This is a genomic window from Collinsella aerofaciens, from assembly GCF_027679495.1.
Classification (GTDB): Bacteria; Actinomycetota; Coriobacteriia; order Coriobacteriales; family Coriobacteriaceae; genus Collinsella; species Collinsella aerofaciens_AK.
This window is the reverse complement of the sequence record NZ_JAQEKC010000012.1, coordinates 1-57,671: the sequence shown is the minus strand read 5'-3', so window position 1 is coordinate 57,671 and position 57,671 is coordinate 1. Positions and strand designations below refer to the sequence as shown.

49 protein-coding genes and 1 pseudogene (1 of these 50 running past the window's edge) are annotated in these 57,671 nt (G+C 59.1%); 20 read left to right on the top strand and 30 right to left on the bottom strand.

Translation table 11 applies throughout. From position 1 onward, the window contains the following. The 7 genes from PGW49_RS06125 to PGW49_RS06095 all read right to left on the bottom strand — a co-directional run. A protein-coding gene (locus tag PGW49_RS06125) for a TetR/AcrR family transcriptional regulator (protein ID WP_195362251.1) crosses the window boundary here: on the bottom strand, positions 1 to 112 show its start. Its footprint begins 599 nt before the window's first position; only the first 112 of its 711 coding nucleotides appear in the window; its start codon is at positions 110 to 112; its stop codon lies beyond the left edge, outside the window. A 274-nt stretch (positions 113 to 386) separates the two neighbouring features. After that, positions 387 to 512 (bottom strand): hypothetical protein, encoded by a 126-nt coding sequence (locus PGW49_RS06120; RefSeq protein WP_022094649.1) that lies wholly within the window; start codon positions 510 to 512, stop codon positions 387 to 389. A gap of 471 nt (positions 513 to 983) precedes the next feature. Beyond that, on the bottom strand, positions 984 to 1,841 hold the full coding sequence (locus PGW49_RS06115; RefSeq protein WP_270225930.1) for an HAD-IIB family hydrolase: 858 nt from the start codon (positions 1,839 to 1,841) through the stop codon (positions 984 to 986). Positions 1,842 to 1,928: 87 nt separating this feature from the next. After that, the gene (locus tag PGW49_RS06110) at positions 1,929 to 2,267 is read right to left on the bottom strand and encodes a P-II family nitrogen regulator (protein WP_215692765.1); all 339 of its coding nucleotides are present in this window, start codon (positions 2,265 to 2,267) and stop codon (positions 1,929 to 1,931) included. A gap of 207 nt (positions 2,268 to 2,474) precedes the next feature. After that, positions 2,475 to 3,617 carry an ammonium transporter gene (locus PGW49_RS06105; protein ID WP_270225929.1) on the bottom strand — a complete coding sequence of 381 codons (1,143 nt, stop codon included), beginning with the start codon at positions 3,615 to 3,617 and terminating at the stop codon, positions 2,475 to 2,477. 198 nt (positions 3,618 to 3,815) lie between these two features. Then, positions 3,816 to 4,835, bottom strand: a complete 1,020-nt coding sequence (locus tag PGW49_RS06100) for a putative ABC transporter permease (protein ID WP_270225928.1) — start codon at positions 4,833 to 4,835, stop codon at positions 3,816 to 3,818. A 3-nt stretch (positions 4,836 to 4,838) separates the two neighbouring features. Further along, on the bottom strand, positions 4,839 to 5,375 hold the full coding sequence (locus tag PGW49_RS06095; RefSeq protein WP_195624959.1) for an HD domain-containing protein: 537 nt from the start codon (positions 5,373 to 5,375) through the stop codon (positions 4,839 to 4,841). A 228-nt stretch (positions 5,376 to 5,603) separates the two neighbouring features. On the opposite strand from PGW49_RS06095, the gene PGW49_RS06090 reads away from it, so the two are divergent. From PGW49_RS06090 to PGW49_RS06065, 6 genes are all read left to right on the top strand, one after another. Then, positions 5,604 to 7,385: a 1-deoxy-D-xylulose-5-phosphate synthase gene (locus PGW49_RS06090; RefSeq protein ID WP_270225927.1), complete on the top strand. Its 1,782-nt coding sequence runs from the start codon at positions 5,604 to 5,606 to the stop codon at positions 7,383 to 7,385. A 457-nt stretch (positions 7,386 to 7,842) separates the two neighbouring features. After that, positions 7,843 to 8,838: a glutamate ABC transporter substrate-binding protein gene (locus tag PGW49_RS06085; protein WP_270225926.1), complete on the top strand. Its 996-nt coding sequence runs from the start codon at positions 7,843 to 7,845 to the stop codon at positions 8,836 to 8,838. Between the two features lie 138 nt (positions 8,839 to 8,976). Next, positions 8,977 to 9,636 (top strand): amino acid ABC transporter permease, encoded by a 660-nt coding sequence (locus PGW49_RS06080; protein ID WP_006234894.1) that lies wholly within the window; start codon positions 8,977 to 8,979, stop codon positions 9,634 to 9,636. Continuing rightward, a complete protein-coding gene (locus tag PGW49_RS06075) occupies positions 9,633 to 10,466 on the top strand; it encodes an amino acid ABC transporter permease (RefSeq protein ID WP_270225924.1) in 834 nt (277 codons plus the stop codon). Before PGW49_RS06080 ends, PGW49_RS06075 begins: the two co-directional genes overlap by 4 nt. A gap of 36 nt (positions 10,467 to 10,502) precedes the next feature. Continuing rightward, positions 10,503 to 11,267 carry an amino acid ABC transporter ATP-binding protein gene (locus tag PGW49_RS06070; protein WP_117840240.1) on the top strand — a complete coding sequence of 255 codons (765 nt, stop codon included), beginning with the start codon at positions 10,503 to 10,505 and terminating at the stop codon, positions 11,265 to 11,267. Between the two features lie 51 nt (positions 11,268 to 11,318). Further along, the gene (locus PGW49_RS06065; protein WP_270225923.1) at positions 11,319 to 12,128 is read left to right on the top strand and encodes a gamma-glutamyl-gamma-aminobutyrate hydrolase family protein; all 810 of its coding nucleotides are present in this window, start codon (positions 11,319 to 11,321) and stop codon (positions 12,126 to 12,128) included. Positions 12,129 to 12,233: 105 nt separating this feature from the next. Here the strand turns inward: PGW49_RS06065 and PGW49_RS06060 are convergent, their stop codons facing one another. From PGW49_RS06060 to PGW49_RS06050, 3 genes are all read right to left on the bottom strand, one after another. Continuing rightward, positions 12,234 to 12,590: an Hpt domain-containing protein gene (locus PGW49_RS06060; RefSeq protein ID WP_195568568.1), complete on the bottom strand. Its 357-nt coding sequence runs from the start codon at positions 12,588 to 12,590 to the stop codon at positions 12,234 to 12,236. A gap of 22 nt (positions 12,591 to 12,612) precedes the next feature. Continuing rightward, positions 12,613 to 14,493, bottom strand: a complete 1,881-nt coding sequence (locus PGW49_RS06055) for a diguanylate cyclase (protein ID WP_195568566.1) — start codon at positions 14,491 to 14,493, stop codon at positions 12,613 to 12,615. Positions 14,494 to 14,704: 211 nt separating this feature from the next. After that, positions 14,705 to 15,502 (bottom strand): alpha/beta fold hydrolase, encoded by a 798-nt coding sequence (locus PGW49_RS06050; RefSeq protein ID WP_022094663.1) that lies wholly within the window; start codon positions 15,500 to 15,502, stop codon positions 14,705 to 14,707. A 225-nt stretch (positions 15,503 to 15,727) separates the two neighbouring features. Here PGW49_RS06050 and PGW49_RS06045 point away from each other — a divergent pair, with 225 nt between their 5' ends. The 3 genes from PGW49_RS06045 (at position 15,728) to PGW49_RS06035 (ending at position 18,614) form a co-directional block, all read left to right on the top strand. Next, on the top strand, positions 15,728 to 16,504 hold the full coding sequence (locus tag PGW49_RS06045; protein ID WP_022094664.1) for a radical SAM protein: 777 nt from the start codon (positions 15,728 to 15,730) through the stop codon (positions 16,502 to 16,504). Between the two features lie 160 nt (positions 16,505 to 16,664). Continuing rightward, complete coding sequence (gene map / locus PGW49_RS06040) at positions 16,665 to 17,552, top strand: type I methionyl aminopeptidase (protein WP_055286839.1); 888 nt, start codon at positions 16,665 to 16,667, stop codon at positions 17,550 to 17,552. A 126-nt stretch (positions 17,553 to 17,678) separates the two neighbouring features. Continuing rightward, positions 17,679 to 18,614 carry a D-2-hydroxyacid dehydrogenase gene (locus PGW49_RS06035; protein WP_270225922.1) on the top strand — a complete coding sequence of 312 codons (936 nt, stop codon included), beginning with the start codon at positions 17,679 to 17,681 and terminating at the stop codon, positions 18,612 to 18,614. Positions 18,615 to 18,900: 286 nt separating this feature from the next. On the opposite strand, the gene PGW49_RS06030 is transcribed toward PGW49_RS06035, so the two are convergent. Together PGW49_RS06030 and PGW49_RS06025 are read right to left on the bottom strand one after the other, a co-directional pair. Beyond that, entirely contained in the window at positions 18,901 to 19,083 is a 183-nt protein-coding gene (locus PGW49_RS06030) for a hypothetical protein (RefSeq protein ID WP_227790562.1), read from the bottom strand. Beyond that, entirely contained in the window at positions 19,084 to 20,469 is a 1,386-nt protein-coding gene (locus tag PGW49_RS06025) for a M18 family aminopeptidase (protein ID WP_270225921.1), read from the bottom strand. A gap of 161 nt (positions 20,470 to 20,630) precedes the next feature. On the opposite strand from PGW49_RS06025, the gene PGW49_RS06020 reads away from it, so the two are divergent. Both PGW49_RS06020 and PGW49_RS06015 read left to right on the top strand, forming a co-directional pair. Then, a complete protein-coding gene (locus tag PGW49_RS06020; RefSeq protein WP_270225920.1) occupies positions 20,631 to 21,716 on the top strand; it encodes a carcinine hydrolase/isopenicillin-N N-acyltransferase family protein in 1,086 nt (361 codons plus the stop codon). A 140-nt stretch (positions 21,717 to 21,856) separates the two neighbouring features. After that, on the top strand, positions 21,857 to 22,936 hold the full coding sequence (locus tag PGW49_RS06015) for a 6-phosphofructokinase (protein WP_270225919.1): 1,080 nt from the start codon (positions 21,857 to 21,859) through the stop codon (positions 22,934 to 22,936). Between the two features lie 540 nt (positions 22,937 to 23,476). On the opposite strand, the gene PGW49_RS06010 is transcribed toward PGW49_RS06015, so the two are convergent. Both PGW49_RS06010 and PGW49_RS06005 read right to left on the bottom strand, forming a co-directional pair. After that, on the bottom strand, positions 23,477 to 26,242 hold the full coding sequence (locus tag PGW49_RS06010) for an ABC transporter permease (RefSeq protein ID WP_270225917.1): 2,766 nt from the start codon (positions 26,240 to 26,242) through the stop codon (positions 23,477 to 23,479). A 5-nt stretch (positions 26,243 to 26,247) separates the two neighbouring features. Continuing rightward, complete coding sequence (locus tag PGW49_RS06005; protein WP_138339534.1) at positions 26,248 to 26,949, bottom strand: ABC transporter ATP-binding protein; 702 nt, start codon at positions 26,947 to 26,949, stop codon at positions 26,248 to 26,250. A 271-nt stretch (positions 26,950 to 27,220) separates the two neighbouring features. On the opposite strand from PGW49_RS06005, the gene PGW49_RS06000 reads away from it, so the two are divergent. From PGW49_RS06000 to PGW49_RS05995, 3 genes and pseudogenes are all read left to right on the top strand, one after another. Next, positions 27,221 to 27,859: a GyrI-like domain-containing protein gene (locus PGW49_RS06000; RefSeq protein ID WP_195361856.1), complete on the top strand. Its 639-nt coding sequence runs from the start codon at positions 27,221 to 27,223 to the stop codon at positions 27,857 to 27,859. Positions 27,860 to 28,029: 170 nt separating this feature from the next. Beyond that, positions 28,030 to 28,377: pseudogene (locus tag PGW49_RS10480) on the top strand (Abi family protein); the annotation flags it as partial. Positions 28,378 to 28,409: 32 nt separating this feature from the next. After that, the gene (locus tag PGW49_RS05995; protein WP_117635684.1) at positions 28,410 to 28,604 is read left to right on the top strand and encodes a chloride channel protein; all 195 of its coding nucleotides are present in this window, start codon (positions 28,410 to 28,412) and stop codon (positions 28,602 to 28,604) included. A gap of 206 nt (positions 28,605 to 28,810) precedes the next feature. On the opposite strand, the gene PGW49_RS05990 is transcribed toward PGW49_RS05995, so the two are convergent. The 3 genes from PGW49_RS05990 to PGW49_RS05980 all read right to left on the bottom strand — a co-directional run bounded on the left by PGW49_RS05990 (position 28,811) and on the right by PGW49_RS05980 (position 32,327). Further along, entirely contained in the window at positions 28,811 to 29,389 is a 579-nt protein-coding gene (locus tag PGW49_RS05990) for a methylated-DNA--[protein]-cysteine S-methyltransferase (RefSeq protein WP_239057599.1), read from the bottom strand. A gap of 350 nt (positions 29,390 to 29,739) precedes the next feature. Then, the gene (locus PGW49_RS05985) at positions 29,740 to 30,765 is read right to left on the bottom strand and encodes an aspartate-semialdehyde dehydrogenase (protein ID WP_196022780.1); all 1,026 of its coding nucleotides are present in this window, start codon (positions 30,763 to 30,765) and stop codon (positions 29,740 to 29,742) included. Between the two features lie 173 nt (positions 30,766 to 30,938). Next, on the bottom strand, positions 30,939 to 32,327 hold the full coding sequence (locus PGW49_RS05980) for an aspartate kinase (protein ID WP_270225915.1): 1,389 nt from the start codon (positions 32,325 to 32,327) through the stop codon (positions 30,939 to 30,941). Between the two features lie 104 nt (positions 32,328 to 32,431). Between PGW49_RS05980 and thrC the strand changes: the two genes are divergently transcribed. Next, the gene (gene thrC, locus PGW49_RS05975) at positions 32,432 to 33,949 is read left to right on the top strand and encodes a threonine synthase (protein ID WP_270225914.1); all 1,518 of its coding nucleotides are present in this window, start codon (positions 32,432 to 32,434) and stop codon (positions 33,947 to 33,949) included. A gap of 203 nt (positions 33,950 to 34,152) precedes the next feature. After that, positions 34,153 to 35,034: a homoserine kinase gene (thrB, locus tag PGW49_RS05970; RefSeq protein ID WP_138113253.1), complete on the top strand. Its 882-nt coding sequence runs from the start codon at positions 34,153 to 34,155 to the stop codon at positions 35,032 to 35,034. A gap of 258 nt (positions 35,035 to 35,292) precedes the next feature. On the opposite strand, the gene yihA is transcribed toward thrB, so the two are convergent. The 13 genes from yihA to PGW49_RS05905 all read right to left on the bottom strand — a co-directional run bounded on the left by yihA (position 35,293) and on the right by PGW49_RS05905 (position 50,912). Further along, positions 35,293 to 35,883 (bottom strand): ribosome biogenesis GTP-binding protein YihA/YsxC, encoded by a 591-nt coding sequence (yihA, locus tag PGW49_RS05965; RefSeq protein ID WP_055252447.1) that lies wholly within the window; start codon positions 35,881 to 35,883, stop codon positions 35,293 to 35,295. 42 nt (positions 35,884 to 35,925) lie between these two features. Further along, the gene (mtnN, locus tag PGW49_RS05960) at positions 35,926 to 36,663 is read right to left on the bottom strand and encodes a 5'-methylthioadenosine/S-adenosylhomocysteine nucleosidase (protein ID WP_270225913.1); all 738 of its coding nucleotides are present in this window, start codon (positions 36,661 to 36,663) and stop codon (positions 35,926 to 35,928) included. A 78-nt stretch (positions 36,664 to 36,741) separates the two neighbouring features. Next, on the bottom strand, positions 36,742 to 37,860 hold the full coding sequence (locus PGW49_RS05955; protein WP_270225912.1) for a serine hydrolase: 1,119 nt from the start codon (positions 37,858 to 37,860) through the stop codon (positions 36,742 to 36,744). A gap of 261 nt (positions 37,861 to 38,121) precedes the next feature. Further along, complete coding sequence (gene pflA / locus PGW49_RS05950) at positions 38,122 to 38,940, bottom strand: pyruvate formate-lyase-activating protein (RefSeq protein WP_270225911.1); 819 nt, start codon at positions 38,938 to 38,940, stop codon at positions 38,122 to 38,124. Between the two features lie 186 nt (positions 38,941 to 39,126). Continuing rightward, entirely contained in the window at positions 39,127 to 39,981 is an 855-nt protein-coding gene (locus PGW49_RS05945) for a DegV family protein (RefSeq protein ID WP_270225910.1), read from the bottom strand. Positions 39,982 to 40,258: 277 nt separating this feature from the next. Further along, positions 40,259 to 41,701 carry a glycoside hydrolase family 32 protein gene (locus PGW49_RS05940; protein ID WP_158567281.1) on the bottom strand — a complete coding sequence of 481 codons (1,443 nt, stop codon included), beginning with the start codon at positions 41,699 to 41,701 and terminating at the stop codon, positions 40,259 to 40,261. Between the two features lie 100 nt (positions 41,702 to 41,801). Then, positions 41,802 to 43,253 carry a PTS transporter subunit EIIC gene (locus PGW49_RS05935; protein WP_118081156.1) on the bottom strand — a complete coding sequence of 484 codons (1,452 nt, stop codon included), beginning with the start codon at positions 43,251 to 43,253 and terminating at the stop codon, positions 41,802 to 41,804. A 45-nt stretch (positions 43,254 to 43,298) separates the two neighbouring features. Further along, the gene (locus PGW49_RS05930) at positions 43,299 to 44,681 is read right to left on the bottom strand and encodes a family 43 glycosylhydrolase (RefSeq protein ID WP_117743236.1); all 1,383 of its coding nucleotides are present in this window, start codon (positions 44,679 to 44,681) and stop codon (positions 43,299 to 43,301) included. Positions 44,682 to 44,865: 184 nt separating this feature from the next. Next, positions 44,866 to 45,876: a LacI family DNA-binding transcriptional regulator gene (locus tag PGW49_RS05925; protein ID WP_225093894.1), complete on the bottom strand. Its 1,011-nt coding sequence runs from the start codon at positions 45,874 to 45,876 to the stop codon at positions 44,866 to 44,868. 303 nt (positions 45,877 to 46,179) lie between these two features. Then, positions 46,180 to 46,431, bottom strand: coding sequence for an autonomous glycyl radical cofactor GrcA3 (grcA3, locus tag PGW49_RS05920; RefSeq protein WP_117583521.1), 252 nt, complete (start codon positions 46,429 to 46,431; stop codon positions 46,180 to 46,182). Positions 46,432 to 46,516: 85 nt separating this feature from the next. Then, a complete protein-coding gene (pflB, locus tag PGW49_RS05915; RefSeq protein ID WP_055310750.1) occupies positions 46,517 to 48,568 on the bottom strand; it encodes a formate C-acetyltransferase in 2,052 nt (683 codons plus the stop codon). A gap of 466 nt (positions 48,569 to 49,034) precedes the next feature. Further along, positions 49,035 to 50,054 (bottom strand): 2-keto-3-deoxygluconate permease, encoded by a 1,020-nt coding sequence (locus PGW49_RS05910; RefSeq protein ID WP_270225908.1) that lies wholly within the window; start codon positions 50,052 to 50,054, stop codon positions 49,035 to 49,037. A gap of 108 nt (positions 50,055 to 50,162) precedes the next feature. After that, positions 50,163 to 50,912 (bottom strand): SDR family NAD(P)-dependent oxidoreductase, encoded by a 750-nt coding sequence (locus tag PGW49_RS05905; protein WP_006234857.1) that lies wholly within the window; start codon positions 50,910 to 50,912, stop codon positions 50,163 to 50,165. 365 nt (positions 50,913 to 51,277) lie between these two features. Between PGW49_RS05905 and PGW49_RS05900 the strand changes: the two genes are divergently transcribed. The 4 genes from PGW49_RS05900 (at position 51,278) to PGW49_RS05885 (ending at position 57,559) form a co-directional block, all read left to right on the top strand. Continuing rightward, the gene (locus tag PGW49_RS05900) at positions 51,278 to 51,727 is read left to right on the top strand and encodes a MarR family winged helix-turn-helix transcriptional regulator (RefSeq protein ID WP_270225906.1); all 450 of its coding nucleotides are present in this window, start codon (positions 51,278 to 51,280) and stop codon (positions 51,725 to 51,727) included. Beyond that, positions 51,724 to 54,090, top strand: coding sequence for an ABC transporter ATP-binding protein (locus tag PGW49_RS05895; protein ID WP_270225904.1), 2,367 nt, complete (start codon positions 51,724 to 51,726; stop codon positions 54,088 to 54,090). Before PGW49_RS05900 ends, PGW49_RS05895 begins: the two co-directional genes overlap by 4 nt. Beyond that, positions 54,090 to 55,946: an ABC transporter ATP-binding protein gene (locus PGW49_RS05890; protein WP_270225902.1), complete on the top strand. Its 1,857-nt coding sequence runs from the start codon at positions 54,090 to 54,092 to the stop codon at positions 55,944 to 55,946. The genes PGW49_RS05895 and PGW49_RS05890 overlap by 1 nt, the downstream gene beginning before the upstream one ends. A gap of 581 nt (positions 55,947 to 56,527) precedes the next feature. Further along, positions 56,528 to 57,559 (top strand): 3-deoxy-7-phosphoheptulonate synthase, encoded by a 1,032-nt coding sequence (locus PGW49_RS05885; protein ID WP_006234851.1) that lies wholly within the window; start codon positions 56,528 to 56,530, stop codon positions 57,557 to 57,559. The last annotated feature ends 112 nt before the right edge of the window (positions 57,560 to 57,671 follow it).

The window sequence follows — 57,671 nt, the reverse complement described above, 5'->3', positions numbered from 1 at the left end:
CGACGTTAATGCGCGAAAGGTCGCCGCTTTCGGCAAGCTCGCTGGCAAGCGCCTGGCGAAGGGCGCGCTGCGAGCGAAGGGACCGGCGATCACATTTCTCGAGCTGGGACAAGCGTCCTCCTTGTTACTCAGACTGTACGCTATTGCACAGTGCGAGTATTATTGCACACCGTGTGTATCAACACGTAAAGGCAATATTTGGAATGTGACAAAGGGCAGTCCCTTTGTCACATTCAGCGACCGCCTAGGTTGTGCCAGTTGTGCCTGGCTTTTGAAGCGGCATTGCCGATTGTTCAAAATGTCATTCGTGGGTAGAATAGTGTCGACGGCAGCCCAAGTTCTGGAAAGCTGGGCAGCGCCGTTGTTTGCATTAGGGGGTCAACGCCTTAGCGGCGGCGACCCCTTCTGTTGCGCTTCGAACGCTGCTTGAGTGCCTCGGAAAGGCCGACAAGTGCCGTGAAGAACGAGACCAAAGCGGTCAGAAGTCTCACGAAATCAATCAAATCGGTCATGGGCATCACCTCCCATCAGATGGAGGGCGCTGCCCGGCACATGGAACTGCCGCCAACAGTATCAATTCTATCAAAGCGCAGTTAGATATGCGAATGTTTGTTCGCATATCAGAAGATCGGAACTCGGGCATGGCGAAGGAGCAGTTCCTTTGCCATACCCGAGCTTGTCGCCGAACTGCTACCTACATTTTTCGAGTTATTCGGCCACGCTGCTGGTTCTGCATAAATGCACCACCGGGATTATCTGAGAGTTTTTGTCCTTATTTGAGCGCATACATGCCCATTTGCGCACTTACGTCACCGAATCAAACACCGTTAGAGGTATGAATGTTCCTGCGAGGGCATCTTTAGCCATTTAACGACCTCCGACAGGCCGAATAACTCGAAATTTGTTGGTGGCGAAAGCGTAACAGTCCTATACGCCAAAAGCCGGCATCTCCCATGTGACAAAGGGACTATCCCTTTGCCACATTATTCGATGACGGTGCGGGAGTTTTGCTTGCGCATGGTGGCGAGCATGTGTTTGGGGACGGCGTGGACCATGCAGCTACCGATGGTCGCGCTCGCGGCGGTCTTAGCTGCATCGCTTGCGTTTTTGGTCGCGTAGCTGTGGCGGAAACGTTTGAGCATGGCAATGTCGTTGCCGCCGTCTCCGTAAACCGCAACCTCGTCCTCGGCAATGCCGTAGTAGCCCGCCAGCCAGGCCACGCTCTCGCCCTTGTTGCATGCCACATCCGTGATCTCAAACATCACCGGATCGAACGGCGCGTTGACCACGCGGTCCGAGCGCTCGGCCAGATACGCCTTAAGGTCACGCTCCAGCTCGGGCGAGGTCACGCGGCAGTTGATCTTGCACACATCGTGGCGCAGGATGTCGCCGATCGACTGATCGAAATACTGTTCCTCGTGATAGCCGCCACGCGCGCGCATGCCGCGCATCACGATACGCTTGATGGGTCTGTCCTTTTTAAAGCCCGCCTGGTGCATCTCGAACGATCCGCTCGAAAACATGCCATCGGGCGTGGAGCAATCAAAGCAAATGTCCGGAAACTCCTTGAGCAGCTCCTCGGTGATCTGCGGGTCGATGGTCCAGGTCTTGAGCACCTCGCCATGACTGTCGCGCACAATGGAGCCGTTAGAGCAGCAGGCGTCAAGCGCCAGGCCCGTAAAGCCATGCTCGCCGATCGGCAGCGTCGAGCGTCCGGTCGCGGGAACCACATGCAGGCCAGCCTCGGTCAGCTCGCGAATGACACGGCGAATGGTCCCGTCTGCCTCGTGCAGGGCATTCAACAGCGTTCCGTCTAAGTCACTCGCAAACATCTTGATCATGGGCATGCCTCTCCTTCGTCTGCACGATATTGTAGACGAGAGCGGGCGCGTCCCAAGAGAGACGCGCCCGCTAGGCGAAAGATTGTCCTACACCGCGGCGGGGCCGTGTTCGCCGGTGCGGATGCGGATAACTTCCTCGACCGGCTCGACCCAGATCTTGCCGTCTCCAACGGCACCGGTGCGAGCAGCATTGCAGATAATCTCGACAATTCCGTCGACATGCTCATCGGCGCAAATGAGCGTGAACTGCACCTTAGGGATCGTGTTGACAAGCAACTCGTTGCCGCGCGCGTATTCCTTCCAGCCATGCTGTGCACCGCAGCCCTGCACCTGGTTGATAGTCATGCCGCGAACATCGGCAGCAAACAGCGCATCTTTAAGAACCTCAAGCTTTTCCTGGCGCACGATAGCCGTGATCTTTTTCATAATGAATTCCTCTCAATAATTAACGTATCCCTTTACATGAGACGCGGGTTTCCCAGGTGCCGCAAACCAACCTCAGAAATCAAAAAGTTCAACTGACTGGTCTTAGCAGGTTTCCCAAGTGCCGCAGATTGCCGTGAAAGAGGAGCGAAGCGTACTTAAGTACGTGAGCGACGATTGAACGGCAAGGTGCGGTGCTTGGGGAAGCTGCTAATCGAGTCCGGAGAACGAGGGATAAGCGCTCTCGCCATGCTGACTCGCGTCCAGGCCCAGCGCCTCGTCGGCCTCGTCCACGTGCAGGCTGCCGTGGAACAGCGCCTTGACCACCGCGGCGGTCACCAAGTCGAGCACCAGTACAATAGCGACCGTCACCACAATGCCCAAAATCTGCGAGACGAGCAGCGACACGTCGCCCGTGTAGAACAGGCCACCCTTACCGGTCCACGAGAGCTCCGGCACACAGAACAGGCCCGTGAGCACGCCGCCCAAGATGCCGCCGATGCCGTGGCAACCGAACGCGTCGAGCGCATCGTCGTAGCCAAACTTGGTCTTAAGATGGCTGATGGCCAGGTAGCAGACAGGCGAGACGATCAGGCCCATGACCAGCGCCGCCCACGGCTCGACAAAGCCCGCACCCGGCGTGACCACCACAAGGCCCGCAACCAGACCGGTGCTGACGCCCACCAGCGTGGGGCGACCGGTATGCACGCGCTCGACGGCAAGCCACGAGACCATGCCCGCCGCGCTGGCCGTCACGGTGTTGAGGATGGCAAGCGCCGCCACGGCGTCGGCCTTAAACTCGCTGCCGCCGTTAAAGCCAAACCAGCCAAACCAAAGCAGGCCGGCGCCCAGCGCCACAAACGGCACGTTATGCGGACGGTAGCTCACCATGCCAAAACCACGACGACGGCCGAGCATTAAGCAGAGAATCAGGCCCGTCAGACCGGACGAAATGTGTACCACGTCGCCGCCGGCAAAGTCGAGTGCGCCGATGATGTCGCCGATAAAGGAGCCATCGCCGCCCCAAACCATGTGGGCGAGCGGCGCATAGACCACAAGCAGCCAAATGCCCAGGAAGGCCGTCATGGCACCAAACTTAACGCGGCCGGCCAGGCTGCCCGTGACGATAGCAGCCGTGATCATGGCAAATGCCATCTGGAAGGCAATGTTGATGATCTGAGGGTAGGCGGCACCGTCCGCGGCATTGCCCTCGGCCGCCTGCAGCACCTGGTTGAGTACCGGCAGGCACAGCAGCTGGTCAAGGCCTCCATAGAAAAACGCCAGACCCGGTGTCATTAAAAACACGAGCATGGTGCAGACGAGCATAAACGTTGTCGATCCCGTATCGTACATTCGCTCTCCCTTGGTCGCATGAACGTTGTCGGCGCCCATAATGCGGCCGAGGGGCAACTGGTGTAGACCAGATACGGCGTTGTTAAACGCGGCGTTGTCGAATGGAAACGGTGCCGCAATCTTGGAAACGGCGCGGCAACGGACGCGAAACGGACGGGAAATACGCGAGCAAGGAAGCCGTGAGCGCGCCCGTCCCGGCTAGCGGCGGAACAGCTCGTGGGCGCGGTCGCGGAGATTAGTTGCTCGAATGACACCTTCGTAGCGATTGATGCGCAGGCGCGGGAAGGCGTTAAAGAAGCGTAGGTCGCGGCGGCTGAGTGACACGCTCGGCACCGGACGGCTTATGCCCTTGCCGGCAAGGCGACGACTGAGCGACGGACGCGGCATGCTCGGTGCGGCATCGGCCACGCGGCGGGCGGCAAGCGCCAGGCCGCGAGCACCATCCGAGATAAACGTCGGCATCGAAGCCTTCTCGCGCAGGGCATCGAGCGCCGCGTCGCCCAGCTCGACCAGCCACGAGTTAACGGCACGGCCGCGGATGTGCGTCTGCGCCACCGAGTCGATCGCCGAATCGGGAATACGTTCGAGCATGGAGTCGGACGCATCGGCAAGCGACTCATTGATGCGGTCGGCAAGGTCGGCCCGGACGCGCTCCAGCTGATCGGACAGACGCCGCCAGCTCGCCAACGAGCACAACGCGTCGACCATCATCGCGACCGCGACGATAAAGGCGGACAGCCGCACAATCAGCACCGGCAGATGGCCAAGCAGCCCCAGCAATGCCGGCTCCACTAAACGGCAAATACACAACGCACCCAAGCCAAACGCGCAGGCCCAGTACAGGCAAATGCGTCCGTGCAAGTTAAACGGCAGGTGCGAGTAATCCCAAAAGCGAGCGCCCGTTGTTTTTTCCAACAGTACGCCTACGCTGTACTCAATCACGCTGCATACGAGCGCTGCAGCGACAAACTGGCTTGAGGCATCCGGAATCCCGCGCAACAGCAGCCAGCAGGCAATGCCGCCCACACCATAGATAGGACAACACGGCCCCAGCAAAAAGCCGCTGTTGGCAAATCGTCCGTGATTGAGCATGGCGCAGACCGTCGACTCCCACGCCCAGCCGCAAAACCCGTAAAAGGCAAACGAGAGCACCAGTGCCGAAAGCGGGCAGACGGCAAGCGTCGCGCCGCCAAACGCCATATCAATCGCGGTCCCCACCGTCTACCCTCTCCTCTTTTCGCTCGATTCGCCACTCACGTCATCGTCCGCCTCGTCCTTGCGCCGCAGACGACCGGCGACCGTCTCGCGCAGAGCGCACCATTTATCTGCCAGGCATACAATCCAAGCCTCACGACACGTCGGCGGCACTGGCACCAGCGGAAACATATGCCGCACGATAATATTCCGTTCGCGCGGCGTCAGCTCAAAATCTTCCTCCGCACGTGCCAGGGCAAAAAACGGGTGGCGAAAGCCATGCAGCCGATGGCTTGGGTCGGGATCGTGCCAGTCATAGAGAAAGTAATCGTGCAGCAGGGCCCCGCGCAACAACGAAGCACGGTCGACCGAAATGCCGGCACGGCCCAAGCGCTCGGCAAAGGACAGGCTCGCCCGCGCTACCGAAGTCACATGTGCATAGACCGTCACGTCGCCATGCTGGATAAACTCGTGCGTCAGGTCCAAGCGGCCCGCCTGGGCCAGCTGGCGGGCGGCATAGTCGACCTCGTGCGCGATTTTTTCGGCACGAACGGCATCGGACATGCTGCCTCCTTCCAGCGACTCACGGCGACAAGCCACGGCCTGTGCACAATCGATAAAAACATCATGGAACATATCAGTATGGCATCGGACAAAACGTTTTGCCCCACCAGTTGGCGAATTACCGCGCCGCCGTCACATATCAAACGCCAAAATGTGCGAGACTGTCTTGTGCAATTGTGTCGGCCGAGGGAGCGCCGGCGCTCGATTCGCATGGAGTAACCCACAACGATGCTGCTTACGCAAACGACAACGCCCGAGGACGTCAAGGCTCTTAATCGTGCCGAGCTCCCGCAGCTCTGCGACGAGATTCGCCACGCCATCCTCGAAAGCTCCGCCGCCGTCGGCGGGCACGTTGCCCCCAACCTGGGCGTCGTTGAGCTTACGGTCGCGCTCCATCGCGTGTTTAACTCCCCTATCGACAAGATTCTCTTTGACGTTTCGCACCAGACCTACGCCCACAAGGCGCTGACTGGGCGCGCGTACACTTATATCGATCCGAAGCGCTTTGGCGAGGCCTCTGGCTTTGCCAATCCCGACGAGTCCGAGCACGACCTGTTCGCCATGGGCCATACCTCCACGTCGGTGAGCCTGGGCTGCGGCCTGGCGCACGCTCGTGACCTGGCGGGCGATACGCACAACGTCATCACCGTTATTGGCGACGGCTCGCTTTCGGGCGGCTTGGCGTTTGAGGGCTTTAACAATGCCGCCGAACTCGATAGCAACCTGATCATCATCGTCAACGATAACGACCAGTCCATTGCCGAGAACCATGGCGGCCTGTATCGCAATCTGGCCGAGCTGCGAGCCAGCAACGGTACCTGTGAGCGCAACGTTTTCCGCGCGATGGGGCTCGACTACCGCTATCTGGACGCCGGTAACGACGTGTTGGCCCTCGTCGACGCGTTGCAGGAACTGCGCAATATCGATCATCCCATCGTGCTGCACGTCTCCACCGCCAAGGGCAAGGGCTTTGAGCCAGCCCAGAACGACCCCGAACGCTGGCATCACGTGGGTCCGTTTGACATGGCAACTGGACGCAAGCTCTGCCCGGGCCATCCGAGCGAGCCTGCGCCGCGCACCTATGCCGACATTACGGGCGAGGCGCTCAGCGCCGCCATCGAGCGCGATTCGCAGGTCGTGGGCATCACGGCCGCCACGCCCTACATCATGGGCTTTACACCCGAGCTTCGCGCTGCCGCCGGCAAACAGTTCGTCGATGTGGGCATTGCCGAGGAGCACGCCGTGACCTTTGCCACCGCGCTTGCGCGCTCGGGCGCCAAGCCAGTCTTTGGTGTGTACGGCACGTTTTTGCAGCGCGCTTACGACGAGCTGTGGCACGACCTGTGCCTCAACGACGCCCCGGCAACCATTTTGGTGTTTGGTGCGTCAATCTTTGGCACCACGTCCGAGACGCACCTTTCGTTCTTTGATATTTCCATGTTGGGCGGTCTTCCCAACATGCACTACTTGGCGCCGGCCTGCATGGAGGAATATCTGTCCATGCTGAGCTGGTCGCTCGACCACCGCGAGCATCCCGCGGCGATCCGCGTACCGGGCATTGGCTTGGTAAGCCGTCCCGACCTTGCGCCTGCCGAAGACACCGACTACAGTGCCGTTCGCTACAACGTGGTGCGTCAGGGCCGCGACGTTGCCGTGCTCGCGCTTGGCGATTTCTTTGAGCTGGGCGAGCGCGTGGCAAACCGCTTGGCTGCCGAGTACGGTATCGAGGCCACGCTCGTCAACCCGCGCTTTGCAACCGAGCTTGACCGTGAGTTCCTCGACAGTCTTGCCGCCGAGCATCGCGTTGTCGTCACCCTCGAGGACGGCATCTTGGACGGTGGCTGGGGCGAGCGCGTCGCGTGCTATCTGGCCTGCACGCCTGTGCGCACGCGCACCTTCGGCATCGCCAAGGGCTTCCCCGACCGCTACGACCCCAACGAGCTGCTCGCTCAGAACGGCATGACGGTCGAGAACATGGCCGCCGAAGCCGTAAGACTACTCAACGAGTAAGAAAACCTCCGCAAGGAAAGCACCCCTGCGGAGGTTTTTATTTTCGCGACGCGATTATCTCAATCTGTAACATCTAGGGTCCGAATTTCCGTCTAACTGTTACAGATCTGGATAAGACGTCCTAGTTCCAGACCTTTGTCTCAATCTATAACAGATAGAGACCTTTTGGCCGTCCAGATGTTACAGATTGAGACATTCGAATTCCCCTGAAGAGAAAATCTCGATCTGTAACAGTCGCTCGGCAAAAACGGCTGCAGATGTTACAGATCGAGACAAAGCAACAAGGCATGCCGCCGCATCGGCCAAAACCACCACGAAGGTGCCTGTCCCTTTTTAGTAGGTAGAATAACCCATAAGGTAAGTATGTTTCTGAGTTATTTCGTGTTGACCCATTTGAGCGCGATAGGGTATAACTCTACTCAACCGCTAGGGATTTTATTGAGAAAGGTGTTCTACCATGAGCAAGAACCTCTCCCAGCAGGTCGTTCTCGACCGCCGCGGCTTCGTTGCCGCCACCTTCGCAACCGTCGCCGGCCTTGGTCTTGCCGGCTGCTCCGACACCAGCGCCGAGGCCGACAAGGGTTCCGCCGCCGGCTCTTCCAAGAGCTCCGAGGATACCGAGGCTTCCACCACGCTCGACGCCAAGGCATTCGACAAGCTCGTCGACAACGGCCCCAAAGCCGACGACGATGCCATCGCCGCCAGCACCTGGGCCACAGCCGTCAAGGACGCCGGCGTCTTTAAGATTGGCGGCGTTCAGACCTCTACGCTTTTCTCCCTCCTCAACGAGAAAGACGGTCAGACCCGCGGCTTCGATGCCGGTATCGCACAGCTCCTGTCCAACTACATTCTGGGCGAGAACAAGGTCGAGATCACCCAGGTGACCTCGGACACGCGCGAGTCTGTCCTGCAGAACGGCCAGGTCGACGCCGTCTTTGCCACCTACACCATCACTGACGAGCGCAAGAAGCTCGTCTCCTTCGCCGGTCCCTACTACTACACGCAGCAGGCCATCCTGGTGCTCGCCGATAACGACGACATCAAGAGCGTCGACGACTTGGCCGACAAGAACGTCGCCGTCCAGTCCGGCTCCAACGGCCCCGCCATCCTGGAGGAGTTCGCTCCCAAGGCCAGCCAGCAGGAGTTTAAGACCGACGAGGAGGCCCGCCAGGCACTCCAGCAGGGCCGCGTTGACGCCTACGTCATCGACAACAACATGCAGCAGAGCGCCCTGGTCCGCGAGCCCGGTAAGTACAAGATCGCCGGCAAGTCCTTCGGCAACAAGGAGCCCTATGGCATTGGTCTGCCGCTCGATTCCGACGGCGTCGCCTTCGTTAACGACTTCCTTAAGAAAATCGAGGACGACGGCACCTGGACCGAGCTGTGGCAGATCTGCATCGGCGACCGTACGGGCGACACCAATGTTCCCGAGCTGCCCGAAATCGGCGCCTAGGCAGCGTGCCTGGTAACGGCCGCAACGAAACCATACGGAAACGCATGATGCGCTTTATTGCGGTAAACTGTTTTCTCACTGAGTTGTCGGGGCTTCCGTACACACGGGAGCCCCTTTCCTTATCGGCGGGAGGTCCGCATGAGTCTTTCCGAGCTCTGGTCGCTCTATGGCCAGAACTATATCGACGCGCTGCTCGCAACCTGGGGCATGACGCTTGAGTCGTTTGCCATCGCCATGGTGCTGGCCGTCGCCGTCACCGTGATGCGCGTGTCGCCGCTCAAGCCGCTGCGCGTCTTTGGCGACCTGTATGTCCAGGTCTTCCGTAACATCCCCGGCATCGCGCTGCTTATCATCGTCGTCTACGCGCTGCCGCCGCTCAAAGTCGTCCTGCCCTACCGCACCTGCGTTATCGTCGCCACGGTCCTTTTGGGCTCGGCCTTTGGTTCCGAAAACTTTATGAGCGGCATCAACACCGTCGGCGTCGGTCAGGTGGAAGCCGCCCGCTCGCTGGGCATGAGCTTTAACCGTATCCTCGCCAAAATCGTGATTCCGCAGGCGCTGCGCTCGAGCGTGCTGCCCATGACGAACCTCTTTATCGCCGTCATGCTCACTACCGCCTTGGGCAGCCAGGTGCCGCTTAAGCCGCAAGAGCTCACCGGCGTGGTGAGTTACATCAACACGCGCTCGCTCGGCGGCGTCGCCGCGTTCTTTATCTCGGCGCTCGGCTACCTGGGCACGGCCTTTGTGGTGAGCCACATTGGCAACTACATCGATAAGAAGGTGAGGATCCTCCGATGAGCAAGCACTCCACCTCCGCGCTCACCATGCGCGATGCGCTCTACGAGGCTCCCGGCCCCAAGATGCGCGCCAAGATTCGCATCGGCACCGCCATTTCGCTCGTTGCCGTGGCCGCGCTCGCCGTCCTGGTACTGCAGCGCTTTTATGTGACCGGCCAGCTTTCGGTCCACTATTGGTATTTCTTCACGCACCTCACCACCTGGAAGTTCTTGCTTGCCGGCTTTGAGGGCACCGTTAAAGTCGCACTCACCGCTGGCGCCATCGCACTGGTGCTGGGCCTAGGCCTTATGCTCGGCCGCACCAGCGACATTAAGCCGCTGCAGCTGGTCTGCCGCGTGTTCACCGATTTCTTCCGCGGCGTGCCGAGTCTGCTGTTCATCTACTTCTTCTTTTTGGTGCTGCCCCAGTATAAGATCGCGCTGCCGTCGTTTTGGATGCTCACGCTTCCTGTCGCGCTCGCTGCAGCCGGCGTACTTGCCGAGATCTTCCGTGCCGGCGTCAACGCCGTGCCGCGCGGCCAGGTCGAAGCCGCCCAGGCGCTCGGTCTCTCCAAGGCTAAAATCACCTTTAAAATCGTGTTGCCTCAGGCTATTCGGTTTATTATTCCGTCGTTAATCTCACAACTTGTAGTCGTGGTCAAGGACACCACCGTCGCCTATGTGGTGAGCTACCCCGACCTCATGCAAAATGCCCGCGTGCTCATTACCAACTACGATGCACTCGTATCGGTCTACCTGGTAATCGCGGTCATCTACATCCTCATCAACGTCGCGATCAACAAGGCCGCCGTCTACGTTTCGCACAAGACCGGCGCGACCATCATCCGCTAACGCTTTACCATTTCGAGTCATAAGGAGCCGAGCACCATGGCACAGAGCACCTCTTCCACCGGCAATCAGCCGCTGATCGAGCTCAAACACGTCGATAAGCACTATGGCGACCTGCACGTCCTCAACGACATCAATCTCTCGGTCGACCGCGGCGAGGTCGTCGTTGTAATTGGCCCCTCGGGCTCGGGCAAGTCGACCATGTGCCGCACCATCAACCGCCTGGAAACCATCGACTCGGGCGAGATCCTCATCGAAGGCGAGCCCCTGCCGCAAGAAGGCAAGGACCTTGCCCGCATGCGCGCCGAACTGGGCATGGTGTTCCAACAGTTCAACCTGTTTGCACATATGACGGTGCTGCAGAACGTCATGCTGGGACCGGTCGATGTGCTGGGTGTCTCCAAAGACGAGGCCCGCGAGCGCGCCATGGACCTGCTGGGCCGCGTGGGTGTGGCCGAGCAGGCCGATAAGGTGCCCGCACAGCTCTCGGGCGGCCAGCAACAGCGCGTAGCCATCGCCCGCTCGCTTGCCATGCAGCCCAAGGCCATGCTTTTTGACGAGCCCACGAGCGCCCTTGATCCCGAGATGATCAACGAGGTGCTCGAGGTCATGGTGCGCTTGGCGCAGCAGGGCATGACGATGATCGTCATCACGCACGAGATGAACTTTGCCCGCCGTGTGGCCGACCGCGTCGTCTTTATGGCCGACGGCCAGATCGTGGAAACCGGCACGCCCGACGAGTTCTTCGACCACCCCCAGACCAAGCGCGCCCAGGACTTCCTCAACTCCATCAAGGGCCACTAACCAGACCGCCCACCCGCCAGCCATGCCCATCCAAACTCGAAAGTTACACCTATGATCGGAACTCGCACTTCATCGTCATACACCCCGCACGTCGACGTCGCCCCCGCCGACCGCCCACTCATCCTCGTCGCACCGCGCTGGGAAGAGGCAGAGCCGTTTTTAACCGAGATGCTCTCCCCCAACGAGGAAATCGCAAGTGTCTTTGTCGATGCCATCCTTGCCGCTGGCGGCCTGCCGCTGCAGATGTCCATCACCGAGGACATTGAGGTCATCCGTCATTACGTTGATATCGCCGACGGCATCGCCATCCCCGGCGGCCCCGACGTCAATCCCAAACGTTGGGGCGATGATCGACCCTACGACCCCACCCTCTGCTGCGAGATCCGCGATAGCTTTGAGTTTAAGCTGGTCGGCGAGGTGCTTCGCGCCAAGAAGCCGCTCTTTACCACCTGCCGCGGCACGCAGCTGCTCAACGTCGCCACTGGCGGCACCCTGTGCATGGACGTGCCGAGCCTGGGCGCTCGCGAGGGCCGCACGCAGTGGCGCCACGCCCACGTGCTCAACGACCCCGTGCATCCCGTCGAGGTCGTGCCGGGCTCGTTGCTCGACCGCGCGGTTGGTGGCGCCAAGCTTATCCAGACCAACTCCGCACACCACTGCTGCGTCGATTGTCTGGGTAAAAGCACGCGCTTGGTCGCCAAGGCAACCGACGGCGTTCCTGAGTGCATCGAGGTCGAAGGCCAGCCGTTCTGCCTGGGCGTGCAATGGCACCCTGAGTACACGTGGAAGACGCTCGAGACCGACTTTAACCTGTGGAAGTCGTTTGTCGAGGCGGCAGCCAAGGTCAAGCAGGCCCGCTAGCACGCGAACCACAAAACAGATAAGGGCGCCCCGCCGGCCACATGGTCCGGCGGGGCGCCCTTTTACCTATATGCTGCCTGCACGCAGCCCAAGGCCCGCAAGCTCTTATTCGGCCGCCTCGCGCAGGGCCGACATCGTAGCCGCATATTGCTGCTGCAGCGCATGCATTCCCTCGCGAGCGCCGTCAACGGCATCGGCGCCGCGCAGCGCCTCGGTCACCACGACCGCCGGCTCGTACAGATTATCGAATCCCAGGTTCTGGCTCACGCCCTTGAGCGTATGCGCTGCCATAAACGCACCTTCGGCGTCTCCCGCCGCCATGGCGGCCTCCAGCTTGTCCATGCTCTCGTCATCCAAAAACTTGAGGGCAAAGCGGCTAAGCATCTCCTCGCCCATCAGCCGAGCGCACGCGTCTTCATAATTAGCGCCGATCTTCTCATACGCCTCACGCATGGAAATCATGGGTTAAACTCCTTTGGTCAAACTAAATCGTGGGAAATGCGACGACGTCGGCGGGGCGTGCCAACGTCTCGGCAATACGGTCTTGCACCTCGAGCAGACAGTCGAGCAACAGCGGGTTAAACTCACCGCACTTACCGTCCAAGATCATCTGGATCGCCTCCTTGTGCGGGATAGCGTCCTTGTACACGCGCACGCTCGTCAGAGCATCGTACACGTCGGCCACCGAAACCACCTGTGCGGCAATGGGAATATCGTCGCCCTTAAGGCCATCGGGATAACCCTTGCCGTCCCAGCGCTCGTGGTGCCAACGCGCAATCTGGTACGCATATTCCATAAGCGCATTGCCGACGTGATGTCGGCCCAGCTCAAGCAACATGTCGGCGCCAATCGTAGTATGCGTCTTCATAATCTCGAACTCCTCGGACGTAAGGCGTCCGGGTTTGTTGAGAATCGCATCGTCAATCGCCATCTTGCCGATATCGTGCAGCGCCGAAGCCAGGGCAATCGTGGAGCGTTCCTCGTTGTCGAGGGAAATGGTGTCGCTACGCTGGACCAGACAGCCAAGCAGCAGCTCGGTCAGCTTTTCGATATTCGTAACGTGCCTGCCGCTCTCGCCATTGCGAAGTTCCATGACACCGGCCATGATGTCGATGAGCATGCGACTGTTCTTGACGCGCTCGTTGTACTGCTGGGACAGCAGGCTCGTCAGGCGGCGCTGTTTGGCGTACAGACGGATAGTGTTGCTTACACGACGGCGCACGACACGGGCGTCAAACGGGCGGCTGATATAGTCCGAGGCGCCCAGCTCGTACGCACGCAGAACCACATCGTCGGATTCTTCGCTCGAAATCATGATGACAGGCAGATTGTCAACAACCGATCGGCGCGACAGATCGGCCAGCACCTCAAAGCCGCTCACGCCCGGCATGACAATGTCCAGCAGCACGAGCGACAACTCATCGCCATAGCGGTCGACCATATCGAGCGCCGTACGACCGTTTTCGGCCTCGAGGATGCAATACTCGTCCTTGAGCATCTCGTTGAGAATGGCTCGGTTCATCTCGGAGTCATCGACGATAAGCACCAAAGGCTTTTCGCTTTGGAAGACCTCGATGAAATCGCCATCGGTCACGACCGTACCGGCTTTTGCCTTAGCACGGCTCAGTAACTGGACAGCGCGGCCAACGCCCTCATCAACCGTCTCGCCATGAATGCGAACGCCACCAACACATGCCGTCAAGCTCACGTGCTCATGGCCCGGAATAATCGCGGAACGAACGGCATCGGATACCTGACGCAGGCGACGGGCGAAGTCATCGGAGGGAATATCGGGCATGACGGCCACAAACTTGTCGCAGCCATAGCGCACAAGTTCGTCAGTCGAACGAATACCGCTGCGTATGGCTGTCGCCACGGCACCGAGCGCAAGGTCGCCGGCATGGCGGCCGCACGTATCGTTGAAGACCCTAAAATCATCAAGGTCGATCACCGCAACGCCGGCATTCATGCGGGCGCTACGGAGCTTTTCCTCGTAATATCGGCGATTGCGCACACTCGTCAGCACGTCGGTGTAGACAAGGTCCTCTTCTGCAGTCTCTTGTTCATCGATCGGACGCACCATCAGCAGGACGTGAGGCTCGCCCTCGACCTTCAGAGGGCGTAGGCGAGCGCGGTACTCAACACCATCGTTGAGCAGTTGCTCCGACAACTCATCGGAGTCTGCCAAAGCCTCAAGACTCGACTGACGCAGACAAGGGCAGCGATCGCCGGCGAGCAGGCAGTTAGGCTCGCTCTTAATCTGATCGTCCGACAGCAAACGCACCACGGGGTAGGTCTTCGCGACGCGGGCGACCTCAGCGGCAGCCTCCTCGTCGGTTAGATTGACCTCGTGATTATTGAGCATATGGGGCCCCTTCGATAGTTTCGCATGGTAGCGGTGGGTTCCAAATGCTACAAGGATAACACCTTGCCGATGCAGGTAAGCACGTGAATGCTGTTACATTTTTATGACCTGGCAAACGGTGGTAATGGAACCGCGGGCGCGTGGTTATTGGCGCATTCGTTAACAATGACGAAACGCCAACAGTCCCCCTCCCCGCAGGTCATCGAGCGTGCTAACGCTCCAAGACATCGTGAACGGCGTTTGCCGCCGTAACGGGGCGATCGCGCAAACCGTTATGCGCGCCCGGGATCGTCACAAGGGGGCAATCGAGATATTCGGCAGCCGCTCGCGTACCAGCCTCGCGGGGTGTACCGACCGAAAGCTCGCCCAAAAACACAGCCGACACCGCCTTTGATTCGCGGGCGCGCTCCCAGTCGGGAGCATATGTCATATTTGTTCCGTATTCATTGGCCATAAAGCAACGACCATTGCGCAGGGCATGCTTGGCTTCCGCTTCGGTCGTCCCAGGAGCCTCGGGGTCCAAGTCGCCGAGAGCTCCCAAGAAAAGCCGAAGCGCCCTTGAAACCTTTCCAGCCGCAATCATATCGAGCAAAATCGGAGCTGCGCCCATGCCGACGCCTTCGGCCGACACAGCCGGCTCATGCAGAATCGCACGGGCGACGAGATGGGGTTCGGTGCGAAGAAGCTCCAGCGCCACCAACGTACCGGCGCTGTGCGCAAGCACATTTGTCGGAGCGCCAACGTGTTCGATCACGGCCTGCAGGTCGGCGGCCTGAGCGGCAAGATCATAGCTGCCGTCTGCCGCTTCGCTGCTGCCGCCACAGCCGCGGCGGTCATAGGCAATTACGCGGTAGTTGCGACCGAGCTCACATGCGATGCCGTCGAAAAATGTGCCGTCGACACAAGCGCCGTGCACGCACACCAAGGCAGGAGTATCAGGCGACACATCCGGGCCGGCATATTCGCGACAGGCAATCGTGGTGCCCGCATTCTCGACCGTAAAATCCATGTTGTGCCCCCATCATCAACGCCCATCCAGTTGCGCGTCAGTACGGCTGGATAGACCCGCATTGCTTTACGCCTTGTTAACAGATTAACTTTACCCGACCCGAGGCTTTTCATGACACGGCATAATGAGCGACGTGAAAAAACGAAACTTGTAAAGCAAGAGCCCGCACCCTGCTTTGGAGCCGATGCTATGCTTAGGCACAATTGTCTTGAGGAGCATATGCCTATGTCTACGTTTTTGAATGCCAGCCCCATCTTTGGGCCCGTTCGCAGCCGTCGCCTTGGTCTCTCGCTCGGCGTCAACATGATGCCGGCCAGCGGCAAAATCTGCACGTTCGACTGCATTTACTGCGAAAACGGCCTCAACGCCGAGCGCCCCTGCCACGAGCCGTACAACACAACCGCCGTGGTACTCGACGCGCTCGAGGCAAAGCTGCGCGATATGGCAGCCGAGGGCGAGCTCCCCGATGTGATCACCTTCGCAGGCAACGGCGAGCCCACCGCCGCACCGGAGTTTCCGCAGGCCATCGCCGGTGCCGTCGCGCTTCGCGACCAGCTGGCCCCAAACTCCAAGATTGCCGTGCTCTCCAACGGCACGCGCGCCGACCGCCCCGAGGTACACAATGCGCTCATGATGGTCGACGACAACATCCTCAAGCTCGATACGGTCGACCCGGCGTTTATCCAGCTGCTCGACCAGCCTGTTGGCCCCTACGACGTCGAGCACCAGATCGAGACGTTCGCAAGCTTTGACGGTCACGTTATTATCCAGACGATCTTTTTGAACGGCAAGTATCAGGGCAAGCTCATCGACAACACCGGCGAGGAGTACGTCGCCCCCTGGCTCGCGGCGCTTGAGCGCATTCGCCCACAAGAAGCGACCATCTACACGGTGGCGCGCGAGACACCGGTCGCAGGCCTTGCCAAAGCAGCACCCGAGGTGCTTGACGCCATTGCCGCGCGCGTCCAAGCCCTCGGCATTCCCTGCCAGGTGAGCTACTAGCAAAGCCACGCAGCAGCCAGTGTCCGCCATCCCACTCCATCAGTTGCGGTGATATAGTTCCTGTTTATGCTGTTAAACCGCTTAGATCGGAACTATATCACCGCAACTTTTATGGACGCGTGGGTGGGCTATACTAGCTGCGGATGAAAGGAAGTTAGCCATGTATGACAAAGGACCCGTGCCTGGCCGCAACGACGCTTGCTGGTGCGGCAGCGGCAAAAAATACAAGAAATGCCACAGTGCCTTTGATGAGCGCCTCGAGCGCTTGTGGGAAGAGGGCTGGGAGGTTCTGCCCCGCACACTCTACAAGACGCCCGCCGACATCGAGGGCATCAAGCGCTCCGCTGCCATCAACGTGGGCGTGCTCGACTACGTAGGCGAGCATATCGCCGCAGGCATGACCACCAACCAGATCGACCAGATGATCTACGACTACACCGTCGAGCACGGTGGCACGCCGGCCGATCTCAACTACGAGGGCTATCCCAAGAGCGTGTGCACCTCAATCAACGACGTGGTCTGTCACGGTATCCCCTGCGATACGGATGTGCTGCACGAAGGCGACATCATCAACGTGGATTGCTCCACGATCTTGGACGGCTACTTTAGCGACTCGAGCCGCATGTTCTGCATCGGCGAGGTCTCGGCCGAGCGCCAACGCCTGGTCGACGTCACCCGCGCCAGCGTGGAGGCGGGTCTGGCGGCCGTCAAGCCATGGCTACCGCTGTCCGTTATGGCCGAGGCCGTGCAAAAGACCGTCGAGGACGCCGGCTTTAGCGTGGTGCGCGAGTACGGCGGACACGGCATTGGCAAGGAGTTCCACGAGGACCCGTTTGTGGGCTTTACCACCGAGGCACCCGATGTGGACACCATCATGGCCCCGGGCATGGTCTTTACCATCGAGCCCATGGTCAATGCCGGAGCGCCCGACATCAAGATTAGCAAGGGTGACGGTTGGTGTGTGCGCACCAAGGACGGCAGCGATTCGGCCCAGTGCGAGGTACAGCTCGTGGTGACCGAGGACGGTTACGAGCTGCTGAGCTGGTAGCCGTGGATGCGCCGGATGCTGACGGGCACGCTCGTCTTGCATCCGGCGTTTTTTAGCGTTTTGCCTGATATAACCTGCCAAAATAAACCTGTCCCTTTTTGGCAGGTCGAGCGGAGAGGACTGCTTGTGAACATCCTGGTTTTGCTGCCCGTCAACGACCGTCATCGCGTAATTCTTGAGTCGAGCGCTCCGGGCGAGGACTTTATCTACACGAGCGCCGACGCCGCCACGCGCGAGCAGGTCGCCGATGCCGACGTGATCCTGGGCAACATCGACCCTGACATGCTCACGGCATGCGAGCATCTCCAGCTGTTGCAATTGCAGACCGCCGGCTATGACGACTACCTTGCTGCCGGCACCGTGCCGGCTGACGTCAAGCTGTCTTGCTCGATCGGCGCCTACGGTCAGGCCGTAAGCGAGCACATGTTTGCCATGGTCCTTTCCATGATGAAGCACCTGCCCGGCTATCACGACTTGCAGCGCGAGCATCGCTGGGAGGATTTGGGACCGGTCACCTCGCTCAAAAACGCCAATGTGCTGGTGCTGGGCGCGGGCGATATCGGCGGCCACTTCGCCACGCTCTGCCGCGACATGGGCGCGCACGTCCGCGGCATCAAGCGCCATCCGCTCGTCTACCCCATTGTATTTGAGGACATGGACGGCATGGATGCCCTGTCTGAGCGCCTGGCCGAGGCCGATGTCGTCGCATCCTTTATGCCGAGCACACCCGAGACCCGCGGCCTGGCGAACGCCGAGTTCTTCGCCGCGATGAAGCCGGGCGCCTTCTTTGCCAACGGCGGCCGCGGCGATTTTGTGGTCGCCGACGACTTGGTTGCCGCTCTGGAGTCGGGACATCTCGCCGGCGCCGCGGTCGACGTCACCGATCCCGAGCCACTGCCTGCGACAAACCCCCTGTGGGATGCGCCCAACATGCTCATCACGCCGCACGTCTCGGGCTGGTTCCACCTGGCAGCCACGCTCAACAACGTGGTCGACATCGCCGCGGAGAATCTGCGTCACCTGCAAGCTGGCGAGACGCTTCGCTGCTGGATCGAACACTGATTGTTCCGGCGTTTTGCCAAACGCCGGAACCCCTCGACGCTGCGAGCCCGCCAGAGCGGCAATCTGCCTTTCAATCGTCGGGCATGACCAGAAGGTCAATGCCCTCCTCTTTCACGTCACCTTGCTCGCTCTGGCGGGCTCTCGCTGACTTTTGTCCGACCTGCGGCATTCTCCCTTTTTGGTGCAATGGGGTCAGGTTAGTTTGCACCATTACGTTGGTTTTGCCTGCGATACTTTTGTCAAAGTGATATCAGGCATTCATCTGGCGTTTTCGACGTTTCGCCTATTAGAGCCAGTCCATCTCCTTACCATAATGGTCCGAATAGGCGCTACGCTTGAGTTCTTCATCGCTCGCTGGCCACGCGTTGGACACGTCGATTCCCGATTCATGGCAAGCGGTGGCGAACAGCTTCGACCCCTGATCGATTAGTTGAGACCTGCCCTCGGTCTTCTCGTCTTCGGCTTGCATTTAGAGCTCCACGCTTTCGGCGCCGTTGATGGTTAGGTTGCGCTCGTAGAACGCGGTGAGAGCGCGGATGGCGTACATCACGTCGCGTACGCCGCCGGTCTCGTAGCTCGAGTGCATGGCAAGCTGCGGCAGGCCCACGTCCACAGCATGCATGCTCGCCTGCATATTGGACAGATTGCCGAGCGTGGAGCCGCCGGCCATATCGCTCTTGTTGGCGAAGGCCTGCGTGGGCACGTCGGCGTCATCGCAGATGGCCTGGAACACCGCGCGGCTAAAGGCATCGGTGCAGTAGTGCTGGTTGGCGGCTTCCTTGATGACGATACCGCCGTTGAGCACCACCTGATTGCGGGCATCGCACTTCTCGGCGTGGTTGGGGTGCACGGCATGTGCGTTGTCGCAGCTTACAAGCATCGAGGCAGCAAGTGCGCGATGGTACGACTCGTCGTCAAAGCCCAGCGATCCGTTAATGCGGCGCAGCGCGTCGGCCAAGAACGTCGACATGGCGCCCTGCTTGGTCTCGGAGCCAACCTCCTCATTATCAAAGCAGCAAAAGACCGAAACGTCGTGCGCGTTCTCGGCACCCAAAAATGCCTGCAGCGAGGTATAGGCGCAGGCCAGGTCGTCGAGCTTGGGCGTCGAGATAAACTCGTCGGCCCAGCCCCAAATGCACGCATCCTGACGATTGACCAGGAACAGATCGCGGCCCAGAATCTGATCGGGCTCAACGTCCAGCTCGTCGGCGATCAGGGCGTCAAAGTCGCCCTGCTTAAGGTCACCGGCGCTGATGAGCGGACACAGGTCAACGGCTCGGTTGGGAGCAAAGCTCTCGTTAACGCCACGGTTCATGTGGATGGCAAGGCTCGGGATGATGGCGACTTCGCGCTCGGTAGCGAGCAAACGACTCTCGATACGGTCGCCCTCGCGTACCAGCACGCGGCCCGCGAGCGCCAGCGGGCGGTCGAACCAGGTGTAGTCGATCATGCCGCCGTAGGCCTCGGTGTTCAGGCGCAGCGTCTCGCCTGCGCCGTCGAGCTCGGGCACGGCCTTGACCTTAAACGTCGGCGAATCGCTGTGCGACGCCGTGAGCTGAAAATGATAGTCACCGGCAACGCCGTCCTCGCCCCACGTCGCGGTCAGGTCCTCGCCCACCTTAAAGGCAATAACGCTCGAGGTATTGCGCTGCGTGTAATAACGCCCGCCCGGCTCGATGTCCCACGCCGCGTTCTCGGGCAGGTAGGTAAAGCCCGCCTCGTCGAGCTCGGCCATAATGGTCGCCGCCGTATGGAACATGCTGGGACATGCCTCGATAAAGTCGATGAGGTCGTTGGCGGCCTCGATATCGTCGGCCGTCACATGCGCGCGCTCGGGCGTTTCCTGATCCGTCATGCTCTCCCCTTTCGCTGGGTTGATGGTCCCCTCCAGCATACCCCGCCACGCCAGCGCCGCACTCTTCATTCCATGTTTAATCCCGCGCCGCTCACCAAGTTGAGCCATCATGCCCGCGCTCCTTTTGCGACAATTACGCTAACAGGACGAGAGGAGCCGTCATGAAGCCGCGTAACATTGCCATCGCCTGCGGTGTCGCGGGAGTCGCCGTCGGCCTTGCCGCTGCCACCGGTATCGTTTACCGCAAGCAAATCAAGTCCGCCGCGTCGCTCAAACGCTTGACCGGCTACGCGGATAGCTATGACCTGTACGCAATCGACATCGCCTACGACTACGATCTTGATCGCATCATCGCCGCTGGCGTGCGCGACGACCAGGGCTACATCGATGCCGTGGTGGCGCAGGTGCTGCCCGGTGTGCCGGTACATGTCCAGGCGCCCCAGTTTGCCTGCAGCGCTTTTGTCGCCGTAGATGCCGAAGGCCGCGTGCGCACCGGTCGCAATTACGACTTTAAGGACGACACCTCGGCGCTGCTGGTGCGCAATCACCCACGTGGCGGCTATGCCTCCATCGGGTTTGCCGCCCTTAACAACCTGGGCGATAACACTCCGCTTGACTCCGTCGCCGGACGTGCCGCCGCACTCATGGGCCCGTTTGCCCAGCTCGACGGTGTTAACGAATGCGGCGTGTCCATTGCCGTACTCACTCTGGATTCCAAGCCCTGTGACCAGGACGCGCAACGCCCCGTCATCAATACCTCGCTCGCCATCCGTCTGGTGCTCGACCGTGCCGCCACCACGCAAGAAGCTGTCGACCTGCTTTCCGCCTACGACATGCACGCCATGGCAGGACGCGATTACCACTTCTTTATCAACGACGCCGCCGGTGACGCGCGCGTAGTAGAGTGGGATCCGCGCGATCCGGACCGTGCTTTCAAAGCGACTCCTGTACGCCAGGTTACGAACTTCTACGCCTGCTATGGCGACGAAGTGCTGCCCAACCAAAAGAATGGCGAGCTGGGCCATGGTAAAGAGCGCGCCATCGCAATCGCCGATGTCCTTGACGCCCATGTCGGTGCCCAGGACGAGGCAGTCGCTTGGAAGGCCCTACGCGCTGCAGCGCAAGAACCCAATCCGAAAGACATCACCAGCAATACGCAATGGTCGGTCGTCTTTGACAATACCGAACCCGCCGCCGCCATTACGCTGCGCCGCCACTGGGGCGACGTCGACGCCTTCGCACTGTAAGGACCCAGGCTCGTCGACCTTACGCTCGCCTGACGTTGTTTACATTTCTATACGCTTGAGCTAACACGTTTTACCCCCGTATCAACAGTGTGCGGGGGTAAACTTATGCGCATGTTATAACTTGCCCGGAAGGATTCATCATGCTTAGGATCGGTCTTCTTACCAGTGGCGGCGACTGCCAAGCGCTCAACGCCACCATGCGCGGCATCGTCAAAACGCTTATGACCAATAGCAAAGAACCTATCGAGATCTATGGTTTTGAGGACGGCTACCAGGGCCTTATCTACAGCAGGTTCCGCGTCATGACGCCCGCCGATTTTAGCGGTATCCTCACCCGCGGCGGCACCATCCTGGGCACGAGCCGTACGCCGTTCAAGCGCCTGGATATTCCCGAGGCCGACGGCGTCGAGAAGGTGCCGGCAATGGTCCACACCTATCATAAGCTGCAGCTCGACTGCCTGTTTATGCTGGGCGGCAACGGCTCCACCAAGACCGCCAACCGTCTGCGCGAAGAGGGCCTCAACGTTATCGCCCTGCCTAAGACCATCGATAACGACACCTGGGGCACCGAGCTGACGTTTGGCTTTACGAGCGCCATCGACGTCGCCACCAAGTGCATCGACGACATTCACACCACCGCTTCGAGCCACGGCCGCGTGTTCGTTATCGAGATCATGGGCCACAAGGTTGGCTGGATACCGCTATACGCCGGCGTCGCGGGCGGCGCGGATGTCATCTTGATTCCCGAGATCCCCTACGACATGGATAACGTCATCAAGACCATCGAGCATCGCATGGAGACCGGCAGCCGCTTTACCATCGTGGCCGTCGCCGAGGGCGCTATCTCCAAGGAGGACGCGGCGCTGTCCAAGAAGGAGTACAAGAAGAAACTCGCCGAGCGCACGAGCCCGTCGATCGTCTACGACATCGCCAAGGAGATCGAGGCCAAGACCGGTCGCGAGACCCGCGTCGCCATCCCCGGCCACACGCAGCGCGGCGGCCAGCCCAACGCCCAGGACCGCATCTTTGCGACCCAGTGCGGCGTCGAGGCGGCGCTGGGCTGTCTACGCGGCGAGTTTGGCTACATGATCGCCCTGCGTGACGGCAAGATGTGTCACATGCCGCTCGAGGATGTCGCCGGCAAGCTCAAGTATGTCGATCCCCAGAGCGATCTGGTGCGCGAGGCCAAGGCGTTGGGCATCAGCTTCGGCGACGAATAGCCTCGGCCGAAACTGCTCTCATCGGAGACCCCAGGGCTTACCTCCCAAATCGTCCTCGGACATGTCAGGATCCCGCCGTGCGCTTCGCGCGGCGGGATCCTTCCGTCATGCGGAAAGATTTGGGAGGTAAGCCCTAGGGCCTCCTGCGGTGACTGGGGAGGCCGAGACTATTCGTCTTCTTGCTGCGGGTGCCTGGGGTAGGATGCGGCGTGCATTTTTGGGAGTATTCAGCAGCCGAGGGTGCCTGCATACTGGATTTTGGGCGAAAGGCAGGCACCATGGGCCGCATCCTGTAAAAAAACGAGCGGCTCTAGAGGCGTTGGGACTCAGAATCGGGGCTTTCAGCGCAGTTTTGCACCCCCGCCCCCGCGCCCGCGGACCCCGGGACGCTGAATACTCCGGAATTTGCACGGCGCCCCCTGGGGTACCTGTGGGCAAAAAGCAACCGCCCCGTCAAAGTATGCATTTGCGGGGCGGTTTATGCAAAAATGCTGCTGCGGGCGCGTCGGCAGCTCGCTAGAACTTGAATCCCAGGGCAGGTTACTCGGCGCTTTTGAGGGCGCCGACCATGTCGATCTTGTTGAGGGTACGATTGGTGGCGAGGTTGACGATAAACGTAAAGCCAAAGGAAAGCACCACGGCGAGCACGTAGCTTAGCGGCTCGACCTCAACATCAAAGTACAGCGACGGCATCTGCAAAATGTACGTAAAACTCTCGGCCAGCAAGCCGCCCAGTGGCACGCCCAGCGCGGCGCCAATTGCCGTGAGGATCAACGTCTCCTTGTTGACGTAATGGTGCACCTCGCCACGGCGGAAACCAAGCACCTTGATGGTCGCCAGCTCGCGCTCGCGCTCGGAGATATTCGTGTTGGACAGCGTAAACACCACCACAAACGACAGGCACGCCGCCATAAAGGTCACGAGCACCACGACGGAATTGATAATAGTGAAGTTCGCCTCAAAGTTCTCCCAATGCTCGGCCGTGCTCGAAATCGAAAGCCAGCCGTCACTCTTAAGCTTCTTGCTAAACGCAATCTGGTCGGCCGACGAACCCTTGAGCAGCGCAAAGATGCCATTGAGGCGAACGCTGCGCCCAAACGCGCGCTCATAGGTGCTCTGCGTCATGTAAAGCGTGTTGCCCAGATAGTTAAGCGAAATGTCGCTGACCTTGACCTTGGCTACGTTGAGTGACGAATCCTGGACGTGCGCCGTATCGCCCGGTTGAATCCCCAGCACCAGCTGTGAACTCTTACTCAGATACACGTCTCCGTCACGCAAAGACAGTGGCTCTTTGGACTCATCCTCAAGGCGAACATAGTCGTCCAGATCGTTCGTGCGGTCATCGGGCACCACGATCAGCTGCACGGTCTCGCTCTTTCCGCCGAATGTAAAGGTGACGTTGTCGGTCATGATCGGCAGCGTCGAAGTTACGGTCACACCGGAATCCTTGACCGCGCTTCGCTCGTCGAGCGCCGCGCACGTCTGCGAAAAATCGTCGGGATTGGCAACCGCCAGCAGGTCGTAGCGTGTGATGTGGCCGTACTGCTTGGGCGAAAGCGCGACCGACGTATCACGAATGCCCATGCCGCAGATCACGAGCGCCGTGCAGCCGGCGATGCCGAAGATGGTCATAAAGGCGCGCTTTTTGTAGCGGAACAGGTTACGCGCTGCCACCTTGTTCAAAAAGCCCATGCGGCGCCAGATAAATCCGATACGCTCGAGCAGAATGCGTGAGCCGGCACGCGGCGCCTTGGGGCGCATGAGCGAGGCAGGGGTCTCGGCCATCTCGTGGCGGCAGGCGATAATCGTGGCGCCCACCACGCCCACGGCAAACAGCGCCACCGAAACGATCGAGGACACGATGTCGTACGAAAGTAGCATCTGGGGCAGTGAGTACATGTCGTCGAACACCGTAAACAGGAACAGCGGCAGGCCCACAAATCCGATGATGTTGCCGAGCACGCCGCCGATCAGACAAGCCCACAGCGCATAGTCCACGTATTTGGACAGGATGCGCCCGCGCGAATAGCCGAGCGCCTTATACAGGCCGATGAGCGTGCGCTCCTCCTCGACCATACGCGTGGCGGTGGTAAGGCTGATGAGCACGGCGACGATAAAGAAGATGAACGGGAACACCGTGGCGATAGCCTCAATTGACGAGCTATCGCTCTCCACGCTCGAGTAGCTTGCGATATTGCCGCGGTCCTGGATGTACCAGGTGCATTCGCCCAGATCGGAAAGCTCGGCGCGGGCATCGGCAAACTGCTGGTCGGCGGCGGCGCGGCGCTGATCCAGGTCGGTCTGCGCTTGCACGCGCTCCTCGCTGCCCTCTGCCATGCGATTGATGTTGTCCTGCTCAATCCCAAAGAGCATATTCGCCTGACGCTCAGCCGCGTCCAAGCTCGCCGGCGTGTCGACCGTCAGCTCCTGGGCGCGCGCCTTCTCACGCTCCTCGCGGATCTTCTCGATATTGCCCTTGACCTCATTGATCTTTGCCGCGTAGGAATCCGAATAGGAGTTGAGGCTCTTGGCTCCCTCGACGATCACGTGGACCGCGGAGTAGGAAGAAGATGTCGCGGCGTCCTCGCTCACATAGAACTTATAGTCCGCCGCCGAAGCAGCGCGAAAGGCGTTGACTGTCGAGTCAGAACTTACATCAGTGGGGTCGAGGACCTCAGCCGTAATGGTGTAATCGCCCGCGGCAAACTGGTCCTTGGCGCTTTGATTGGACGAGCTCGCGTCATTGGCGGCAAAACTCACCGTATCGCCGATTTTCTTGCCCGATGCCTTCAGGAACTTCGAAGTCACCGCGACTTCATCGGCGCTCTCGGGCAAATCGCCGTTCACGAGCACCGGCTGATCGATGTTCTCCTTGGAGAGACTCTGCACGACCACGCGCTCGCGCGTTGTGCCCACGGCGGTGTAGGCGGTCTCGGTGTAGATGCCCTCGGCCGTTTCGACGCCATCGACCTCTTGTATGGCGTCGAGATCATCGTCAGTCAGGCCATAGGTCGACTGCACGTTAATGTCATAGACATTTTGCTGGTCGAAGTAGGCATCAACCGAATCACACAGGTCCTCGCAACCCGCCTTAAGGCCGCACATCACGCTCACGCCAAGCGCGGTGATGACCACGATTGACAAAAAGCGCTTAAGACTGCCTCGGATTGTGCGGTAGATGCCACGGCGAAAAACCGTCGGCACCATATCGTTTGAGCTTTGGGCAGTGCGGTAGGTCGTAAAATCCTGCTCGCGCTCCGTGTTCTGCGCGTCGCGGCGTAGGCTGTTTTGGCGGTCTTGGTCCATGGGCGCTACCACTCGATCGTCTCGATAGGCACGGGATTTTGCTGGACCGTCTCGCTCTCCACGCGACCGTTCTTAAAGCGGATCAGGCGATCGGCCATGGGCGCCAGCGCGGAGTTGTGGGTGATGATGATGACCGTAATGCCCTGCTTGCGGCAAGTGTCCTGCAGCAGCTGCAAGATCTGCTTGCCGGTTTTATAGTCAAGTGCGCCCGTGGGCTCGTCGCACAAAAGCAGCTTGGGGTTCTTTGCCAGTGCGCGGGCAATGGACACGCGCTGCTGCTCGCCGCCCGAAAGCTGCGCGGGGAAGTTGGCGAGGCGCTCACCCAAGCCAACCTGGCAAAGCGTTTGCTCGGCATCGAGCGAATCAGGGCAGATTTGCGCCGCAAGCTCAACATTTTCGAGCGCCGTCAGGTTGGGGACCAGATTGTAGAACTGGAAGACAAAGCCGACGTCGGCGCGGCGGTATTCCACGAGCTGCGCCTCGTTAGCGGAGCTCACATCGCGCCCGTCCACCGTCACGGTGCCGGAAGTCGCCGTATCCATGCCGCCCAGAATGTTGAGCGCCGTGGTCTTGCCGGCACCCGAAGCACCCAAAATGATGGCGAGCTCGCCGCGCTCGACCGTAAAGCTCGCGCCGTCGAGTGCGTGAATGCGGGCGTCGCCCTCGCCGTATGCCTTGATGACGTCTTTGAATTCGATATAAGCCATCGATCGGTTCCCATCTGGTCGGATAACTCTTTAGTATTACCCATTTCGCACCGACTAAAAAGGGACGGGTTTATTTTGGCAGGTTCTATATGGGGAAACGGCAGCTATAGATGAGGCGCCGGGGAGGCAGAGAAATCATCGATGGGGTCAGGCCGACCGCCAAACACAACGCACGCATCTCAATCTGTCAGCCAAATCATTCGAACAGCTGTTCGTTTCTATGATATGATTCAGCTATCTAAGTAGGCCAATACGCAGAAAGGCGGCCAACATGGCGTTCGACTTTAAGAAGGAATGCAAGGAGCTCTACAGACCTGCGAGCAAGCCGAGTATCGTAACTGTCCCGCCTATGAGCTACGTTGCCGTTCGCGGAAAGGGCGACCCAAATACCGAAGGTGGCGAGTATCAAAATGCCCTGCCGCTGCTTTACGGCATCGCCTATACCGTCAAGATGTCAAAGAAAGGCTCAAGGAGTATCGAGGGCTATTTCGACTTTGTGGTACCGCCGCTCGAGGGCTTCTGGTGGCAAGACTCCCCGAGCGGCGACATCGATTATGTACGCAAGGACGATTTCAACTTTATCTCGTGCATCCGCCTGCCCGATTTCGTCACTCAGGATGACTTTGACTGGGCGGTCGCGGAAGCCACGGCCAAAAAGAAACTGGACTTTTCTGCCGTCGAGCTGCTTAAAGTTGACGAGGGTCTCTGCGTTCAATGCATGCATACCGGACCCTACGACAGCGAGCCGGCAACCGTAGACGCCATGCATGAATATGCGACCGAGCAGGGCTATGTCCCCGACTTCTCAGACACCCGTTTACATCACGAAATCTATCTTTCCGATCCACGCAAGTGTGCGCCGGAGAAACTTAAGACTGTGGTTCGTCATCCTATCAAGCGCGCTGAATAGCGTGGAGCGTCATTTCACGCGCTGGGTTTTAAGCCAGCCAACCAGCCGCCTCCTAGGCCGTCCGGTAATTATCTTGACGCGGCCCGTCGCATCTTATAAGTTTGTTTTGCTAAAGCTGGAAAGCCTCTCAACGATGCGCAACTCCAGCTCTTTTTCTATCAAGAGGCTTAATGAAATACCAGAAGTCGCGGATATCCATCAACGAACAAATAGCACTATTGACAGAAAACAAGGGTCTTAAGTGCTCTGATCAAAGCGAACTCGAGCGAGCTTTGGTCGAAGCCAACCACTACAGACTGTCGGCCTACTGGTTTCCCTACAAAACCAAATGCAAGTCCGGGATTACCATCTTTCGCGAAGGCACAACATTCGAAACCATCATCTACACGTATGAATTTGACCGAGCCCTCCGGCAGTTAATGTTTGATGCGGTCGGCAGTGCGGTCGGCAGAATTGAGATCTACCTCAGAAGCAGAATTGCCTATCTTGCCTCTGAGGAACGCGGGCCTTTCTGTTACCCAGATGTCGCCATAACGAGGCTCAACTCGGCATGCCCGTCGAGCTCTGCGCCGCACTGGGCTACGCAGCCGTCTTTGGCAGCGCCACCAATACGCTGCTCGCACCCATCCTTATTGGCTGCGAAGTCTTCGGCTTTGGTAACTTGCCGATGTTCATTATTGTCTGCGTTGTGGCTTACCTGTTCAACATGGATAAGTCCATCTACGCCCTGCAGGAGCGGGCGTAGATCGATGTCCAGGCAGGTGGTCTCAGCCGGAAACGGTGTCCCACTCTGAGGCTGTATTCCGGGACACGGTTTCCGCTTGGAACGCCATTCGGAAAGCGCATCCCGCTTTAAAACGGAATTCCGGGACGTAGTTTCCGTCTGAGCCTCCATTCGGAAAGCATGTCCCGTTCTTTCACGGCATCTTGGCTATGCAAAGCGCTCGAGTGTTACTCCTCGTACGCGCCCTCAAGCCGAAGCAGCCACTCCTTGCGATCAAGCCCGCCGGCATATCCGTTAAGCGAGCCGTCGGCCGCCACCACGCGATGGCATGGCACAATAATCGAAACAGGGTTGCGAGCGACCGCGGCCCCCACGGCACGGGGAGACACAACGGGTGTCTCATTTCCCGGCACACGATGTCGAGCCGCAACACGCTGGGCGATCTCGCCATACGTAGCGACCTCGCCACGCGGAATAGAAAGCAGCTCGTACCAAACTTCACGCTGAAACGCCGTGCCAATCAAATGCAACGGCGGCGTAAACCGAGGTTCCTGCCCTGCAAAATAAGCATTCAGCCAAGCCCACGAACGCTCAAGCACCGAAGAAGCCGCACCATTTGCAGGACTCACCGACGACATGCCGCCAGCACCAGAAACTGCATCGGCGCCTTCAACATGTTCAGGATCTTCTTTGAGAAGCGTGGAGCCAAAATGCTCCTGTCCCTCAAACCAAAGCCCCGTCAGACCGCGGCCATCAGCGGCAAGCAAGATTTCGCCCAAAGGCGAAGCAAACGTCGTCGTGACCACCAGCGGCTCCTTTCAAAACTCCGCAACATAATACCGCGAATTGTGCAGACAACCCCAATCGACCCCAAAGTCACCCAAGGCAGCAGGCGCGCAGCGCCGAGGCCGCCGCCGGGACCAGGGCCCGCAACAGCCACGCGCCCCCACATCAGCCCAGCGGCCTCAACCAACAACGACCCCATCGCAGGCCGCTTGCAGCAGCGTCACCGCAGGCGGGGGCCGGGCTCAGTTTTCAGAACACTCCGCAGACCAGTGTGGCGCCTTGTCCGCGGCTCCGAAGGAGCAGGACAAGGCGCCACACATGGTCGAGGACGTTCTGAAAACTGAGCCCGGCCCCCGCCGGACAGGTCACACTACTCGCAGAGCAGCTTAGCGATCTGGACGGCGTTGGTTGCCGCGCCCTTACGGATTTGGTCACCGCAGCACCAGAAGGTAATGCCACGCGCGGCCTCCGGGTTCGAGATGTCGCGGCGCACGCGACCGACCCAAATCAGGTCCTGATCGGACGTATCCATCGGCATGGGGAAGCGGTCGTGCGCATCCTCGGCGCTCATGTCGTCAACCAGCTTCACGCCCGGAGCGGCAGCCAGCGCAACACGGGCCTCGTCAACCGTAATGTCACGCTCGAACTCGAGCGTAATGCTCTCGGAGTGCGAGCGCAGCACAGGCACGCGCACGCAGGTGCAGTTCACGCGCAGCTCGGGCAGGTGCATGATCTTACGGCCCTCGTTTTGTAGCTTCATCTCCTCAGAGGTAAAGCCCTCCTCCTTGACGCCGCCAATCTGCGGAATCAGGTTGCTCGCCAGCTGGGCGGCAAATGCGCGCGGCTCGGGAATCTCCTCGCCACGGCCCAGGGCAGCAAGCTGCGCTTCGAGCTCGGCCATACCGGGAGCACCGGCACCAGAAGCCGCCTGATACGTCGAGACGATCATGCGCTTCACGCCGGCAAGCTGATGCAGCGGCCACGTGGGAACCAGGCCGATGATGGTCGCGCAGTTGGGGTTGGCGATAAGGCCGTGATGCCACTTGATGTCGTCGGCATTGATCTCGGGCACGACCAGCGGCACCTCGGGATCCATGCGGAAGGCATGGCTGTTGTCGACCACGACGGCGCCGCGCTTTACGGCCTCGGGCAGCAATTCCTTGGCGATATCGTCGCCGGCAGCGCCAAGCACAATGTCACAGCCCTCAAAGGCCTCGGGGCAAGCCTCTTCGATCACGATTTGCTCGCCGCGGAACTCGACGGTCTTGCCCGCGGAGCGTGCGCTTGCCAACAGCTTGAGCTTGCCGACCGGGAACTCCTGCTCGTTGAGGCACTCGAGCATCTGGGTGCCCACGGCTCCCGTCGCGCCCAAAATAGCAACCGTGTACTGTTTCATGCTTCCCCCTTTAAAGGTTGTGGCTTTTGCCCGCACGCCGAGCAGGCCGATTATTGTTGCCAGTTTATACAAGAACAGGGCGGGCATGAAACCCGCCCCGTCGAAACGAAACCGAAACGAAACGCCCCGCCGTAGATTTTTGAGACATGACCCAAAAATCTACCGAGCAGTCGCTACTTTTTGAGCGCGGCCAGAGCGGGATCGACCGGCGCGGGAGCCTCCAGGTCGGAGACCTTCACAATGCCGTTCTCATCGGAGAAGGCACGGTAAATGGTCCGAATCGCTAGGTCGAAGTCCTTCTCCTCGACACCGATAATGATGTTGATCTCGTCACAGCTCTGCGAAATCATACGCACGCTCACGCCGGCCTGGCCGAGCATGCCAAACAGATGGCCCGAGATACCTGCACGACCGCGCAGGTTGCGGCCGACGGTAGCGATGAGCGCCAAGCCCTCGACAACCTCGATCTCGAGCGGTTCGACCTCCTGCTGGATGTCGCCCACGAGTGAGTACAGTGAATCGTGCACATCCTGCTCCTGCACCACGGCGCCAAAGCGGTCGACACCGGTGGGCATGTGCTCGACGGAAACGTCATAGCGCTCGAACACCGAAAGCGCACGGCGCATAAAGCCGACGCGGGGCTTGGTGCGGTCGCGGGCGACGTTGATGGCGACAAAACCGCGCTTGCCGGTCACGCCGGTAATGATGGGCTCCGCCTCGCCTTCATCAGCCGTCTCGCTAATGATGGTGCCGGGGTCCTGCGGCGCATTGGTGTTCTTGATGACCAGCGGAATGCCTGCCTCGCGCACGGGAAACACGGCTTCCTCGTGCAGGACGCTTGCGCCCATGTACGAAAGCTCGCGCAGCTCCTCGTAGGTAACGCGCGCAATGGGCTGAGCCTCCGGAACAATACGCGGATCCGCAGAATAGAAACCCGAGACGTCGGTCCAGTTCTCGTATAGGTCGGCGCCCAGGCACTTAGTCAAAATCGAGCCCGAGATATCGCCGCCGCCACGATCGAGCAGCTTGATCTGGCCCTCGCGCGTCGCGCCGTAGAAGCCAGGCATAACGAAGCCGCCCTGCTGGCCATACTCCTGCACCAGCTCGGAGGTGCGATTCATGCTGAGCGTACCGTCGTGATGGAACGCCACAACCGTCGCGGCGTCCAGGAACGGTAGGCCCAGGTACTCAGCCATCAGGCGAGCGGTAAAGTACTCGCCACGGCTCACAAGCTCCTCGGTGGAGTAGCCGCCCGAGCGGGCGCGCTCGGCAAAGGCCGCGAACTCCTCACGGATGGGATAGGTGAGCTCCAACTCATCAGCGATATCAAAATAGCGCTGGCCGATGTCCTCGAGCAGCTCCTCACACGACACGTGGTACTTAACGTGCGCATTGACCAGATAGAGCAGGTCGGTCACCTTGGTGTCGCCCTTAAAGCGGCGGCCGCAGGCGGAAACCACCACAAAACGGCGGGCAGGGTCGGCGTCGACGATGGCCTTGATCTTTTTGAAGTGTTCGGCGTCGGCGACCGACGAGCCGCCAAACTTGGCAATCTTAATCATGGGCTGGAGGTTACCTTTCTAAAAAGCCTCTGCGAACCTATTTTGCGCGCTCTGATACCATGGTTTCACCGATTGGGACCAAGGCATCCGAGGAGCAGTGTTATATGGGAACTTATCATAGTACACGAGGACGCACTTTATCGTGCTCAAGTAAGGTGGCAATCCGTACCGGCATCGCTCCCGACGGGGGTTTGTTTGTCTCGGACGAGCTCGGCACCCAGCAGGTCGATATCAGCTCGCTTGCAGATAAATCGTACTTTGAAATCGCTCAAGATGTGTTGGGAATGTTACTGAATGATTACACGGCCGAAGAAATTTCGGCGTGTGTCGACGAGGCATACCGCGGCACGTTCGCGAGTGAAGAGGTTACGCCACTCGTCAAACTCGACGCTGCGCCGGGCGCTGACGCCCCTCAGACCTATGTGATGGAGCTCTTTGGCGGTCCCACGAGCGCCTTCAAGGACGTCGCCCTGCAGATGCTCCCCCGCTTGATGGCCCGCACTTCCGCCAAGGACGGCGGCGCCGAGCGCATCATGATCGTCACCGCCACGTCGGGCGACACAGGCAAGGCAGCACTCGCCGGCTTTGCCGACGCCCCGGGCACGGGCATCACCGTCTTTTATCCCGAGGGCAAGGTCAGCCGCGTGCAGAATCTGCAGATGTCCACGCAGGAGGGCGGCAACGTCGCCGTCTGCGGCATCCGCGGCAACTTCGACGACGCCCAGAGTGCCGTCAAGCGCATCTTTGCCGATAAGGAGCTGGCCGAGCGCCTGGAGGCCGCCGGCACCGTGCTTTCGAGCGCCAACTCCATCAACGTCGGCCGCCTGGTGCCGCAGGTCGTCTACTACTTTGCCGCCTATGCGCAGCTGCTGCGCGCCGGCGCCATCGAGGCCGGCGATGCCGTGGAGTTCTGCGTACCGACCGGCAACTTTGGCGATATCCTGGCCGGCTACTACGCCAAGCGCATGGGTCTGCCCGTCGCCAAACTCGTCGTGGCCAGCGACAAGAACAACGTGCTCGCTGACTTCCTGACCACCGGCGTCTACGACCGCAACCGTCCGTTCTTCACGACCATTTCGCCGTCGATGGACATCCTTATTAGCTCTAATCTGGAGCGCATGCTCTACTTCCTGTCCGACGGCGACTGCGAGCTCGTTGCCGGCCTTATGGAGCAGCTTGCCCAGACCGGTCGCTACGAGGTGCCTGCCGAGCTGCTGGCCAAGATCCAGAGCGTATTTGGCTGCGGCTGGGCCAGCGAGGACGAGGTTCGCGCCGCCATCAAGAGCTGCTGGGATGTCAACGGCTACGTGATCGACCCGCACACCGCTTGCGGCTATCACGTCTTTGAGCAGGTCGCCCCCACCGAGGGCGCCAAGGCCCGCGTGCTGCTTTCGACCGCCAGCCCCTACAAGTTCCCGCGCGCCTGCTGCGATGCCCTGGGCCTCGACGTTCCCGAGGACGACTTTGAGGCCATGCGCGTGCTCGAGCAGGCAACCAACACGGTCGCCCCAGCCCAGCTCGCCGAACTCGAGTCCAAGCCCGTCCGCTTCGAAGACGTCTGCGACGTCGATGAGATGGCCAGCTACGTAGAGCAGGCTGCAAAAAAGATAGCAACCAACTAAACCCCTTATAAGGCGCCGGCGAAAGCCGGCGCACCTTCTTTTATCAGATACCTACCGGGATGATGACGAACGTGCATAGCGTGCCTGGCTGTTTAGTTCGTCGCGAGTTCCGCACGCAAAGGAAAGCACTTAATGTGCTTTCCGTCTTGCGCAGGACTGCCCGAGCAGCGAACTAAACAGCCAGGCACGCCAGGAGGACTCACATGATCAAGATCACCGTCCCAGCAACAAGCGCCAACTTGGGCATTGGCTACGATACCCTCGGCATGGCCGTCAGCCTCTACTCGCACTTCACCTTCGAGCGCGCCGACAAACTCACCATCACGGGCTGCCCCGAGGAATTCCAAAACGAGAACAACCTGGTCTACGTGAGCTTTGTCGATGCACTGGCTGCATGGGACGAGCCGGCTTTTCCCGTTGCCATCGACATCCAGACCGACGTGCCCGTCGCCCGCGGCCTGGGCTCCAGCTCCACCTGCGTCGTCGCCGGCATTATGGCCGCCGCCGCACTGACAGGCCACACCGTCGACCGCGCCGAGCTGGTTCGCATTGCCACCGAAGTCGAGGGCCATCCCGATAACGTCGCCCCCGCTATCCTGGGCGGCGCCGTCTGTTCCTTTACGCCGACCGATTCGCTCCCCCAGTGCCTGCGCTACGAGGTGAGCGATCGCCTGCGTTTTATTACCGTGATTCCGCCCTACGAGGTGCATACGAGCGAGGCGCGCAAGGTTGTGCCGCAGGAGATTCCACTCTCCACCGCCGTGTGGCAGATGGGCCGCATCGCCGGCATGACGCGCGGCTTGGAGACTGGTGACCTCGACCTGATTGCCGCCGCCAATGACGACCGCATCCAGGAACCCTATCGTCGCCGTCTGATTCCCGACTACAACGCCGTGCGCGACACCTGCCTTAACGGCGGCGCCAAGACCATCTGGATCAGCGGCTCGGGCTCGACTCTCATGGCCGTGACTGACGACACCATCGTGGCAAAGTTCCTGCAGGTCAAGCTGCGCGAGCAGTTCCCTAAGTGTGATACGCATATTCTGACGTGCGACACAGAAGGCGCTCAAATCGAGTACCTGTAGACATCGCCGATCGGTCTGTCCGGGCCACCCAGGGGCATCCCCTTAAAAACGTCCTCGCACTTGAGGCCCACTTATCCTGCTCCTTCGGAGCTGCGGATAAGCGGGCCTCGTGCTGCGGAATGTTTTTAAGGGGATGCCCCTGGGTGGCCCTATGGCAACGTAGCTAGCGATGTCTACAGGGACCCACGCTTTGAAGGGGCGCCAGGCTGAAATCATGGCCTTTTATTGATAGGGGCTCTTGCTAGGCTGGGGCACTTATTAGAGGCAGGCTTCGGCGATGCGGCGCTTGAGTTCGTCGATGCCGGTACCGGTCTGGGAGCTTGTGATGATCACGTTCTCGGCCGGGACGTTGAGCTGCTTTTTGATGGCTGCTGCTTGGCGGGCCTGCTGGGTGCGGCTGAGTTTGTCGGCCTTGGTGAGGCAGACGATAAAGTTGAACTCGTTGCCCTGTAGGTAGTCGATCATGTCGTGGTCGAGCTTGCTGGGGTCGTGACGAATGTCCACCAACGAGACGACCAAGTTAAAGCTGCGCTCGGAGTCGAAAAAGTCGCCGATAAGCTCGGCCCAGCGGTCGCGCTCGGCCTTGGAGCGACGGGCGAAACCGTAACCCGGCAGGTCCACGAAATGCACGTCATCGGCCTCAAAGAAGTTGATGTTGCTCGTCTTGCCCGGCGTACTGGAAACCTTGACCAGGTTCTTGCGGCCAAAGAGCTTGTTCATGATGGACGACTTGCCCACGTTGGAGCGGCCGACAAAGCTCACCTCGGGGCAGGTGGACTCGGGGATCTGCGAAACCTTGCCGTAGCTGGCGACGAACTTGGCAAGCTGGTAGTTAATGGAATCGGCCATGGACACTCCTTGGTCGTAGGTTTTTACAAAACGGGCGCGCTATTACGCGGCGGCGATACGACGAACGATGTCAAGCGTGATGCCGCTCGCGGTACGGGCGTACTCATCCAGATCGAACTCGCGCTCGCAAATTGCATCGTACGCCTCGTCACAATTATCGCTGATAGCGCGCAACACCAGGCAATCGACACCATTTTTGGTTGCGACATGGGCAATTGCCGCGCCCTCCATGCCGACACAATCGGCATGCGTCGCCTCGATAGCGTCGTTGCGCATGGTGGCGCCCGTCACAAAGCGGTTACCCGTGGCAATCGTGCCGACCAGGAACTGCTTGGTGCCCTCATTCGAAGCGACTGCATTTGTCGAAGCGTCAACAAACCCACGCTCAGCAAGCACTTCGGCGGCAATATCGACCAGCGCGGGCGTCGAGCCAAACTCCTCGAGCCCCGGTGCGGACTCGGCGATAAGCGCGGTATCGGTATCCAGATAGCGCAGGCGTTTGCCAATGACCACGTCGTCGATATGGAGCTTGGGGTTCAAACCGCCCGCAATGCCCGAAAACACAACAGCCTGCGGAGCATACTTGCTAATGAGGTGCTGTGTTGCAGCGGCGGCGTTCACCGTGCCCATGCCCGCCGTTGTGGCGACAACTGTCAGGCCGTCGAGCTCACCGCTCACAACGGTCAAGCCTGCCTCCCGTGCCTCGCAAACGTCGCTCAGCTCTTCCTTAATCTGCATGATCTCTTTTTCGAGCGCACCGATAATCGCAATGGTAGCCATGCCATTCCCCAAACCTATTCGAAATTCTCAACCACGGTATGGTACCAGCATTTTGTTTGACCTCGTCAAACGAACACGCTAAGCCAGTGCAGCTCGCGTATCAAACAGAGCCTTTGCAATCGCGGCCGTAACCTCGCTCGAGCGGTCGCTCCACGGCATCGATGTCATGATACCCATGACATAGGTACAGCCATCGATGTCGATAAGGCCCGCATCGCATGTCGAGTAGTAACCATCCTCGCTAATCCAGCCTGCCTTGTTGCGCACCAAAACCTGCTCGTCCGCAATGCCATCGCGAATAAACGAGCGCGATGTTGATGCCAGAAGGCCCGACAACCACTGTGAAGTCTCGGTATCCATGCTCAGATACTCGCTCATCTCACGCCATAACCTCGCAGAAGTGCGCGGGCAGTAGGTCGGAAAATCACTCATCGGATTCAGTGCCGTTTCGTCATCAACACCCAGATTGGCAATCCAATCCTCATAGCCATCATGGTCAAACGCCGCGCGTAACGCGATAAACGAATCGTTGTCCGAGTTGACGACCGCGGCCTCGATAAGGTCACGCACTGTCTGCCAGCCCATGCTGTAACCACCATACGTGGCTAAAGGCCCATCGAGCGACACCTGCCCCGATTCGACCAACATCTCGCAAATATAGAGTGCATACAGCGCCTTATAACTGCTCGCTCCATACACCTCAACATCGGCGTTATACGTCACGCCCCTACCACTCGATAGGTCGTAGAACACTACACCCACGTCGCCCAGCTCCTGCGCCCGACACAGGGGATCCTGGAGCGAGGCAAGGCTCTCATCCTCCAAGGCAGGAGTCTTGTTATCCACCAACGAGAAGGTCCGAACGGTATCACCCGAAGGGATATCGTTGAAGTCCGCCTTCGAAAGTCTCGTCTTGAGATCTGCCGTCGACAGAGCTTGATCTGCCGACGCTTTGGACTTTGAAACCTTCTCGTTTTGCAGCTGTACCGTTGACGCATCTGGGCGCCCCGTTCGCTCCGAGGCGTAGGTTTTAACGGTAATTCCGAGGATAATAACCGCCGACGTTAGCATCCCAATAGCGGCAATCTTCCTCACGCGGATGCGAGCGCCGGCAAGGCCACGCGAAGACGTGCCCTTCGTCTTATATCTGCTGCCATGCTGCGGCACATACTCGTCCCGCGATGCGATGTTTCGCACGTGGTCTCCTGACTGCCACCGTTTATATACGAGCAGCATGATACCGAGCAGGCATTTCTTTCCAAAGATATTCAGCAGCGTTTAAGGTGTCTTTAAAGAAACCACAAGCGTATTTATCCAAATGGCACGATTCTGTTGCGCATCTCTACCCAAAACGAAGTTGCGGTGAAATGGTTCCTGTTTGGGCGACATGGGCCTAAAAACAAGAACTATTCCACCGCAACTCAGCTGGGAACGAGGGGATATGAGGGCTATGGCATGCTATCCGATAGCGTTTTTGAGCTCCGCACGGCGCTTTTTCATGCCGTCCATGACGGCGTTGCGCAGCTCGGGCATGCGCGCGGTATCCATCTGTGGAACGCCCTCGAGCTTATAGGGAATGCCCAATTGCTCGTACTTGACGACACCCATCGTGTGATACGGCAGCATTTCCAGGCCCACCACGTTGTGCCATGGAGCGATGAGGCGGCCGAGCGCCTCGCACTCCTCAACCGTATCGGTAATGCCGGGCACCACCACGTGGCGGATAACGACCTTAATCTTGCGACGGGCAAGCTCATCACCAAACGCCAGAATGCGTGCGGGATCGCAACCGGTCAGCTTTTTATGCTCAACGGGATCGGCATGCTTGATGTCGAGCAGCACCATGTCGGTCTCGTTGAGAACAGTATCGAACTTCTCGGGATGGTTGGGGTCAAACGCATAGCCGCAGCTGTCGAGGCAGGTATGCACGCGGCCATCGGGGTTGTTGTGCATTGCACGGAACAGGTCGGCTAAAAACGCGGGCTGCAAGAGCGGCTCGCCGCCGGACACCGTAATACCGCCGCTGCGGTAAAACTCATGGTTGCTCTGGAACTCGTCCATCAGGTGCTCGACGGTCACCATGGTGCCGCCGCTAACCGACCAGGTATCGGGGTTGTGGCAATACGCACAGCGCATGGGGCAGCCCTGAACAAACACCACAAAGCGGATGCCGGGTCCATCGACCGTTCCCATCGTCTCAATCGAATGTACGCGGCCCAGGGCAAACGCAGAGTCCTCGGGACGAGCGTCCACACCCTCGAGCGTCATCTCAGCCATTCCCGCTACCTTGCCTCTCATTGGTTTTAGCTACATAAATGCCAGAATCATTCTAGCCCATACGCATGATGGCGAAACGGTTTAGCGGTCAATTGGGTTGTCCTATTTGGCCCTACGCAAGAGCGGCGGGAAGGTTATCGCAACCCGCCCGCCGCTGAGGCAATAGAAATCGATAGACGCCAGACCTTACGCCTTAAGCGTGAGCACCGCACCGAAGGCGGTCGGGCCGCAATGGCTCGAGATGACACCGCCGACCTGAGTCCAGGTAACGTCCTTAAAGCCCAGGTCGTGCGCATAGACTTCCATGTCGTCGCGCAGCTCCTGGGAAAGGCCTACCGAATACGCCAGGCCAATATGCGAGTAGTCAATCTCGCCCTTCGCAACCATGTGGTCAATAAAGGCGCGGGCGCACTTGAGCATAGAGCCGCGGAACTTCTTGGTTGCCACGAACTTGCCGCCCGTTACCTCAATGCAGGGCTTAATCTTGAGCAGATGGGCACCGAGGAATGCCACGTTGGATAGACGACCGCCCGCCTTAAGGAAGGCTAGGTCGGTAGGAACAAAGCCCAGCAGCACACGGTCCATGACGGAATTCGTAAATGCAAAGATTTCGTCGACGGTGGCATCGGGGTGAGCCTCGATGTATTTGGCGGTCTCGACGGCAACAAGCGACTGGCCCACCGAGACAAAACGCGTGTCCATGGAGTAGACGTAGTCGCGACCCTTGGCGGCAATCTTAGAAGACTGGTGTGAGCAGGTCGTGGCCTCGGAATACGCAAGGTGCAGAATAGTCGCATCGGGCTGCTCGGCATGGATGCGATCGTACACGTGCGCAAAATCTGCCGGCGCGCAGCCGCTGGTCTTGGACATCACGCCAAACTCGTTGCAGCGCGAATAAATCTCGAGCGGATCGATCGAGCCGTCCTCGACGGTCTCGTCACCAATCGTGACATGCATAGGTACGCGCACGATACCGTAGCGTTCGCAGAGCTCCGGCGTCACATCCGAACCAGACTCAACCACGATTACGTACTTGCCCATTATCATCACGACCCATCTCAACATTGGCTTTTCAACACATGGCACGCGCCGCCGCACTGTTGCACAACGGCGGCAGAGCGCCAAAGAGACGCCGCCCCTTGCACACAACAAAGGACAGCGTCTCCCTGGAAAAACTCCGTGCTAATCTGAGATTCTACACGGTTTATTACTAAGTGTTACTTACTCCGCAAACGGTCGCTATACGCGATAAACGGTAGTTCGCTGCGGCAACTGCGACACATTCCGCCCAGCAAGTCCAATCGTGCTCCACACACGGTTAATGCGCGAGGCGGTAGAAATTCATCGATGCCGCGCCCTCGGCGTGCAGCTCCATCGCCGGAACCGCCGGCGAATAGGTACGGCTCGTAAGTGCCGCCTCGCCGCCATTTGCAAAAATCTCGACCATCGTAGTGTCCGAAAGCACGCGCAGGTCGCGAAGCTCGCTGAGCTCAATCGACCTCTGGTCGCGCCCATAGCCTTCGTCACCCATGTCGAGGGTAAGCATCCCGTCTGCATAGCGCACAAAGACACCCTTGCGGATTTCGAGCTCGACCATCTTGGCGCCCTCGCAGGAAACCACAAGATCAAACAGGCGGCCCGGCTCCTCAACGGTTTCACCGCCTATCGCGCGAACGCAGTCACCGCGCATCCTCTCAATCTCGTGCGCCGGCCGCTGGCAGAGCTTACCATCGCGTATGCTCAGCTCTCGCGGCACCGTCAACGCGCACTGCCACCCGCGCGCCACCGTCGGGTTTTCTGCCGTCGCGTCGGGGCAACCCGACCATCCGATCATCAAACGCCGGCCTGCAGTATCCTCAAAGGACTGCGGAGCATAGAAATCAAAACCGGCATCGACCATCGGGGGCATGCCCTGCCCGACGATTTTAAAGCTCGGCGCCTCCCAATCGGCCTCGATGGAGAACCACACGCACTGATGCGGATTGCGGTAATGCCAACCATCGGCAGGCACACCCTGCGGACAGCAAACGAGAATAAGCTCGCCATCGAGCTCAAACAGATCGGGGCACTCCCACATAAAGCCAAACTTCTCGTCCAACTCAATGCGCGTCGCATAGCTCCAGTCCTCAAGATTGCGCGAGGTATAGACAAGCACGCACCCGCGATCGTCTTTCGTACGAGCGCCGAGAACCATGTAGTAGATACCGTCGTGTTCAAGGATCTTGGGGTCGCGCACGTGCGTACCGATATCGTCGGGGTAATCGACCGGCCCAACAGCTATGCGCTTCTCGCCCAATTCGTCGGGATTCTCGGCAACCATATGAATCTGGTTTTGCTCACGGCCCGTCAACACGTAGTCGTAATCATCGCGGTCAAAATGCTTAACGTTGCCGGTATAGAAGTAGTGAATCTTGCCATCACGTACAAAGGCAGAACCAGAATACGCTCCACTCGAATCCAAATCGGAATCGGGGAACAACACGGGGCCGCGATTCTCGTACGTCACAAAATCCTTTGTCGTCAGATGGTTCCAAAGCACTGGACCGCCATGCGCAGCATCGAACGGATCGTATTGATGATAGATGTGATACGTATCACCAATCTGAACCAAACCGTTGGGGTCGTTGAGCCAGCCAAGCTCAGGCTCCACATGGAACAAAAGCCTATCGGGGTCGGACGCGATGCGAGCCGCCGTCTCATCCTGTCCAGCTCGCCACTGCTCATAGTCCGCACGCATCACCTTGTTTTTTTGATTAAACATCGCCATTGACCTTCTCGTCTATGGGAAAGGACGCTCGACTCACACGAGCCGAACGCCCTTCCTCAAATGGACTTATCCTCAGATTACGCTGAAGGCTCAACTAGAAGCTGACATCGAAGCCAGCGCCAGCGCCCTCTTCATCAGTGGTCGGCACGCCCTTTGCCTTGTTGTAGGCAAAGATCAAGACGATCGGCACGATAAAGGCGATGAGATTGCCAGCCACATACCACATGAGCGTCTCGGGCGTGACGATGAGCAGGCCAAGCACGCCGGTCAGACCCTGACCGATGGCGCGCACCTCAAAGAGCTTCACGAAGGCACCGCCGCAGCCTGCACCGATGCAAGCGCAGATGAACGGGATGATCGAGTAGCGCATGTTTGCAGCGAAGATAGCGGGCTCGGAGATTCCGACCAGCGTCGGGATAAAGGACGACATGCAGATGTTGCGCTCTTTGGAATGCTTCTTATGAATGAGGTACATGCCGATGGCGCCGCCGCCCTGGGCGATAATGGAAACCGACCAGATGGCCTGGATGTAGTTGAAGCCAGTCGTGGCGACGAGGTTTGCCTCGATACCCTGGATGAACTGATGCGTACCGGTAACGACAAGCGGCTGCAGGAACGCGGCGAAGACAAAGGCACCAAAGACGCCCATCCTGTTGTACAGGATATCGATTACGCCGCCGAGGACGTCGCCGATCAGGTTGCCGAGCGGGCCGAACACGGTGAACAGGGCAACGTTAGCAAGAATCAGGGTAACGGTCGGGACAAAGACAAACGAGACGACCTCGGGGATGTACTTCTGGGCAATCTTTTCGACCTTGGCCATAAACCAGGCAGTCAGGATTGCAGGGAACACGCCGCCCTGGAAAGCAACCATGGGAATGGATAGCGGACCAAAGTTCCAGTACTCAGCACCCGTCGGGTCCATAACGAACGTGTTGCGGTTCATAAGGCTCGGGTGAACCATGACGATACCGACGAGGATGCCCAGGATCGGGTTACCGCCAAAACGCTTGACCGCGCTGTACATAACCAGGACAGGCAGGTAGTCGAACGTGGTGGCGATAATGGCAAAGAAGCTTGCGAGGTTCTTGAGGAACTCGCTGTGGTCGGCAAGGCTACCCTCCATGCCAAAGAGGCCGTTGGCAACGATCAGCGACTTAAGGCCGATGATGATTGCAGCGCCGACGAAGGCAGGAATGATGGGGATAAAGATATCCGAGAATACCTTGAGGACCGAGAAGAACTTGCCCTTCTTGTCCGCCTCGGCGCCCTTGACCTCGGAAGCACTGATCTCCTTAACGCCCGTCAGAGCCATAAACTCATCGTAAACCTTGTTGACGGTACCGGTACCGAAGATGATCATGAGCTGGCCGCTGTTGTACAGCACGCCCTTGACGCCATCGATGTTCTCGAGCTCGGCCTTGTTGTATTTGCTCGTATCCTTGAGCACCAGACGCAGACGGGTCACGCAATGCGTGGCGCCCTCGATGTTCTCCAGTCCGCCGACGTTGTCGACGACTTGCTGGGACACTGCCTTGTAGTCCATGTTCCTCTCCATTCCTTTTCTAAATCATAAAACGTTTTGATGCCATTACAGAGACGCGATCGTTGCATTTGCGCACTTGAGCGTACCGTCGGTGACCGTCAGTGCCACACCCTGGCCCTGCTTATTGCAGAAGCGCGCGTTAAGCGCAACATCATCGACAAAGATGGTCGCGATATCGTCGTCAACGACCAGACGCACATGGTGAGTGCCCTCGCCCTTAAAGAACAACGGACGCTCGAGGCCCATGTTGTTGACCTGGAACCACGGATACTGGGGGGCCGCCGTAAACTCGAGTTTGCCCTCACGCAGGTTGGCGCGGAACTCATAGGCAAGACCGGACTCGGCGTCCTCGGCAAGCTTCACCGAGAAGCCGGCAGCGTCACCGGCGAGCTCGATGTCGGCATCGAGCATATAGGTGGAACCGGCATCCGCGGCGAGCACCTGCTCGACCTTGCCCGACTCGCAGGAAAGCTCAAAGGCCTCGACTGCCTTAGCCTCGCCAAAGGCGCCAAGCATGCTGTCGGGGAGCTTGGTGCCGAGCGTTCCGTCAGCACGCTGAACGATCTCGAGAGGCATAAAGGTGCCACCCCACAGGTAAGAGCTGGGGTCACCGCCCTCGTCACGCGTAGGAACCCAACCAAAGAGAACGCGGCGCTCGCCATCAAATGCGGTACGCGCGGCATAGTACGCGCGGCCATCGAAGGAATCGTCCGCAGGAGTGATCCAAGGACCGTTGATAGAGCGAGACATGCGGTAACGGGTCTTGTTGCCATCACTGTACTCGGAGAACACCAGATACCACCAGTCGCCCATCTTAAAGAGATCAGGCATCTCGAACATGGTGTACAGGCCCGGATTCCACCAGTCGCCCTGGAACTCCCAGGTATCCAGGTCCTTGGAGGTGAACTTGACCAGACGACCGGTCATCAGACGCTTGTCCTCGCCCACACGCGTGCCGAGGATGAGCATGTACTCTTCGTTCTCCTCATCCCAAAGCACAAAGGGATCGCGCCAGTTGCGGTCATCGTAACCCTCCTGGGGCGGAAGCAGCGTCTCGGCGATGTTCTTCTCCCACTTGACGGCGTCGTCACTCGTTGCGTGAAGAAGAACCTGCTTCATCAAGCGTGCCTTGACCTTATCGCGATTGCAACCAGTGTAGAGCGCATGGTACTTGTCGCCCACCTTAAACACCGTGCCGGCATAAACATACTGGTCGACTTCCTCGTCGCCGCCACGCTCAAGGCTCTCGCCAAAGTCTTTGTAATTGACGAAGTCCTTGGTTGTCGCGAGTGCCCAGCCAAACGGCTCTCCGAAAGGTCCGGGGTTTCGCGTGTCACGCTGATGATAGAGATAGAACGTGCCGTCCTCGCCGTACGGCATGATGTCGCCTACCCAAATTCCCTCAGGCTGGTAATACACCTTGTGCATCCGAGACTTCCTTTCTCACGAGATACTAACTCGGTACAACTGCAAGATATGTCAATCGTTTTCATATGTCAAACGTTTTCACACCAATACGTCTTTTCGCAGTTCCAGTCGTCGGCAAACGGTTGATATATGCCGGCGAACGGTCATCAGAGGTGTTTGAGGAATTCTTTTGGCACGGGATGAACTACGCGGTTTTACCCTCAATGAGTTCAACGGGGAGCTTGATATTCGATTCGGGCTTTTCGCCGTTAATAAGAGCAATGATGGATTGCGCCGCGAGCTCTCCGATGCGATCGATATCTTGGCGAACGGTTGTTAAGTCAGGCATAAACGTCATAGTGCGGCGGGCACCATCCGCGCCCACGACCTTAATATCGCCCGGAGCGCTCAAGCCGCGCTGCTTCATCACGTTAAGACAGATAGCCGCCATCGTGTCGTCTCCCGCAAAGATGCCGTCAATATCGGGGTTCTCATCGAGGATCTTCGCAACGACCGCGCTCTTTTCGTCGTCGGGCTTAACGAACTCGACCTCACGGACAAGCGCGGGCAAACCGGCCTGCTCAACAACATCGAGGTAGGCATCGGTACGCTTATTGGCAGGCATGCGCATGCGGCTATTGCTGCGCAGGCACAGGATGCGCGAACACCCGTCATCGATCAGGCGACGCGTGGCAAGTTCGCCGATACTATAGCTGTCGCTCGCAATCTGAACAGAGGCCTCGCCAAGGTCGCAGTCGATACCAACCAGACTCAAACCCATCTCGGCATACGCCTCGGCACCGATATTAAGCGAGTTGACGATGACGCCATCAACCATATTGCGTCGAAGCATGTCGATATAAGAGCGCTCAAGCTCGGGTCGATTGGCGCTATTGCACAGCAGCATCTTAAAACCGTTTTCGGCCAGGGTATGCTCAATGACTTGAACCACTTGGGCATGAAACGGACTGCTGACATAGGGGACGATCATACCGATAAGATTCAGGCGACCGTTGAGCATGGCACGGGCGATATCGTTGGGCGTATAGTTGATGCGCTTCATCGCGGCATGGACCTTATCGCGGGTCTCTTGGCTAATATAGCCGCGATTATTAAGCACGCGAGATACCGTAGTAGGCGAAACCCCCGCCACCGCCGCAACTTCCTTGATGCCAGGCTTAGCCGTATCCTTAGAACGAGCACTCTCGCGAGCCATAGCACCCTCCCCCATCAACATGTCATACGTTTACATACGAACAAAGCATACCCCAACAAGAGCGGGAAGACGGTAACAGTACAAGTAAGTAAACGACTCATCCAAATAATTAGGAGAGTTCCGCCTAAAGGGTGACTCCAAAGGACCCCACATGGCCGGTTTTGGGTTATTTTCCAAAACATCCCGCAGGACGCAAAGAGGCTCCGCCGCGCAACGCGCGCAGCGGAGCCTCTTTGCATGTCCGAGGACGTTTTGGGAAATAACCCAAAACCGGCCCCAGTAATCCTACAGGAGTTGAACCCTTTAGAACTTGTCGTGGAAGGTACGCGAAATGACCTCGTCCTGCTGCTCCTTGGTGAGCGTGTGGAAGTTCACGGCATAGCCGGAAACGCGGATGGTCAGCTGCGGGTACTTCTCGGGGTGAGCCTGAGCGTCGAGCAACGTCTCACGGTTGAAGACGTTGATGTTCAGGTGGTGGCCACCCTTCTCGGCGTAAGCGTCGAGCATGTGGACCAGGTTATCGGCCTGGGTCTCGGAAACTTCAGAAACCTTCATAATGTGTCTCCTTCGATTAATAGGCGCCGGCCGAAACCGGCGCGCTAATCAGTAATCGTTATTGTTAGTATAGCACTAACAATAGTTACTCGCCCAGCTGATCAAGGTCGATATCGCCAAAGAACACCTGGTCCTCCTTGCCGAGCGCACTCGGGATGATGGAGAAGGTGTTGGAGATGCCGTCCTGAGCATCGCGGAACGGGAGCTTGGAAACCGAAGACAGCGAAGCGATGGCGCCATGGCTATCGCGCTTGTGCATGGGGTTAGCACCCGGGGCGAACGGCTGGCCAGCCTTGCGGCCGTCGGGCGTGGAGCCGGTCTTCTTACCGTACACGACGTTGGAGGTAATGGTCAAAACCGAGGTCGTAGGCACGGAGTTGCGGTAGGTATCGTTCATGCGGATGTACTCCATGAACTGGTGCACAACGTCGTGAGCGATCTGGTCGACGCGGTCGTCGTCGTTACCGTACTTGGGGAACTCGCCCTCGGTCTCGAAGTCGACGATGATGCCATTCTCGTCGCGGACGGGGTGAACCTTGGCGTACTTGATGGCGGACAGGGAGTCAGCCACGACGGAAAGGCCAGCGATGCCCGTAGCGAACCAGCGGTGCACGTGCTTGTCGTGCAGAGCCATCTGGATGCGCTCGTAGCAGTACTTGTCGTGCATGTAGTGAATGATGTTCAGCGAGTTGACGTACACGCCAGCGAGCCACTTCATCATGTCGTTGTACTTGGCCACAACGTCGTCGTAATCGAGCGTATCGCCCTCGACGGCGCGATACTTGGGGCCGACCTGCTTCTTGGAGACCTCGTCAACACCGCCGTTGAGTGCGTACAGCAGGCACTTGGCCAGGTTGGCGCGAGCGCCGAAGAACTGCATCTCCTTGCCAATGCGCATGGAGGATACGCAGCAGGCGATGCCGTAGTCGTCGCCGTGGTAAACGCGCATGAGGTCGTCGTTCTCGTACTGGATCGAGGAGCTGGCGACAGAAGTCTTGGCGCAGAACTTCTTGAAGTTCTCGGGCAGACGGGTCGACCACAGAACGGTCATGTTGGGCTCGGGGCTGGTGCCCATGTTCTCGAGCGTGTGCAGGTAGCGGTAGCTCATCTTGGTAACGAGCGTACGGCCGTCAACACCCATGCCGCCGATGGACTCGGTGACCCACTGCGGATCGCCGGTAAACAGGGCCTGGTACTCGGGGGTACGGGCGAACTTGACCATACGGAGCTTCATGATGAAGTGATCCACGAACTCCTGAATCTGCTCCTCGGTGAAGGTACCGTTGGCAAGGTCGCGCTCAGCGTAGATGTCGATGAACGTAGAGGTACGGCCGATGGACATAGCGGCGCCGTTCTGCTCCTTGACGGCAGCGAGGTAGGCGAAGTACATCCACTGGATGGCCTCCTGCGTGTTGGTAGCAGGGTTGGAAATATCGAAACCATAGGTCTCGGCCATCATCTTGAGCTCGCCGAGGGCGCGGATCTGCTCCTGCAGCTCCTCGCGGTCGCGGATGTTGTCGGCGGTCATGACCGTCGGGGTGGAAGCCTTCTGGGCCTCCTTGTCCTTGATCAGGTAGTCGACGCCGTACAGGGCAACACGACGGTAGTCGCCGATGATACGGCCGCGGCCATAGCCATCGGGCAGACCGGTGATGATGTGAGCCGAGCGGCAAGCACGCATCTCGGGGGTGTAAACATCGAAGACGCCAGCGTTGTGGGTCTTACGCTCGAAGGTGTAGCGCTCGACAACGTTCTCGTCGACCTTATAGCCGTGCTGGCTGGCAGCCTGGCAAGCGATGCGGATACCGCCGTTGACGTGCAGCGCGCGCTTGAGCGGCTTGTCGGTCTGGAGACCGACGATGGTCTCCTTCTCGCGGTGGGCGTTATCGATGTAGCCAGCGGGGTGGCTCACGATACCCGTAACGGTCTTGGTGTCCATATCGAGGACACCGCCCTGCTCGCGCTCCTTAAGCAGCAGGTCGAGAACCTCGCCCCACAGCTCCTTGGTACGCTCGGTCGGGCCGGCGAGGAACGACTCGTCGCCCTCGTAGGGGGTGTAGTTCTTCTGGATGAAGTCTCGGACGTCAACCTCTCCCGTCCAAATGCCTTCCTTGAAGCCTTCCCATGCCTCCTGCATTGTGTAACCACGCTCCTAGTTACGTGTAATGCGGCGCTCTCTCACACCGCTGCTTATTGAATTCTTGAATTTTCGGCTTGCACTACCGGCTTCTTCCGTTCTTCACCACACGTTGGTGCAGGGAAAACGTTTGTCCACCTTGGAACTACAACCCAAAACCCAAGATTTCACCCGTCTGAGAAGGATAACATAGCGACCCTCTCCATCTGGGCTGTTATATGTTTCTTTTTTTATATCATAAGGGTGTTTTTTACAAATCCGCAGGAAACGCGAGCGCGAACAACTACCGTTCACCGATTTGTATGTTATTTTTCCTTGCCTTTGTACGACGTTCGCTCTAGCTGTTATGCCAGCTTTAGCAGGGTAAAGTGTCCCAGAGACCCTACAGAAACTGCAGGGCGGCCACGGGATCCCCCGTGGCCGCCCTGTGGCGTAGCTAGTTTTTAGCTTTGATTGCCGCTTGGCATTAGGCGGCTGCGGCGGCCTTGTCGGTCGTTGCCTTGCTATCGCCGTTGCCCTGGCCCTCAAAATGCTTGTAGCACCAGCTGGTGACCAGCGGGGTCAAAATAGCCGTCACGATTGCGCAGGCAGCAACCTGTGCCGTAGCCGTCGCGAGCACGGCGCCGCCGTACATGGCCCCGTTGACGCTTGCCATGGCAGCAGGCGTGGCCACATTGGCTCCGGCGCAGCTCGAAATGGCCGCACCTGCGACACCCGTACCACCCGTGAGCTTATCGACCGCGATGACGGGAATTGCAAAGACCACCGAGCAGATCACGCCGAGCAGAATACCGGGGAGACCGCCATTAATGAGCTGGCCAAAGGTCATGGTCGAGCCCATGGCAAAGAAGACGAGCACGATGATGGCGGAAAGTGACGGTGCCATCATCTTCTTAAAGCTGGGGAACAGGTTACCCAGAATAATGCCGATGACGATCGGCAGAATGGCACCCACGAGCGACCAGCCGATCGGAGCCTGACCGGCAGCGCCGAGCACGATCATCGTGACCGGAGGGCCGACAACGAGCGTGGTGATGGCGACGGCGCCACGCTCGGCCTCGTTGCCCATGGTGCCCATCAGACCAGCGTACATAGCGTTGTTGGCGCCGGTGCAAGCCGCCAGCATCACCATGGCAGAGATGCCAAACAGGTTGTCGTTGAACACATAAAGGATGAGCAGCGACACGGCAACGACCACGATCTGCTTGACAGCGATGATGATGGCGCCGCGTGCAGCGGCGGCGGGAGCACTCTTAAACGAAATCGTCGTACCGACGATGAGCAAAAAGGCGCCAACGAGCGGGCCTGCACCCTGCTGGGTCATGCCAAGCGTAAAGCTACCGAGCGTTTTAAACAGGTCGGGGAATAGCGTGTTGAGCAGGCAGCCCAACAGAAGCGGCACCAAGATATTGGCGCCCGGGATGGAGGACATCTTAAAGAACGGCTCCTTTGCCGCCGGCGCCTCCACCGCAGTCGATTCACTCATATATATCTCCTTTGGATGCATGCGAATCGTAGCCGCACGCGCCTATGTCAGAAAGAAGGCGACAGCCCCGAGTCGCCAGGGTCGCCGCCAAACGATCACCGCGGGGTATTACCCGTCCAGGACGATGCCGCCGTCGCAGTCACCAATCTCGCCGTTCACGAAGCTGGCGAGGTCGGAAGCGAAGAACAGCACCATCTGCGCAGGCTCGCTGGCCTGGGCGGCGCGGCCCAGAGGAATACCGTTGATGATGCGCTGAGAGTTCTCGTCAGAGAGAATCGAGGTCATATCGGTCAACGTGAGCGACGGGCACACGGCGTTGCAGCGAACGCCAAACTTGCCGCCTTCCTTGGCGACTGCCTTGGTCAGACCGTTAACGCCTGCTTTGGAGCTCGCGTAAGCCGCGGTGCCGAGCAGGCCGCCACCGATCTTGCCCGCAACGGAACTCACGTTGACGATAGTACCGGCATGGGCCGCCTTAAAGTGCGGGTAGACGGCGTTCATCATGGTAAAGGTACCGTTGAGGTTGATGTCGATGGTGCGGCGCCACTCGGTGTCATCGATCTCGTCGAACTTCTTGGTGCTGATGACGCCAGCGCAGTTGATCAGGATGTTGGTTTGCGGCAGGTCCGTAAAAATCTGCTCGACGGTCTCGCGCGCCTTGGGCGCATCGGCGACATCGAGCTGATAGAACTTGTTGCCCTCGCCAAGCTCGGCCACAGCGGCCTCGCCCTTAGCAGCGTTCCTTGCGATGAGCGCGACATGTCCGCCGCCCGCAACGATGCCCTTGGCGATCTCGAGGCCAATGCCCTGAGTGCCGCCCGTGACAATCGCGGTCTTGCCCGTGAAGTCAAATGCCATGACTCCATCCCCCTTTATGTAAGGTGTCTCCTTGCGGGAAGTTGGAGCATCGCACGTGGCGATTATATGAGTCCCAGTCGTCATGGTGGTGACAACCCCTCGCCTAACCGCGTGCATAATAGTTCTTTGAAACGCTACAATTATTGAATTATTTTAATTCTTTATACGCTCTTTATATTACCTAGCAACCAGGTATTTTTTTTGGGACATGCCCAGAGATCTACCCCTAACTTTGCTGATACCGACGGTGTACGGAGGTCGCCTAAAGATTGTTTTCTAGGCATGTCTCAAAATCTACCGTATAGGGCGCGCGTGCAGGGGTATCATCTTTCACCGAAAATAGTTTCTAGTGTTAGGGGTTTTCGGTGGAAGATACCGACTTCCATGAGCTTGGGCGTCAGCTCCTTACCGAGTTTGGCGGCATTCACCAGCGCGTTTCGCGCTTTGTGGACAAAGCTCTCAGCGGCGAGATGGCTGTCATGCGCGCCCTTATGCTCGCTGGCGGTTCGCTCACGCCGAGCGAACTCGCTGATCGCGCCTGGGTCTCGAACGCCCGCATCGCCAATATCCTACGCGCTCTCGAAGCCAAGGGTTGGGTTGAGCGTGAGCACTCAAAGACCGACCGTCGTCGCGTACACGTCATAGTGACCGACAAGGGATTCCAGGATCTCGAAATCAAACGCCGGGAATTCGAGGACCGCACCGCGGCCTTCCTCGAGCAGCTCGGCGAAACAGATACCCAAGAGATGGTGCGCCTTCTTAGACGTGCCAACGAAATTATCGACCGCAATCAAGAAAGGAGAGATGCCGAGTGAGGATTCTCAAGCTCTTTAAAAAACATATCCTGGCACTGTTCGCAGCTATCGTACTTATCGTAATCAGCTGCAACGCCGATCTGGCGCTGCCTACCTATATGAGCGACATCGTCGACGTGGGTGTGCAGCAAGGCGGCATCGCGTCGCCCGTACCCGACACCATCCGCGCCGAATCGCTCGACGACCTCGAACTCTTTATGAGCGCCAAGGACGCCAAGGCTGTGGAGGCCGTGTTTAGCAAGGCTGACAAAAACGACATTCGAACGTACGAGGGCACCGAGGAAGAGCGTGCCGATGGAGGCAAGATTGCCGACATTATGAGCCTGCCCGAGACTGTTGTCCTTTCGCTCAACCAGGGCATCGACGCCAACTCCATGGGCGACATGATGGGCTCGTCCAGCGAGAAAGACGACAACGCTGCCCAGGCCATGCCCACCCCCGAGCAAATGGCAGCGATGACGCCCGAGCAGCTCGCCGAGATGCAGCAGAAGGCCGCGGCGGCGCAGAACATGCAAAAGCAGATTGATGCCGACGGCGGTAAGATCACTATGAAGAGCCTGCGCCTGGGTGTCGAGGGCGGTCTGGTAGACCAAAGCAAGCTCGTCGAGGGCGCCAACCAAATGGCGGACAAAATGGGCTCCATGTCGGGCTCCATCGTCACCCAGCGCGCCGTGAGCTATGTACAGGACGAGTACAAGGCGCAGGGCATCGACCCCGCCGACGTGCAGAACGCCTACCTGAGCCGCATGGCGACCACGATGTTTGGACTGTGCCTCGTGTCGCTCGTCGCCACCATCCTGACCGGTGCCGTGGCTTCGCGCACCGCCTGCTCCATCGCCCGCGACCTGCGCCGCGAGACCTTCAACAAGGTTATGCACTTCTCGCCGGCCGAGGTGGGCAAGTTTAGCCAGGCCTCGCTCATCACCCGCTGCACCAACGACATTCAGCAGATCCAGATGGCCGCAACTCTGTTTATCCGCATGTGTCTGATGGCCCCCGTCATGGGCATCGTCGCCGTCATGCGCGTCCTGGCCAACCATACCGGCCTGGAGTGGACCATCGCCGTTGCCATCATCGCGGTCTCGGCCGTCGTCGGCGTGCTTATGGGCCTCACCATGCCCAAGTTCAAAAAGATGCAAAGCTTTGTTGACCGCGTGAACCTTACCGCCCGCGAGCTGCTCGACGGCCTTATGCCCATCCGCTCGTTCAACCGCGAGGAACATGAGCTCGAACGTTTTGACAAGGCGTCGCTCGACCTGATGACCACGCAGCTCTACACCAACCGAGCCATGAGCTTTATGATGCCGCTCATGATGCTCGTCATGAACTGCATCACCGTGCTTATCGTCTGGTTTGGCGCGCAGGGCGTGTCCGACGGCGTGATGCAGGTCGGCAACATGATGGCGTTTATCTCCTACACCATGCAGATCGTCATGGCGTTTATGATCCTCACCATGGTTTCGGTCATCCTGCCCCGTGCCGAGGTCGCAGCCGAGCGCGTAGATGAGGTCATCACCTGCCCCACGAGCATCAACGACCCTGCCTCGCCCAAACTGCCCGCGGCCAGCTCGCCGCGCGGTGAGCTCACCTTCCGCGACGTGAGCTTCCAGTACCCCGATGCCCGCGCCGACGTCATTAGCGGTGTGAACTTCACCACGCATGCCGGTCAGATGCTCGGCATCATTGGCTCCACGGGCTCGGGCAAGTCCACGCTCGTACAGCTGATTCCGCGCCTGTACGACGTCACGGGCGGCAGCATTTCGCTCGACGGCATCGACGTGCGCGACATGACCCTTTCCGAGCTGCGCCGCCGCATTGGTTACATCCCGCAGCAGGGGCGTCTGTTCTCGGGCACCGTCGAGAGCAACCTCAAGTTTGCCGGCGACATGGTGAGCGATGATGACATGCGCCAGGCCGCGCGCATCGCACAGGCCGAGGACTTTATCGCCGAGCGTGAGGGCGGTTACGACTCCCCCATCAGCCAGGGCGGCTCCAATGTTTCGGGTGGTCAGCGCCAGCGTCTGGCCATCGCCCGCGCATTGGCCAAAAAGCCCGAGGTCGTGGTGTTCGATGACTCGTTTAGTGCCCTCGACTACAAGACCGACGCGCGCCTGCGCGAGGAGCTGGCCAAAAACGTTACCGACGCCGCACTCGTGGTCGTGGCCCAGCGCATCGCGACCATCATGCACGCCGACCAGATCATCGTGCTCGACGACGGCCACGTAGTGGGCACCGGCACGCACGAGGAGCTGCTGCGCAGCTGCCCGGCGTACCTGGAGATCGCACAGTCGCAGCTTTCCGCCGAGGAGCTGGGGCTTACCCAAGAAGAAATTGCAGCCGTCATGGAAGGAGGCGAGCGCTAATGGCAGACGAGACCGAGACTCAGATTCCCAAGCCCACCCGCCAGCGTGGTCCCATGGGCCGCATGGGTGGCATGCGTCGTGGCGAAAAGGCCAAGGACTTTAAGGGCACCATGAGGCAGCTGCTCGGCTATATCGGCCAACACAAGATTGCCGTGTTTGCCGCCGTCGCCTTTGCCGTGTGCTCGGTCATCTTTAACATTGTGGGACCCAAGGTGCTCGGCCAGGTTACGACCAAGCTGTTCGAAGGCCTGGTCGCCAAGGTCAACGGCACCGGCGACGTTGACTTTGACTGGATCGCCAAGACGCTCGGCTTTTTGCTCTGCCTGTATCTGGCGAGCTCTGTCTGCAGCCTGGTCCAGGGCTGGCTCATGACCGGCGTCACGCAAAAGATCTGCTACCGCATGCGCAAGGAAATCGCCGCCAAGATTGCCGTCGTGCCGATGAGTTACTTCAACGGCCACAGCAAGGGAGACGTACTCAGCCGCATCACCAACGACGTCGATACGCTGGGTCAGTCGCTCAACCAGAGCGTGACGCAGCTTATCACGTCGGTCACGCAGATTATCGGCGTGCTCATCATGATGCTCTCGATCAGCCTGCCGCTCACCGGCGTCACCGTGCTCACGCTACCGGCAGCCGCAATTATCTTGATGGTGATGATTCACTTCTCGCAGCCGTACTTCCGCGAGCAGCAGCAGGTTCTGGGCGCCGTCAACGGCATTATCGAGGAGGACTTTGCCGGCCAGAACGTCATTCAGGTGTTCGACCGCGCCGAGGCCTCGATCGAAGAGTTCGACCGTCAAAACGACCGCCTCTTTATTAGTGGCTGGCGCTCGCAGTTCCTGTCGGGCCTGATGATGCCGCTTATGAGCCTGGTGGGTAACATGGGCTACGTGGGCGTTGTCGTGGTGGGCGCACAGCTCGCACTGACCGGCAACGCCACGCCCGGCGACATCCAGAGCTTTATCCAGTACGTTCGCAACTTTACGCAGCCCGTGCAGCAACTGGGCAACGTGAGCAACACGATGCAGTCGATGGCAGCCGCCACCGAGCGCGTCTTTGAGTTCCTGGCCGCGCCCGAGGAGGAGCAGAAAGCCGACGCGCAGATTCCCGAAAAGCGCCCCGGCCATGTGGAGTTTGATCACGTCAAGTTTGGCTATACGCCCGACAAGACCATCATCCACGACTTTAGCTGCGAGGCGCAGCCCGGCCAGACCATCGCCATCGTCGGCCCCACCGGCGCCGGCAAGACCACGCTCATCAAGCTGCTGCAGCGCTTCTACGATGTGGACGGCGGTTCGCTGCGTGTCGAGGGCGTCGACGTGCGCGACTGGGACCGCGCGGCGCTGCGCGGCGAGTTTGCCATGGTGCTGCAGGATACCTGGCTGTTTAACGGCACCATCCGCGAGAACATCCGCTACGGACGCCCCGATGCGAGCGATGCCGAGGTCGAAGCCGCCGCGCGCGCCGCACGTTGCGACCACTTTATCCATACGCTTGCCGGCGGTTATGACTTTATGATTAACGAGGAGGGCACTAACCTGTCGCAGGGTCAGCGCCAGCTCGTGACCATCGCCCGTGCCATTTTGGCCGACCGCCCGGCGCTGATTCTGGACGAGGCGACTTCCAACGTCGACACCCGCACCGAGGAGCTTATTCAGCGCGCCATGGATGCGCTGATGCAGGGCCGTACCAGCTTTGTCATCGCGCACCGCCTGTCCACGATCCGCAACGCCGACGTAATCTTGGTAATTCGCGACGGCGACATCGTCGAGAAGGGCACACACGACGAGCTACTCGCCCAGGGTGGCTTCTACGCCGACCTGTATAACTCGCAGTTCGACGAGGCGGCGTAACAACCGGCGGCAAACAACCGCAATGCCAAGAAAACGGGGGCGCAGGACAACCTGCACCCCCGTTTTGTGTCCTTCGAGCCTCGAAACGCCTTCCCTGAGACCTCACTGACGGCGCTTTCCAGACCCCGTGGGCAAAAAAGGGCAAATATGAGTACTGTTACCTTTTTAGTAACAGCCAAAACCGCCTCAAATGCCGCTCCCACGGCTTACACGCGTCCCTAAATTGATCAAACAACACCATAGCGGACTTATATGTGTTTGCGTTAATGAACATATTTTGCTGTTATGTCTATTATTTTGCGAAGGCAATATGATACTAAGATAGCAACCGTACTCATATTTGGCATTTTTTGCCCACAGGGTATTTCCTAGGGAACCGACAACAGCCTTAGGGTCCCGCGCGGCGCCGCTCCCTCCCGGCATCCGCCGACGTTTGCCCAGATAAAACCGACCAAAATAAACCTGTCCCTTTTTGGTCGGTTTCGGGGTGACAAGGGCTTGCACTTTAGCGTGCGACAGCGGATAATGCCGAACACTCGACAATACGCTTATTGCTCTTTCTATAGATTGAGGAGGCCCCTATGGCCATGGAATTCAAACGCAGGCTGCCGATCCCCATGGAGATCCGCGAGGAAATGCCGCTTTCTGCCGAGCTTACCGCCAAAAAGCAGGCATTTGACGCCGAGGTCGCCAAAGTCTTTACCGGCGAGGACGCACGCAAGGTGCTCATCATCGGCCCGTGCTCTGCCGACCGCGAGGATTCGGTGCTTGAGTACATGAACCGACTGGCCAAGACCGCCGAGGAGGTCAAGGACAAGCTCATCATCATTCCGCGCGTCTACACCAATAAGCCGCGCACCAAGGGCACCGGCTACAAGGGTCTTCTGCACAACCCCAACCCCGAGGCTCCCGACGACCTGCTCGAGGGCGTCAAGGCCATCCGCCACATGCACCTGCGCGTCATCGAGGAGACCGGCTTCTTTACCGCCGATGAGATGCTCTACCCGTCCAACTACCAATACCTCGTTGACCTGCTGAGCTATGTTGCCGTGGGCGCACGCTCGGTCGAGAACCAAGAGCATCGCCTGGTGTCGAGCGGCATTTCGGTACCCGTCGGCATGAAGAATCCCACTGCCGGCTCTACCACCGTTATGCTCAACTCCATTTACGCCGCCCAGGCGCACCAGAGCTTCATCTTCCGCAACTGGGAGGTCGAGTGCGACGGCAATCCGCTCGCACACGCCGTTATGCGTGGCTACATCGGTCTCGATGGGCGCACCTACCCCAACTACCACTACGAACACCTGGAACGCTTGGCCGAACGCTATACCGAGCATGCCGGCTATGCCAATCCGGCAGCGGTCATCGACTGCAACCATGACAACTCGGGCAAGCGTCCGCTGGAGCAGTATCGCATTTGCAAGGAGGTGCTCGACAGCTGCCGCCGCAACGAATCCATCTCCAAGCTGGTCAAGGGCTTTATGATCGAGTCCTACCTGGAGGACGGCAACCAGCCGGTCGACGGCGGCGTCTTTGGCAAGTCGATCACCGACCCGTGCCTGGGCTGGGAAAAGACCGACTACCTCATCCACGAGATCGCGGAACGTATTTAGCTACGCGGTTTTACCAAACCGCGTAACGGCTCGACGCTGCAAACCCGCCAGAACGGCAATCTGCCTTTCAACTTCGGCGGCATGATCAAAAGATCAATGCCGCCTCGTTTCA

Coding starts and splice junctions, on each gene's coding strand:
- PGW49_RS06120 (WP_022094649.1), bottom strand. CDS start 512: ATGACCGATTTGATTGATTTCGTGAGACTTCTGACCGCTTTGGTCTCG.
- PGW49_RS06115 (WP_270225930.1), bottom strand. CDS start 1,841: ATGATCAAGATGTTTGCGAGTGACTTAGACGGAACGCTGTTGAATGCC.
- PGW49_RS06110 (WP_215692765.1), bottom strand. CDS start 2,267: ATGAAAAAGATCACGGCTATCGTGCGCCAGGAAAAGCTTGAGGTTCTT.
- PGW49_RS06105 (WP_270225929.1), bottom strand. CDS start 3,617: ATGTACGATACGGGATCGACAACGTTTATGCTCGTCTGCACCATGCTC.
- PGW49_RS06095 (WP_195624959.1), bottom strand. CDS start 5,375: ATGTCCGATGCCGTTCGTGCCGAAAAAATCGCGCACGAGGTCGACTAT.
- PGW49_RS06090 (WP_270225927.1), top strand. CDS start 5,604: ATGCTGCTTACGCAAACGACAACGCCCGAGGACGTCAAGGCTCTTAAT.
- PGW49_RS06085 (WP_270225926.1), top strand. CDS start 7,843: ATGAGCAAGAACCTCTCCCAGCAGGTCGTTCTCGACCGCCGCGGCTTC.
- PGW49_RS06080 (WP_006234894.1), top strand. CDS start 8,977: ATGAGTCTTTCCGAGCTCTGGTCGCTCTATGGCCAGAACTATATCGAC.
- PGW49_RS06075 (WP_270225924.1), top strand. CDS start 9,633: ATGAGCAAGCACTCCACCTCCGCGCTCACCATGCGCGATGCGCTCTAC.
- PGW49_RS06070 (WP_117840240.1), top strand. CDS start 10,503: ATGGCACAGAGCACCTCTTCCACCGGCAATCAGCCGCTGATCGAGCTC.
- PGW49_RS06065 (WP_270225923.1), top strand. CDS start 11,319: ATGATCGGAACTCGCACTTCATCGTCATACACCCCGCACGTCGACGTC.
- PGW49_RS06060 (WP_195568568.1), bottom strand. CDS start 12,590: ATGATTTCCATGCGTGAGGCGTATGAGAAGATCGGCGCTAATTATGAA.
- PGW49_RS06055 (WP_195568566.1), bottom strand. CDS start 14,493: ATGCTCAATAATCACGAGGTCAATCTAACCGACGAGGAGGCTGCCGCT.
- PGW49_RS06050 (WP_022094663.1), bottom strand. CDS start 15,502: ATGGATTTTACGGTCGAGAATGCGGGCACCACGATTGCCTGTCGCGAA.
- PGW49_RS06045 (WP_022094664.1), top strand. CDS start 15,728: ATGTCTACGTTTTTGAATGCCAGCCCCATCTTTGGGCCCGTTCGCAGC.
- map (WP_055286839.1), top strand. CDS start 16,665: ATGTATGACAAAGGACCCGTGCCTGGCCGCAACGACGCTTGCTGGTGC.
- PGW49_RS06030 (WP_227790562.1), bottom strand. CDS start 19,083: ATGCAAGCCGAAGACGAGAAGACCGAGGGCAGGTCTCAACTAATCGAT.
- PGW49_RS06025 (WP_270225921.1), bottom strand. CDS start 20,469: ATGACGGATCAGGAAACGCCCGAGCGCGCGCATGTGACGGCCGACGAT.
- PGW49_RS06020 (WP_270225920.1), top strand. CDS start 20,631: ATGAAGCCGCGTAACATTGCCATCGCCTGCGGTGTCGCGGGAGTCGCC.
- PGW49_RS06015 (WP_270225919.1), top strand. CDS start 21,857: ATGCTTAGGATCGGTCTTCTTACCAGTGGCGGCGACTGCCAAGCGCTC.
- PGW49_RS06010 (WP_270225917.1), bottom strand. CDS start 26,242: ATGGACCAAGACCGCCAAAACAGCCTACGCCGCGACGCGCAGAACACG.
- PGW49_RS06005 (WP_138339534.1), bottom strand. CDS start 26,949: ATGGCTTATATCGAATTCAAAGACGTCATCAAGGCATACGGCGAGGGC.
- PGW49_RS06000 (WP_195361856.1), top strand. CDS start 27,221: ATGGCGTTCGACTTTAAGAAGGAATGCAAGGAGCTCTACAGACCTGCG.
- PGW49_RS05995 (WP_117635684.1), top strand. CDS start 28,410: ATGCCCGTCGAGCTCTGCGCCGCACTGGGCTACGCAGCCGTCTTTGGC.
- PGW49_RS05985 (WP_196022780.1), bottom strand. CDS start 30,765: ATGAAACAGTACACGGTTGCTATTTTGGGCGCGACGGGAGCCGTGGGC.
- PGW49_RS05980 (WP_270225915.1), bottom strand. CDS start 32,327: ATGATTAAGATTGCCAAGTTTGGCGGCTCGTCGGTCGCCGACGCCGAA.
- thrC (WP_270225914.1), top strand. CDS start 32,432: ATGGGAACTTATCATAGTACACGAGGACGCACTTTATCGTGCTCAAGT.
- thrB (WP_138113253.1), top strand. CDS start 34,153: ATGATCAAGATCACCGTCCCAGCAACAAGCGCCAACTTGGGCATTGGC.
- yihA (WP_055252447.1), bottom strand. CDS start 35,883: ATGGCCGATTCCATTAACTACCAGCTTGCCAAGTTCGTCGCCAGCTAC.
- mtnN (WP_270225913.1), bottom strand. CDS start 36,663: ATGGCTACCATTGCGATTATCGGTGCGCTCGAAAAAGAGATCATGCAG.
- pflA (WP_270225911.1), bottom strand. CDS start 38,940: ATGGCTGAGATGACGCTCGAGGGTGTGGACGCTCGTCCCGAGGACTCT.
- PGW49_RS05945 (WP_270225910.1), bottom strand. CDS start 39,981: ATGGGCAAGTACGTAATCGTGGTTGAGTCTGGTTCGGATGTGACGCCG.
- PGW49_RS05940 (WP_158567281.1), bottom strand. CDS start 41,701: ATGTTTAATCAAAAAAACAAGGTGATGCGTGCGGACTATGAGCAGTGG.
- PGW49_RS05935 (WP_118081156.1), bottom strand. CDS start 43,253: ATGGACTACAAGGCAGTGTCCCAGCAAGTCGTCGACAACGTCGGCGGA.
- PGW49_RS05930 (WP_117743236.1), bottom strand. CDS start 44,681: ATGCACAAGGTGTATTACCAGCCTGAGGGAATTTGGGTAGGCGACATC.
- PGW49_RS05925 (WP_225093894.1), bottom strand. CDS start 45,876: ATGGCTCGCGAGAGTGCTCGTTCTAAGGATACGGCTAAGCCTGGCATC.
- grcA3 (WP_117583521.1), bottom strand. CDS start 46,431: ATGAAGGTTTCTGAAGTTTCCGAGACCCAGGCCGATAACCTGGTCCAC.
- pflB (WP_055310750.1), bottom strand. CDS start 48,568: ATGCAGGAGGCATGGGAAGGCTTCAAGGAAGGCATTTGGACGGGAGAG.
- PGW49_RS05910 (WP_270225908.1), bottom strand. CDS start 50,054: ATGAGTGAATCGACTGCGGTGGAGGCGCCGGCGGCAAAGGAGCCGTTC.
- PGW49_RS05905 (WP_006234857.1), bottom strand. CDS start 50,912: ATGGCATTTGACTTCACGGGCAAGACCGCGATTGTCACGGGCGGCACT.
- PGW49_RS05890 (WP_270225902.1), top strand. CDS start 54,090: ATGGCAGACGAGACCGAGACTCAGATTCCCAAGCCCACCCGCCAGCGT.
- PGW49_RS05885 (WP_006234851.1), top strand. CDS start 56,528: ATGGCCATGGAATTCAAACGCAGGCTGCCGATCCCCATGGAGATCCGC.